Source organism: Ralstonia soli (assembly GCF_023955655.1).
Lineage (GTDB): Bacteria > Pseudomonadota > Gammaproteobacteria > Burkholderiales > Burkholderiaceae > Ralstonia > Ralstonia soli.
On record NZ_JAMXHT010000003.1, the window covers coordinates 627,220 to 681,202 of the forward strand.

The 53,983-nt window shown below is 59.7% G+C and carries 46 protein-coding genes and 2 pseudogenes; 24 read left to right on the forward strand and 24 right to left on the reverse strand.

The features are described 5' to 3' along the window. The first annotated feature begins 403 nt into the window (after positions 1-403). Both NG900_RS09995 and NG900_RS10000 read left to right on the forward strand, forming a co-directional pair. Positions 404-1,783 (forward strand): sigma-54 dependent transcriptional regulator, encoded by a 1,380-nt coding sequence (locus NG900_RS09995; RefSeq protein WP_252679753.1) that lies wholly within the window; start codon positions 404-406, stop codon positions 1,781-1,783. Positions 1,784-1,892: 109 nt separating this feature from the next. Next, the gene (locus NG900_RS10000; protein WP_252679755.1) at positions 1,893-3,296 is read left to right on the forward strand and encodes a glycosyltransferase family 87 protein; all 1,404 of its coding nucleotides are present in this window, start codon (positions 1,893-1,895) and stop codon (positions 3,294-3,296) included. Between the two features lie 114 nt (positions 3,297-3,410). On the opposite strand, the gene NG900_RS10005 is transcribed toward NG900_RS10000, so the two are convergent. Genes NG900_RS10005 through NG900_RS10020 form a run of 4 tightly spaced genes read right to left on the reverse strand, consistent with a single transcriptional unit; the run spans position 3,411 to position 8,228 of the window. After that, a complete protein-coding gene (locus tag NG900_RS10005) occupies positions 3,411-4,667 on the reverse strand; it encodes a glycosyltransferase family 87 protein (RefSeq protein ID WP_252679757.1) in 1,257 nt (418 codons plus the stop codon). Between the two features lie 19 nt (positions 4,668-4,686). Next, entirely contained in the window at positions 4,687-5,700 is a 1,014-nt protein-coding gene (locus NG900_RS10010; protein WP_252679759.1) for a glycosyltransferase family 2 protein, read from the reverse strand. A gap of 40 nt (positions 5,701-5,740) precedes the next feature. Then, entirely contained in the window at positions 5,741-6,967 is a 1,227-nt protein-coding gene (locus NG900_RS10015; protein WP_252679761.1) for a glycosyltransferase family 87 protein, read from the reverse strand. Positions 6,968-6,974: 7 nt separating this feature from the next. Further along, positions 6,975-8,228: a glycosyltransferase family 87 protein gene (locus NG900_RS10020; protein ID WP_252679763.1), complete on the reverse strand. Its 1,254-nt coding sequence runs from the start codon at positions 8,226-8,228 to the stop codon at positions 6,975-6,977. A gap of 1,041 nt (positions 8,229-9,269) precedes the next feature. Between NG900_RS10020 and NG900_RS10025 the strand changes: the two genes are divergently transcribed. The 12 genes from NG900_RS10025 (at position 9,270) to NG900_RS10080 (ending at position 20,453) form a co-directional block, all read left to right on the forward strand. Then, positions 9,270-9,443 carry a Flp family type IVb pilin gene (locus tag NG900_RS10025; RefSeq protein WP_252679765.1) on the forward strand — a complete coding sequence of 58 codons (174 nt, stop codon included), beginning with the start codon at positions 9,270-9,272 and terminating at the stop codon, positions 9,441-9,443. Positions 9,444-9,564: 121 nt separating this feature from the next. After that, entirely contained in the window at positions 9,565-9,738 is a 174-nt protein-coding gene (locus NG900_RS10030; protein WP_252679767.1) for a Flp family type IVb pilin, read from the forward strand. A 230-nt stretch (positions 9,739-9,968) separates the two neighbouring features. Continuing rightward, positions 9,969-10,142 (forward strand): Flp family type IVb pilin, encoded by a 174-nt coding sequence (locus tag NG900_RS10035; protein WP_252679769.1) that lies wholly within the window; start codon positions 9,969-9,971, stop codon positions 10,140-10,142. Positions 10,143-10,351: 209 nt separating this feature from the next. Further along, positions 10,352-10,897: an A24 family peptidase gene (locus tag NG900_RS10040; protein WP_252679772.1), complete on the forward strand. Its 546-nt coding sequence runs from the start codon at positions 10,352-10,354 to the stop codon at positions 10,895-10,897. Positions 10,898-10,951: 54 nt separating this feature from the next. Then, positions 10,952-12,337 (forward strand): P-loop NTPase family protein, encoded by a 1,386-nt coding sequence (locus NG900_RS10045; RefSeq protein ID WP_252679848.1) that lies wholly within the window; start codon positions 10,952-10,954, stop codon positions 12,335-12,337. Between the two features lie 76 nt (positions 12,338-12,413). Next, positions 12,414-13,262: a Flp pilus assembly protein CpaB gene (cpaB, locus tag NG900_RS10050; RefSeq protein WP_252679774.1), complete on the forward strand. Its 849-nt coding sequence runs from the start codon at positions 12,414-12,416 to the stop codon at positions 13,260-13,262. 113 nt (positions 13,263-13,375) lie between these two features. Further along, a complete protein-coding gene (locus NG900_RS10055; RefSeq protein WP_252679775.1) occupies positions 13,376-15,349 on the forward strand; it encodes a type II and III secretion system protein family protein in 1,974 nt (657 codons plus the stop codon). Positions 15,350-15,374: 25 nt separating this feature from the next. Continuing rightward, a complete protein-coding gene (locus NG900_RS10060; RefSeq protein ID WP_252679777.1) occupies positions 15,375-15,710 on the forward strand; it encodes a hypothetical protein in 336 nt (111 codons plus the stop codon). A gap of 106 nt (positions 15,711-15,816) precedes the next feature. Beyond that, on the forward strand, positions 15,817-17,025 hold the full coding sequence (locus NG900_RS10065) for a CpaE/TadZ family protein (protein WP_252679779.1): 1,209 nt from the start codon (positions 15,817-15,819) through the stop codon (positions 17,023-17,025). An 87-nt stretch (positions 17,026-17,112) separates the two neighbouring features. Next, entirely contained in the window at positions 17,113-18,429 is a 1,317-nt protein-coding gene (locus NG900_RS10070; protein ID WP_420804141.1) for a TadA family conjugal transfer-associated ATPase, read from the forward strand. 42 nt (positions 18,430-18,471) lie between these two features. Then, the gene (locus NG900_RS10075; RefSeq protein ID WP_252679781.1) at positions 18,472-19,449 is read left to right on the forward strand and encodes a type II secretion system F family protein; all 978 of its coding nucleotides are present in this window, start codon (positions 18,472-18,474) and stop codon (positions 19,447-19,449) included. Between the two features lie 50 nt (positions 19,450-19,499). Then, on the forward strand, positions 19,500-20,453 hold the full coding sequence (locus NG900_RS10080; protein ID WP_252679782.1) for a type II secretion system F family protein: 954 nt from the start codon (positions 19,500-19,502) through the stop codon (positions 20,451-20,453). 577 nt (positions 20,454-21,030) lie between these two features. On the opposite strand, the gene NG900_RS10085 is transcribed toward NG900_RS10080, so the two are convergent. The 11 genes from NG900_RS10085 to NG900_RS10135 all read right to left on the reverse strand — a co-directional run bounded on the left by NG900_RS10085 (position 21,031) and on the right by NG900_RS10135 (position 31,421). Beyond that, positions 21,031-22,185: an acyltransferase family protein gene (locus NG900_RS10085; RefSeq protein WP_252679783.1), complete on the reverse strand. Its 1,155-nt coding sequence runs from the start codon at positions 22,183-22,185 to the stop codon at positions 21,031-21,033. A 45-nt stretch (positions 22,186-22,230) separates the two neighbouring features. Then, a complete protein-coding gene (locus tag NG900_RS10090) occupies positions 22,231-22,686 on the reverse strand; it encodes a TadE/TadG family type IV pilus assembly protein (RefSeq protein WP_252679784.1) in 456 nt (151 codons plus the stop codon). After that, positions 22,679-23,170, reverse strand: coding sequence for a TadE/TadG family type IV pilus assembly protein (locus tag NG900_RS10095; RefSeq protein WP_252679785.1), 492 nt, complete (start codon positions 23,168-23,170; stop codon positions 22,679-22,681). Before NG900_RS10095 ends, NG900_RS10090 begins: the two co-directional genes overlap by 8 nt. A gap of 9 nt (positions 23,171-23,179) precedes the next feature. Continuing rightward, positions 23,180-24,409, reverse strand: a complete 1,230-nt coding sequence (locus NG900_RS10100) for a pilus assembly protein TadG-related protein (RefSeq protein WP_252679787.1) — start codon at positions 24,407-24,409, stop codon at positions 23,180-23,182. A 252-nt stretch (positions 24,410-24,661) separates the two neighbouring features. Next, entirely contained in the window at positions 24,662-25,108 is a 447-nt protein-coding gene (locus NG900_RS10105) for a GtrA family protein (RefSeq protein ID WP_252679789.1), read from the reverse strand. A 112-nt stretch (positions 25,109-25,220) separates the two neighbouring features. Further along, on the reverse strand, positions 25,221-26,300 hold the full coding sequence (locus tag NG900_RS10110; RefSeq protein ID WP_252679791.1) for a M48 family metallopeptidase: 1,080 nt from the start codon (positions 26,298-26,300) through the stop codon (positions 25,221-25,223). 17 nt (positions 26,301-26,317) lie between these two features. Then, positions 26,318-27,394, reverse strand: a complete 1,077-nt coding sequence (locus tag NG900_RS10115; protein WP_252679793.1) for a YjgN family protein — start codon at positions 27,392-27,394, stop codon at positions 26,318-26,320. 207 nt (positions 27,395-27,601) lie between these two features. Beyond that, positions 27,602-29,245, reverse strand: coding sequence for a chaperonin GroEL (gene groL, locus NG900_RS10120; RefSeq protein ID WP_252679795.1), 1,644 nt, complete (start codon positions 29,243-29,245; stop codon positions 27,602-27,604). A gap of 112 nt (positions 29,246-29,357) precedes the next feature. Continuing rightward, a complete protein-coding gene (gene groES, locus NG900_RS10125; RefSeq protein WP_009238929.1) occupies positions 29,358-29,648 on the reverse strand; it encodes a co-chaperone GroES in 291 nt (96 codons plus the stop codon). Between the two features lie 584 nt (positions 29,649-30,232). Then, positions 30,233-30,784 (reverse strand): PaaI family thioesterase, encoded by a 552-nt coding sequence (locus NG900_RS10130; protein ID WP_252679796.1) that lies wholly within the window; start codon positions 30,782-30,784, stop codon positions 30,233-30,235. A 31-nt stretch (positions 30,785-30,815) separates the two neighbouring features. After that, positions 30,816-31,421, reverse strand: a complete 606-nt coding sequence (locus NG900_RS10135) for a TetR/AcrR family transcriptional regulator (protein WP_252679797.1) — start codon at positions 31,419-31,421, stop codon at positions 30,816-30,818. 134 nt (positions 31,422-31,555) lie between these two features. On the opposite strand from NG900_RS10135, the gene NG900_RS10140 reads away from it, so the two are divergent. The 4 genes from NG900_RS10140 (at position 31,556) to NG900_RS10155 (ending at position 35,648) form a co-directional block, all read left to right on the forward strand. Beyond that, positions 31,556-32,638, forward strand: coding sequence for an alkene reductase (locus NG900_RS10140; RefSeq protein ID WP_252679798.1), 1,083 nt, complete (start codon positions 31,556-31,558; stop codon positions 32,636-32,638). Positions 32,639-32,692: 54 nt separating this feature from the next. Further along, positions 32,693-33,481, forward strand: a complete 789-nt coding sequence (locus tag NG900_RS10145) for an SDR family NAD(P)-dependent oxidoreductase (protein WP_111395327.1) — start codon at positions 32,693-32,695, stop codon at positions 33,479-33,481. Positions 33,482-33,745: 264 nt separating this feature from the next. Beyond that, positions 33,746-34,732 carry an acrylyl-CoA reductase (NADPH) gene (gene acuI / locus NG900_RS10150; RefSeq protein ID WP_252679849.1) on the forward strand — a complete coding sequence of 329 codons (987 nt, stop codon included), beginning with the start codon at positions 33,746-33,748 and terminating at the stop codon, positions 34,730-34,732. A 25-nt stretch (positions 34,733-34,757) separates the two neighbouring features. Continuing rightward, complete coding sequence (locus NG900_RS10155; RefSeq protein WP_111395335.1) at positions 34,758-35,648, forward strand: alpha/beta fold hydrolase; 891 nt, start codon at positions 34,758-34,760, stop codon at positions 35,646-35,648. Between the two features lie 731 nt (positions 35,649-36,379). Here the strand turns inward: NG900_RS10155 and NG900_RS10160 are convergent. From NG900_RS10160 to NG900_RS10185, 6 genes are all read right to left on the reverse strand, one after another. Further along, positions 36,380-36,742, reverse strand: coding sequence for an SCP2 sterol-binding domain-containing protein (locus NG900_RS10160; RefSeq protein WP_111395325.1), 363 nt, complete (start codon positions 36,740-36,742; stop codon positions 36,380-36,382). A 62-nt stretch (positions 36,743-36,804) separates the two neighbouring features. Then, entirely contained in the window at positions 36,805-37,650 is an 846-nt protein-coding gene (locus NG900_RS10165; RefSeq protein ID WP_111395324.1) for an alpha/beta fold hydrolase, read from the reverse strand. 139 nt (positions 37,651-37,789) lie between these two features. Continuing rightward, positions 37,790-38,755, reverse strand: a complete 966-nt coding sequence (locus tag NG900_RS10170) for an alpha/beta fold hydrolase (protein ID WP_252679799.1) — start codon at positions 38,753-38,755, stop codon at positions 37,790-37,792. A 158-nt stretch (positions 38,756-38,913) separates the two neighbouring features. Further along, positions 38,914-40,176, reverse strand: a complete 1,263-nt coding sequence (locus NG900_RS10175; RefSeq protein ID WP_252679800.1) for an NADH:flavin oxidoreductase/NADH oxidase family protein — start codon at positions 40,174-40,176, stop codon at positions 38,914-38,916. Continuing rightward, positions 40,154-41,806, reverse strand: a complete 1,653-nt coding sequence (locus NG900_RS10180; protein ID WP_252679802.1) for a GMC family oxidoreductase — start codon at positions 41,804-41,806, stop codon at positions 40,154-40,156. Before NG900_RS10180 ends, NG900_RS10175 begins: the two co-directional genes overlap by 23 nt. A gap of 445 nt (positions 41,807-42,251) precedes the next feature. After that, positions 42,252-42,857, reverse strand: a complete 606-nt coding sequence (locus NG900_RS10185) for a TetR/AcrR family transcriptional regulator (protein WP_252679804.1) — start codon at positions 42,855-42,857, stop codon at positions 42,252-42,254. Between the two features lie 271 nt (positions 42,858-43,128). Between NG900_RS10185 and NG900_RS10190 the strand changes: the two genes are divergently transcribed. The 5 genes and pseudogenes from NG900_RS10190 to NG900_RS10210 all read left to right on the forward strand — a co-directional run bounded on the left by NG900_RS10190 (position 43,129) and on the right by NG900_RS10210 (position 47,892). Continuing rightward, a complete protein-coding gene (locus NG900_RS10190) occupies positions 43,129-43,713 on the forward strand; it encodes a TetR/AcrR family transcriptional regulator (protein ID WP_111395597.1) in 585 nt (194 codons plus the stop codon). Between the two features lie 149 nt (positions 43,714-43,862). Next, on the forward strand, positions 43,863-45,512 hold the full coding sequence (locus NG900_RS10195) for an AMP-binding protein (protein WP_252679806.1): 1,650 nt from the start codon (positions 43,863-43,865) through the stop codon (positions 45,510-45,512). Positions 45,513-45,734: 222 nt separating this feature from the next. Then, positions 45,735-46,052: pseudogene (locus tag NG900_RS26610) on the forward strand (quinone oxidoreductase family protein); the annotation flags it as partial. Beyond that, on the forward strand, positions 46,053-46,724 hold the full coding sequence (locus tag NG900_RS10205) for a quinone oxidoreductase family protein (protein ID WP_223259859.1): 672 nt from the start codon (positions 46,053-46,055) through the stop codon (positions 46,722-46,724). A gap of 166 nt (positions 46,725-46,890) precedes the next feature. Then, positions 46,891-47,892: an NADP-dependent oxidoreductase gene (locus NG900_RS10210; RefSeq protein WP_252679850.1), complete on the forward strand. Its 1,002-nt coding sequence runs from the start codon at positions 46,891-46,893 to the stop codon at positions 47,890-47,892. 409 nt (positions 47,893-48,301) lie between these two features. Here NG900_RS10210 and istB read toward each other — a convergent pair whose 3' ends face one another. Then, a complete protein-coding gene (gene istB / locus NG900_RS10215) occupies positions 48,302-49,099 on the reverse strand; it encodes an IS21-like element helper ATPase IstB (protein ID WP_252679808.1) in 798 nt (265 codons plus the stop codon). Next, entirely contained in the window at positions 49,089-50,585 is a 1,497-nt protein-coding gene (gene istA / locus NG900_RS10220; protein ID WP_289813729.1) for an IS21 family transposase, read from the reverse strand. The genes istB and istA overlap by 11 nt, the downstream gene beginning before the upstream one ends. Before the next feature lie 121 nt (positions 50,586-50,706). On the opposite strand from istA, the pseudogene NG900_RS10225 reads away from it, so the two are divergent. Beyond that, a pseudogene (locus NG900_RS10225) lies at positions 50,707-51,201 on the forward strand (RtcB family protein); the annotation flags it as partial. Positions 51,202-51,371: 170 nt separating this feature from the next. On the opposite strand, the gene NG900_RS10230 reads toward NG900_RS10225, so the two are convergent. Then, entirely contained in the window at positions 51,372-53,711 is a 2,340-nt protein-coding gene (locus NG900_RS10230) for an FdhF/YdeP family oxidoreductase (protein ID WP_252679812.1), read from the reverse strand. Between the last annotated feature and the right edge of the window lie 272 nt (positions 53,712-53,983).

Genomic DNA, 53,983 nt, shown 5'->3' on the forward strand with positions numbered 1-53,983 from the left:
CATGACGGAGTGCTGCTCAACGGCACTCCGAGGGGAAGTTCAGAAGACAACGGCGCGCCGGTCACGATAGATGGCCAAGCACCAAGAGTGCGCCTGATACGGTCCCAATTCCGGCATCAGGCAATACGCGGGGAGTCCACTCCCTGGCGTCCAAGTAGAAGTCAAACTGTCCGGGGGTAGCGTCGGTGCAAGCCGGCGCCAAAACCAGTCTCGATACAACGAGACAGCCAGGCTGGCAGGCCTGTACGATTCACCCGCTGCCGCATGGCACCAAGAAGTTCCTCCCCCTGACTGCGCTTGCGGACGGGCGACGTTTCGCCTGTGTCCGACGGTTGGTTCGGCAGTCCATTGGTGGCCGCAACGGCAAGCGCGGCCCCATAGAACAAAGCGTTTGGGGGAAAACATGAACGCGTACATCAACCGCCCGTTGCTCTATGTCTCGCAACGTCACGATGCAACGCTTTGCCGCGCTCTGGCCCAACAGGGCTGGCGGCTGATCTTCGCCAGCAACCGCCGCGATCTCGAGGCGCTGAACCTGGAAGACGAACCCGTCCTGGGTGGTCTGCTCGACCTGGACAGCGGCTTCTCCGACGCCGAACTGGAAGACCTGGAACCCTGGCTTGCCCTGCACAACATCGGCTGGATCGGCGTGGTCTGCCACGGCGACATGCTCTCCGACGTAATGCGCAAGCTGCTCAGCCTCTACTTTGTCGATTACTACAACACCCCGTGCGACAACGCCGAACTGGCGCGCGCGCTCGGTCACGCTGTCGGCATGGCGAACCTGCGCCCGGCTGCATCGCTGGCACGCGGCGCGATTCGCCCTGACGGCATGATCGGCAACTGCCCGGCCATGCAGACGCTGTTTCGCGGCATTGAGAAGGTCTCCAAATGGGATACGCCCGTCTTGATCTCCGGCGAATCCGGCACGGGCAAGGAACTCGCGGCACGCGCGGTCCACAACGCCTCGCGCCGCGCCGACCACCCGTTCATTGCCGTGAACTGCGCCGCCATCCCGCCCACCCTGCTGATGTCGGAACTGTTCGGCTACGAGCGCGGTGCATTCACCGGCGCCGTCAAACGCAAGCTCGGTCGCATCGAGATGGCGCATGGCGGCACACTCTTCCTGGACGAAATCGGCGACATGCCGCTCGAAAGCCAGACCAGCCTGCTGCGCTTTCTGGAAACCGGCTGCATCGAGCGGCTGGGCGGCACCGAATCGGTTGCCGTGGATGTGCGCGTTATCTCGGCCACGCACGTTGACCTGGAAGCCGCCATCGCCGCCGACCGGTTTCGCGGCGATCTCTATCACCGCCTGTGCGTGCTGCGCGTGAGGCAACCTGCCCTGCGTGAGCGCGACACCGACATCCTGCTGCTGGCCGAACACATCCTCAACAACATCCGCAGCCATTCGCCAGAGCACATCAAAGGCTTCTCGCCGACGGCTCTGCGCGCGCTGGGTGCACACACCTGGCCGGGCAACGTGCGCGAGTTGATCAACCGCATCCGGCACGCTGCCGCGATGTGCGAAGACGGCATCATCAAGCCCGCTGACCTCGACCTGCAGCCGCCTGCAGAGCCCACGCGCCCGCCGACCCTCGCCGAAGCGCGGGAAGCAGCCGAGCGCAGCGCCGTTAAGGAAGCCTTGCAGCGCAACCATGAGCGGCTGATCGACGTGGCGGATGAGCTTGGCATCTCGCGCGTCACGCTGTTCCGGATGATGCGTGAGCACAAGTTGCAGATTCGGAAGGGAGAGCTTGGGATGGTTTGCGTGCAAGGATAGCGCGAGCGATAAGAATCTCCCCGGGATGACGTGCGAAGCGAGCAGTACTGCCACGCATTGGGCCGCTCTCAGGTATCCAGCACGTCTGTCCACTTGCCTTCAGAGGCCGATGAACATGACGACGCCGCATTCCGCCCCCTCCGCCAAGGGATGGCTAACGCCGCAATGGATGAATGTATATGCAGGCGCCCTTCTTATTTGCGAAGTTTTTCTCCTCGTCGTCTGGTGCTATGAGCACTATGTCTTGGAGAATCCCGCCATTCCAGCGCACGGCTGGGATTTTGCGGCCTACTGGAGCGCATCGCGCATCGCACTTGAGCACGGCCCAGCCTCGGCTTATGACTGGAATCTGCTCAGGCTGACCGAGGCCAAACTTCTCCCGCCGGGGATCTTCGGTCCTTTCGCCTATCCGCCAACGTTCCTCCTGTTGATCTGGCCAATTGGCAAGCTCTCGTTAGGCATAGCGCTTTCTGCGTTCTCCGTGTGCGGCACAGCGCTATATCTGTCGGCACTCCGGCAAATACTCTCGCCGTTCAAGATGCTCTGGGTCATCCCAGCACTGGCGTTCCCAGGGCTATGGGTCGCAATTTTTGCGGGGCAGAACTCGCTCATCACGCTTGCCGCAGCGGGGGCTGCACTTGTTCTGCTTAGACGCAACGCACTTGTCGCAGGCGCCTGCATTGCAATGCTTTGCATCAAACCGCAACTTGGCGTTCTCTTCCCGCTATTTCTCCTATGCACTCGACAATGGGCCGCAATAGCCAGCGCAGCCCTGTTTTCCCTTCTCTACTTCGGCCTCACATGGTTCGCCTTTGGCGCGAATACCTTCGTCGCATGCCTTCAAAGCATTGGCATGTTTCGAGAGTCCATTGTGGAAAACGGCATTGCGATCATGCGAGGGGCTCCGACGATCTTTGCAATGCTGCGTGTGTCCGGCTATACGCTTCCTACGGCCTATCTAGCGCACGCAACCGTATCGTTAGTTGTCATCGCAACCTGTGCGTGGCTTTGGCGTACGCGAACTCGCTTTGAACTGCAGGCCGCGGCATTCGTTGTTGCCACGCTGCTACTGCAGCCTTATCTCATTTATTACGATCTCGTTTGGCTGGCACTGCCCATCGCCTTCCTGACGCGAGACTACGCGTGTCACGGTTGCAGTGGCTTCGAAAAAGCAGTGCTTGTCCTCAGTTGGTTGATTCCAGTCCAAGGAATGCTGGCGGTACCCTTCTACGCCATGCATCAATGGGCGCCAGTGGTACTCATCATGATATTGGCAGTGGTTGCACGGCGAGCACTTGGATCCTTGCGCAGCATGCAGCGGCCCGCTCTGGCTGAGCAGACAAAGCCAATTGCCATTGGTTCATCCCCATCGCAATGTCCTCCCTTGCGCTCGGACCAGCGTTATCGTGCACCGGGCACTTGTGCGATGACGACACTAGGCTCGTCTCGCCACTATGACCGCGGCACTGCATCCGGGAAACGCATTGAGAATTTCCCCACTCAACCGAATTGACTACGGCGGGAGCCACGCCGCGCGCCGAGCGCCGCGCAGGGCAAACTAACGTGCGCTACAGGATCATGGCGCTGCCGTCGAGACTCGGGTGTTGCAGAAGGAGTCAAAGCATCTCTATAACCAGGCGCGGGAGAAGGCCGCCTGCCCCTCACTGGTCATGAAATGGCGGCGCACCACCATTGCAAGCAATGCCAGGAGCACGACTGGAACGATCTGCAGATAGTGCCCGATATACCCTGCAAGAACACCCTGCACCGGCGCGCACCATGCGGCGACAAGAACAACCCATTCAGCGCGACTGAATGCGAGTACCTTCCCATCACGCATCAGAAACACCATCGGCAAAATCAACCAAGCCAAGTCATAGAACATGATGTATGGCTGCACCATCAGAGTTGCCACGACAAACGCGGTAGCGCGCAGTTCGAATCTCGCCCGCTTGGCCCACAACCAGGCCATGATCACCACAGCGGGTGCCGCAACAAAGCCATGCACGAGATAGGCCAGCTTGACTGGCATGCCAACGCTGCGACTAAAGGCAAATACGGTGGGCATGCCAATCCACATTGAATCACCGCCATGCTCCACAGCCATTCGGTTGAACTGCGGCAAATAGGAAGCGAAAGCTTCCCAGGCATCGAACCCGAGGAGTTGCACGGTGGCGCCAACAAAGACAAGCGTCAAAGAAGCAGAAACGGCAAGCTCTTTCCAATACCTGCCGCACAGCAGCGCCAAGGGGAAGAGAACACCGAACTGCGGCTTGACTGCAAGCATCGCAATACACACCCCGGCGAGCATGGAGTCCGCTTCAAGCAGCAGCAGGGCTGCACCAGCAGCCCCAACCGTGAAGAGTGAGTTCTGCCCGAGGCCGAGTGCCACGAAGACGCCTGGAAATGCGATCAGAAAAGGCCGCAATGCGCTGTCGATCCGACGAGCGATACGTGCCACCACAAGCCCGTAGACGCAAGTACCCAATGTGGAGTACAGAGCCAACGCCTTGCCGAAGGGCATGAATCCAAACGGCAAAACCGCGAGGAGAAATGTCGGTGGATAAGGCCATGGCGCGTAATTAACCTCGTGCCATAGCGCCACCTCGATTGGCTGCAGCAACTGCATGGAAAAAACAGACGCCGCTCCATGCTCTAGCGCTACACGTGAGGCGGACCAGAATACGGCGAAGTCAAAACCGACCATCGGAGCGGTCCAATCCTCCAATACGTAGAATCGAACAACCCAGACAGACAGAGCCAGAATCTGAATAACCACGGCGACCGAGGCGTAAAGCGCCAGCCGGTTCACCGTGCCAGATCCCTGACGCAATGGCGGCATGACGCCCTCACTTCTCCGCTCGGATTCGCAGACGCCCTTCATGATCGTGACGCCACCCACACTATCCGCGGTGGCCCCTGATCAACTGGATGACCTGCCGCTCACCCGACATGCGGGTGCGCACGCGTCGTTCCTGGTACCGGCGCTTCACAAGGTAGATAGGTCGCCCCTTGGCCTCGTCGTAGATCCGGCCAATGTATTCGCCAACCACGCCCAACCCGATCAGCTGTAGCCCGCCAAAGAACAGCAGCAGAGACAGCAGGGAGGCGTAGCCTGGCACGTCTACACCGAGGATCATGGTACGCGCGATGATGTAGCTGCCATAGCAGAAGGCGAGACTGGCAATCGCCAAGCCAATATAGGTCCAGCTCCTGAGGGGCCACGTGCTGAAACTGGTGATGCCCTCCAGAGCGAAATTCCACAGGCGCCAGCCGGAGAACTTCGATTCTCCTGCGCTACGGGGCTCACGCTCGTATGGCACGATCACGGTGTTGTAGCCTACCCATGCAAAGAGCCCTTTCATGAAGCGATGCCGCTCTGGCAACTGCTTGAGCGCATTAACGACGGCGCGATCCATCAAACGGAAATCTCCGACGTTCTCCGGCAGTTTCAGATCAGATAGCGTGTTGTGCACGCGGTAGTACGCGGCAGCAGTCACCCGCTTTAGAAACGAGTCGCAGGCGCGGCTTGTCCGTTGTGCCAGCACGACCTCCGCCCCCTTTTTCCAATGCGCTACGAGCGTGGGAATCAGCTCTGGGGGATCCTGCAAATCTGCATCGATCGGGATGATGGCGTCCCCCAGTGCCTCGTCGATTCCGGCCGTCAGCGCAGCCTCCTTCCCAAAGTTGCGTGTCAAGTCGACCACCCGCACGCGTTCATCCGCGTGTGCGACGTTGACGAGCTTCTGCAGCGTGTCGTCCTTGCTGCCATCATTCACGCACACGATTTCGAACTGCACGGAATCGATCGATTCCAGAATGGGCACGACCCGTGCAAAGAAGGCGTACAGTGCATCGCCTTCGTTGTAGAACGGCACCACTACCGAAAGCAGTTGAGTTCTCTTGTAATCAGGCATGATTCTCTCCCCGTCCTTGGAACTGGAGCACACGGCCCCGCTATGTGTTGCTTGCGCGCTCGAGATAAATGCGGCGCGCGATATGCACCAGTGCCAGCAGCAATACGATTGGCATCAACTGGAAGTGGATCCACTTGATCAGAAGCATTCCGCCTAGCGGCAGCAGCCAGAGCAGGATGAGCAGTTCGCGTTCGCCGGGCAGCCACCCGTACCGCCGACCGTGCGTTGCCAGCCAGGCCATTCCGAGGCCCATGAACACCAGGTCGTAGTCGTACAGATAGGCACTCGCCAGCATGGTCGCCATCAACACTGCTGAGGTGCGCAGCGCATAGCTGCACGGCTTGAGCCAGGCATAGGCAACAACCGCAGTCGCGCCCAAAGCCACGGTTAAATGCATGGCGTAGGCCAGCGCCACACCACCGTGCAGCATCCTCACCAAAGCAAACACGGTCGGCATGCGCCCCAGGAAAACCGCACCCGCTTCCACAGCAGACCGGGCAAATTCCGCATTTCGCAGGAATGCCGTCAGTGATGCCGAGCCGAAAACCACGACAGCAAGTGTAAAGAGGCCAAGCGAAGTCACCGCCATTGCGCCCAGCGCCTTCCACGATCTCCCACACACAAACGCCACTGGAAACATCAGTGCCAATTGCGGCTTCACCGTCAATAGCCCGAGCAGGACTCCTGCAACAATGGGGCGAGACGGCAGCAGCACCAATGCCAGTCCGGCACAAGCCGCCAGCAGCAAGGAGTTCTGCCCCGTCACAACCACAAGTGCAAGGCCGGGAAATGCCACACACGGCAACCAGGCATCGCGCCATGGCACGATGCGTTTGACCACCCACAGGTATGAAGCCACGCTGATGCCAAGGAATATCGGCACAGCGAGCCAGTAAGGCAGCAGGCCAAACGGCAGCACAAACGGCAGGAAGGTTGGCGGATAAAGCCACGGCAGAATGAATTGGGTGGCGGCAATTCCGGGGACCGTCGCGAGTTCCAGCGCGTGCAGCGCGGCGACATCGTAGGCGGCGAGCGGATGGCCCTGCAAAATCATCTGTGCGGCGCTCCAGAAAACCACAAAGTCGCCGCCGGGTGGGATGACCCCCGGCACCTTCAACACGCAAGCACGCACACTCCAGATCGCGAAATACAACGCAGAGCACGCCAATGCCGTTGCTGAATACACGCGCAGACGCTCCCGATTCAGCCAGTGCGGAGTGGCAGGAGCGTGCGCACTCCCCTTCTGGGCGGCTTCGATGGCGTCCATGATGCTTTCACCCCCGACTTGCCACGCGCCGCAGGATCAGCAGCAGCATCGCAATTAAAACCAGCGGCCCGAGTTGCGGCAGCTTGAGGAATGGATTCGCGTACTCGAACAAAGGCAGAAGCCAAGCGAGCACAAGAAGGACTTTCTCGCCCTTCGACAAGCCATGCTGGACGCCATCCCCGACAACCCCCGCGATTGCAATGCCAAGCCACGTCAGCTCATAAGGCCGGAGATATGGGGTCACCAACATGGTGGCAATCACCAGTGAAGCGGCACGCAGTCCGGGCTGCGCAGTTCTCCGCCAGACATGGATCAGCGCTCCGATCCCGACCAGCGCCACGATTGCCTGCACAAGATAGGCGCCGGCAACACTCACACTAAGCAGGCGTGCGGCGGAAAACAGCGTTGACATGCCATACCAGGTAATCTGCCCAGCCCCACTGTTCTCTACATAGTTCTCCTGGACCCATCGCATACCGTCCAGAAACGCGGGCAAGGTTTCCCAACCACAAACCGCCACGCTGACACCAGTGAATACCGATGTCGTCAATGCTGCGCTAACGAATGCACTCCACGAACGCGACACGATGAGCACAAGCGGGAATAGCAGCGCGAACTGAGGTTTGATGGCTAGCAAGCCAATGAACAAACCTGCAAGCACGGGCCGCCTGTCCAGCCAGTACACCGCGAATGCAGCCGTCCCTGCCGTCAGCAGCGAGTTCTGCCCCATCAGGACCGTGATGATGGTCGCCGGCGAAGCCAGGACCGGCAACCAGAGACCGTGGCGCAAGATGGTCCCGGCTCCTGTCAGGGCGGCGACCGACCTCAGATAAACGTAGCTCGTTATCAGAAGGAACAGCACATAGCTGAACGCTAGCGGCACCAAGGAAAACGGCAGCACCATCAGCAAAAAAGTTGGCGGATAAAGCCAAGGCAGGATGAGCGTGCTTCCTCCTTGCAAGGTGCCGTGTTCGGCGACGACCGCAGAAAGCTGGTGCAAATCGTAAACCCGCATCGATCCCTGCCCTAAGGCGAGATACGACGCGCCCCAAAACACTCCGAAATCCGTTCCAGGTCGGGATACCGAGGTATCCGTAAAACCCTTCGTTACCCACCCCCAAGTAACGAGGAATACTGCAAAGAGAACCAGCATCGCGGCGCTGTACACACGCACCCGGTCAAGAGTGATCCAGTCAGGGGGGGTATTCGAACGAGCAAGCAGGTTACGCTCAACGGGCAGACGCATCGACTTCTGGTTCATGCCATCTCCTTGCCTCGTGCCTCTCCTCATCGCCGAGTGGGCCGTACTAAGAGGCGTTTCTATATGGACGTCACGATGCGCCCGACATCTCCGCCTTGCACAAGCTTTGACTCAGTCTTGGCCGTCAGCGTAGATAAGGCAAGGGAAGGCCCCGTCCTCGCATCGAGGTCGTCAGCACCCAAGTTGTCGCAAAACTCTTAACGTTTCAGCCCTGAATCGCGTCCCTTCCTCATCGTGAACCCTTGCCAAAAAGGGGTTGTAGGCGGTAGCGGAGAAGCGAACGGCCAAAGGACCGCCCCCAACGTTTCCATTCAGAAACGTCGCCTCTGCATAAACAAGCCGTGTCTGCATGTCTGTCAAACGGCGTATCGCGGGCCAACGCCAATCTCGCGAAAGATTTCCACCATCCAGTGCACTAGTACCCCTCTCTACATTCGAATGAGGTCTCCCCACGGCGAACTCATCCATATGTAGGCTCATCCGAATTAATGCACTCAGGTGCGCGTTTCCGCCGGGCAACGTTACCCCTTTAGCGCTGCTCGCGCTGGCAGGGTTGATCCCCTATGCAATCAGGTCGTTTCCCGCAAAGCCTTGTCACGCTTGAGCAAGAAGGAAGCTGGCCCGGCTTTTGCCTATGCCAGCTCAAGCGACGCCGTCACCACCGTTTGATAGGGGCTGCATCAGGCCTGAATTCGAAGTGGCAAGGCTGAGCGAAATATCCAACTCCAACGCAGGCGTTGCCGAAGGAATCGGAGCCAATGTCCACCATAGCCAAGCTCACATTGCCCGCGAGAGATAACACGCACCGCACCGTCATTCGGTGGACACCATGCGTGCCTGTGCGTGTGCAGCGGCTCGGTGCGATTGCGCACTCAGTTCGGCGAACGCACGAGCAGAGAACCCTCCTGCAATTCAGAAGCACACGGGCGCACTGCAACAGTGAAGGATGCTGGCCATTCCACGCCTGTGCGATATGCGCTCCGCCGGTCTCAATCACTTCAACTGCCACTTCCAAAACGCACTGCACAGAAGGAGATTGCCATGGACCAACTCATCACCACGATCAAGCTGTTCACGCAAGATGAAGATGGCGTGACCGCCATCGAGTACGGCCTGCTCGCGGCCTTGATCGCTGTCGCCATCATTGCAGCCGCTACGGCCGTCGGTACCCACTTGAGCGGGATGTTCAACTACATCGCGTCTCTGCTGCCTTGATCTACAAGCCTCACTGATGCTCGCACCTCGTCACCAACCGGTGCCTTCGCGCGAAACCATGTGTGGGTTGCCAAGCATCTGAAAGCCCACGCCAATACGTATTACGCCTAAGGAGATTGTCATGGACCAACTCATCACCACTATCAAGCACTTTGCTCAAGATGAAGATGGTGTGACCGCCATCGAGTATGGCCTGCTTGCTGCCTTGATCGCTCTCGCCATCATTGCAGCCGCCACGGCCGTGGGCACCCACTTGAGCGCCACGTTCAGCTACATCGCATCGCTGCTGCCTTGATGTACAGCGTCACCTGATACCCGCACCCCGTCGCCAACCGGTGTCGTCGGTGCTGGACAGCGTGTGGGTGGCCACGCATGTGGCAGCCCACACCACTCAGGAAATACCTTACAGGCTGCGATGACGAAGCGCTGTTCTTTCGCCAAACCTCTCCGTGCAAAGGGTTGGCCTTCCAGCACAAACATCCGGATCTGTAAGCCCCCCCATCGACTTAGATGAAGGAGGTCAAGATGCTCAAACTAACCCAGACCATCAAGCAACTCAGTTGCGACGAACAAGGCGTGACGGCCATCGAATACGGTTTGCTTGCTGCCTTGATTGCACTCGCCATCATCGCTGCAGCCACGGCCGTGGGCACAAGCTTGAGTGGATTGTTTAGCTACATTGCGTCGCTGCTGCCTTGAACTGCCGAGCACCGGCTGCGATGCGACGGGAGACACGCACCGCTTAGCGTTCCGATTGCATTGATGGCACTCGATTCCATCTTGCAACGGCAAGCGTTCCCACCCCGCCACCGCCGTCCGGTGACCGCAATGTCGGGCCCACCAGATGAATATTGCTTAGCAGAATTTTGATATGTCGACCTGATTCCGCCACTGCACCCGAGGACCTCATGATTCCCACTTCCATGCTCTCGCCAATGATCGGCCCCGCCGCGATGGCCGTGGCGCTCGCCGCCGCAGCCATCGATGCGCAACAGCGCCGCATCCCCAACTGGCTGACGTTCGGCGCCTGGCTGGTGGCGCTGCCGTTGCAGATGGCGATGCACGGCGTGGGCGAAGGCCTGCTGGTGTGGGGATGCGGCTGGCTGACCGGCCTGGCGATCTTCCTGCCCTTCTACCTGCTGCGAGGCATGGCTGCCGGCGATGTGAAGCTTATGGCCGCCGTGGGCGCCTGGCTCGGTGCATCCATGGCCCTTGAGATTGCGCTGGCCACGTTCGTGATCGGCGGCCTCTGGGCGCTGGCCATCACGCTGCGGCAAAAGCGCATGGCGCAGTTGGGCCGCAACCTGCAAAGCATTCTGCGGACGTCGGGCGAGGTCAGCCGCGAAGGCGGGGCATCCAAGCCGGGCGCCGACGCCTCGTGGTCGGTGGGCTCGCTGCCGTATGGCGTGGCCATTGCCGCCGGCACGATTGCTGTCTTGTTTGCGTCCGCCTGAAGCGTCAGTTCGTATCCACTCAGCCAAACGGTGATGAAGATGATTGGCGACCACATGATCGAGCGCAGTGAAACCGGGCAGGCGCCGCGCATGCTCGAACCCGTGCCCTCCTCCCGCGCGGAAGGCGCTCGGCGTGAGCCCACCGCGCCCTGGCACATCATTCCACGCACCGTTGCCGAGACCGGCCTGGATATCGCGCTGCTGCTGAGCCTGCTCATGAAAGTGGCCTACCTGCACCGCAGCGCCACGCTCGTCATGCTGATGGACACGCTCAAGCTGCCGGCCATGGTCATCAACGAAGTGGCCGCTTATGCCGTGCGCGAGCGCATGCTGGAAGTCGCCCACCGTGGTGCCAATGACCTGGACGTGCGCTTCCACCTGACCGACGCCGGCTACACACGCGCTGCCGAGTTCACCGCCCGCTGCAGCTACGTTGGAGCCGCACCGGTCACGCTGGAATCCTACGTGACGGCCATTGAACGGCATTCCATTCAACTGACGGCGGTATCCAAGGCCGACGTGACGGGCGTCTTCAGCAAATTCGTCATGCCGCCTGACCTGCTCGACGACGTCGGCGTGGCACTGAACACCAGCCGCGCGCTGATGCTCTATGGCCCGGCCGGCGGCGGCAAGACCTATCTCGCCCAGCATCTGGGCATGCTGCTGCCCGGTACGGTGCCCGTGCCCCACGCTATCACGGTTGCCGGCGAGATCATCCAGATCTACGACCCGCTCGTTCACGTGGCAGAAGACGATGATGACGGCCCCATCGCACGCCGCCCGCTGGACCGGCGCTGGTTGATGTGCCATCGGCCGGCCGTGCTCTCCGGCGGCGAGCTCACGCTTGAGATGCTGGAGCTGCGCTACGACAGTGCTACCGGTTTCTATCAGGCGCCGCCGCACATGAAGGCCAACAACGGCATCTACATCGTCGATGACCTGGGCCGCCAGCAAGTCGGCGTGAGCGAACTGCTCAACCGCTGGATCGTGCCGCTGGACCGCCGTGTCGACATGTTCTCGCTGCGCAACGGCGTGCGGTTCTCGGTGCCGTTCGATGTGTGGCCGGTCTTCTCGACCAACCTCGAGCCGGGGCACCTGGGCGACGACGCGTTCCTGCGCCGCCTTGGCAGCAAGTTGTACGTGGGCCCCTTGCCGGTGGACCTCTACCGCGAGGTCTATCTGCGCGCGGCAGACGATCTCGGCTTGCAGAACGCGACCGCTGCATTCGACTACCTGCGCGACGCCCTGCACGGTGCCAGCGGCAAGCCGCTGCTGGCGTGCATTCCGCGCGACCTCCTGCGCCTGGTGGCCTCCGCCGTTCAGTACAACGGCAGCGCGCCCGAGGTGAGCGACGAGGCGCTACGCCGGGCGTGGCAAATCTACTTCTGTACGCATGCGGATTTCGGGAAAACCGATTCCCTGCATGCGGACAAGGGTTGACGGCCAGACATGCAGGCTCGCAACTGAGCTACGCATAGCTGATCCGTTTCATTGATCTCTGAAGGGGGAATTCATCATGAAAAACGCGCGTGCAGTCGTGATGCTGATCGTCGCGCTGGTGGCGGGGATCGCGGCAGTCGTGTCCGCATCACGCTGGCTGGCCCAGCAGTCATCCAGTTCGGTCAAGCAAGTCGTGGTCGCCGCCAACGACATGGATCTCGGGCAACCGCTGGGCAACGAGCAGTTGCGCGTCGTCAGCTGGCCTGCCGGCAGCCTGCCGCCGGGCACGTTTGATGACCCCAAGGCGCTGCAGGGGCGTGTGGTTCGCGCAAGCCTGCAAAAAGGCGAGCCGATCCTGGAAAGCAAACTCGCCCCGACCGGCACCAAAGGTGGCCTGTCCGCCGTCATCGCAGAAGGCAAGCGCGCCATCACCGTGCGTGTGAACGACGTGGTTGGCGTGGCGGGCTTCGCGTTGCCGGGCAACCTGGTCGACGTGATCGTCAACACCAACGAAGACTCGAAGAGCACGAACAACAGCAGCATCTCGAAGATCGTGCTGGAAAAGATCCTGGTGCTGGCAGTCGCACAGCAAGTCAGCCGTGACGATACGCAGCCCAAGGTCGTCAATGCCGTCACGCTGGAAGTCTCGCCGGAGCAGGCAGAGAAACTGGACGTGGCGCGTAGCGTGGGGACACTTTCGCTGGTACTGCGCAATCAGGTCGACATTGCCGCCACGGCAACGGGCGGTGCCACGAAGGGCACCTTGCTCGGGACGCCGGCTGCCGAGCCCGCAGCCAAGGTGGTCATGGTCAGCGCGCCGGCCAGCACGGCAAAAGTCCATCGGCACGTAGCCGCCGGACCGGCCCGCCAGCGCGACTGCATCGGCGTACTGGCCGGCGTGCAGGGCAGCATGGAGTGCTTCTAAGGCGCTCACGCACGCAACGGTCACTCGATACGTAACGCAACCTAGAGGTCATCCGTCACAGCGCATTTCCACCGCATTTTCTTCTTGTGCAGCAGCCTCTCCGGGGGGGAGATATGAAGACGAACCAAAAAACCAATGCCGCACTGCGTAGCGCACATACCCTAGACCGCGCTCGCATGCTCGTCCTGGCGGGTGCAGCCGGGGCCCTTCTCTGCGTGCATCCGCATGCGAGCGCACAGACGGCCGTCGAGGCCGGTGCCGTGGCCAAGTCCACCACGGCGCCGATCACGGTGCAGAACCGCGCAGGCTCCACCGCACCGATGCAGATGACGATCAGCATGAACCCTGCAACGGCCACCGCGCCGGTGGCTGACGTACGCGGGCCGAACTGCGTGGGCGCCGTGCGTGGCGAAAGCAATGTGGTGGTGCCGGTCGGCAAGTCTTCCATCATTTCCCTGCCGGAGCCGGTGCGCAACCGCACGCTTGGCAACCCGGGCGTGGTGCAGGCGACCATGGTGTCGCCGCAGTCCATGTACCTGCTTGGGCGCAGCGTGGGCACTACCAACATGATCGTGCAGGGCCGCAGTGGTGCCTGCAGCATCGTCAACGTGGTGGTCAATGCGGATGCGGGTGGCGTGCAAACATCGCTTGCCCAGTTGATGCCGGGCGAATCGAAGATCCGCGTGATGACCGCTGCCGACAGCCTGGTGCTGGCGGGCAACGTGTCGAGCGCACAGGCGGCCCAGCAAGCCATGGAAATTGCACGCGCCTATGCGGTCGCCGCCCAAAGCGGGTCGGATAAGGGCGGGACTGGTGGGGGTGCAGCCGTAGGTGGAGGCGGCGGCGGAGGTATGGGCAACGTCATCAACATGATGATCGTGGATACGCCGCAGCAGGTGATGCTGGAAGTGAAGGTCGCGGAAGTGTCGAAGACGCTGCTGAACCAGCTGGGCACGGCATTCAATCTCCAAGGTGGATTCGGATCATGGAGCGGCGGCTTGCTGGCCAATCTGCTGACAGGCTCATCCACCACGTTCTTTGCAAACAAGGCGAACAACCGGCCATTCCAAGTCCAACTGGATGCGCAGAAGAACGACAGCTTGGTCAAAATCCTTGCCGAACCGAACCTCGTCACGCTCAGTGGGCAGGAAGCCAGTTTCCTGGCTGGCGGCAAGATCTACATCCCGGTAGCCCAGAGCAGCAGTTCAGGCGGTGCGCCCACCCTCACCCTGCAGGAAGAGGAGTTTGGCGTTGGCCTGAAGTTCACACCAACCGTAATGGCCAACGGCCGCATCAACCTCAAAGTTGCACCAGAAGTATCGGAGCTGTCGCCAACGGGGGCCACTGTCTCCGGCGGAAGCACCAACGGCCAGTCGATCCTGCCGCTCATCACCACGCGGCGCGCTTCGACCACCGTGCAGATGCGTGACGGCGAGAGCTTCGCCATCGGTGGGCTGCTGCAAGACAATGCCCGTGGCTCGCTTAAGGCACTGCCGGGTGCAGGCGAAGTTCCCGTACTGGGCGCGCTCTTTCGCAGCACGCAGTTCCAGCACGACATGACGGAGCTGGTGATCGTGATCACGCCACGCTTGGTGCAGCCGATGCAGGCGGCCTCGTATCCGCTGCCGACTGACAGCTTCTCGTCGCCCAACGACCTCGACCTTTACATGACGGGCAATATGGAAGGCCGAGGCGCCAAGAAGCGCGACGCCAAGCCCGCACCTGGGGCAGCACCGCAGGCACCGGCACCGAGCACGCCATCCGCACCCAGCTCACAGGCACCGGCACCCGCACCTGCCGCACCCGCACCTGTTGCTCCGGCTGCCCCCGCACCGCGCACGCAGGTCAGTTCGGTCCCGGTCACGCCGCCGACGAGCGCTGAGGCAGAAAAGCCTGCCGCCACGGCACCCGTCGCAGAAGCGGCAACGAAGCCCGTCAGCGAACCGGCGCCAGCCCCCGCAGATGACACCGCCGCGCGCGTCGCCCGCATCGAAGCCACCGCAGCAAGGCTTGCCCAGGCCAGAGCCAAGGCGTCGGGCCGACAAACAACCGTGGCCGACACGACCACCCCCCCGCAGACGCGCTAACCCGGGAACCACGTGGAGAACAGCCATGAACGCAAATTTCAAACGCCTGCAACGCGCAGCACTCGTGGTCCTGGCCAGCCAGGCACTAACCGCCTGCATGACCACATCGCCGGTCTGGGACAAGCACTTCGGCGAAGCCGTCACGAGCGTCAAGCAAGCGCAGGTGATCAATCCTGATGCACCGGCCGGCCTGCCCGCGGTGGATGGCTACGACGGCAAGGCCGCTGTGGCCGCCATGACGAACTACGAGCGCTCGATGACGCGCTACTCCGGCGGTGGCAGCAGCTCCGGCGGTTTTGGCGGTGGATTCAGTGGTGGCGGCTATGGCGGTGTCGGCATGTCCGGAGGGGGCACACGCTAGCAGCGCATGGCGAGCGCCTGGACAGCGTCCGCCGGACTCTGCGCTGGCGCATTTACACGGCGATGCAACGACATACAGAACATACGATCGAACGGGGAGCCTTGCCATGCTCAAGATCTTGATTGCGTCCGAAGACGGCGAACGCCTAGCCGAACTCGCACGCCTGGTTTCCTCCAGTGGGTGCTACCAGATCATGCGGCTGCAGGCGGCGCCGGGCAGCCTGTCGACGCATGCCTGCCAGTTGCGCAGTGCCGATGCGCTCATCATCGATCAACCGGGCACCGGTTCTGCGCAGATGCTGAGCATCGAGGTGCTGCGGCAGCAATACGCCGATCTGCCCTGCATCCTGATTACGCAAACCCAGGAACGCGACGACCTGATCCGTGCGCTGCGAGCTGGGGTCAGTGACGTACTGACCTGGCCGTTGGAACGCGCGCAGCTGACAACGGCACTCACCCGGCTGGAAACCAACTACACCCCACGAACGAAGGACGAAGCACGCGTGGTCGCGTTCATCTCCAGCAAGGGTGGCGCCGGCTCCAGCGTCATTTCCAGCAACATCGGCTATACGCTGGCTGCGCACGCGCACAAGCGCGTGCTGCTGATCGACCTGAATACGCAGTTCAGCGACACGCACTTTCTGGTGAGCAACAAGACACCACCCGCCACCTTGTCCGAAGTGTGCGCGCAGGTCGATCGGCTGGACGACGCCTTCCTGGAGGCGTGCCTGACGCGTGTAGCCGACAACTTCGACATCTTGGCTGGCGCCAGCGATCCCATCAAGGCGGGCGAAATCAAGAAAGACAAGATCGAATACGTACTCTCGCTGGTATCACCGATCTACGATTTCGTGCTGGTAGATGTCGGACAAGCGATCAACCCGCTGTCAATTGCGGTACTCGATCACAGCGACCAGATCTGCGTGGTGGTGCAGCCGACGATCGCCTTTGCGCGCACAGGCCGGCGTCTGCTGGATATCTTGCATGGCCTGCACTACCCCGCCGAAAAGCTCCGCATTCTGCTTAACCGGCATGGCAAGCGCGACGAGTTGCCACGGGCCACGCTGGAGCATGTCTTCGGCCAGAAGCTCTTCCATATCCTGCCCGACGATGCTGGTGCGGTTGATGATTCCATCTGCCATGGTGTACCCATTGCCAAGGAACACCGGAACAGCACCATGGCCAAGGCGCTCGTTGCCCTGGCCGACATCCTCGCCACGGCGCGCGAGAACGACCGTGGAGCGCCGCAAGAGAAAGGGTTCTCCCTGAGTAAGTTATTCACGCGCGCCAAAACGTCCTCTCCAAACATTGCCTGAGTTTCTCCTGTCCATTTTTGCAGTCAGACGGAGCCCATCATGTCGATCCGCGAACAGCTATCCAGCCCGGACCACGCGCCGTTGTCCATGAACGGACACACGCCTAGCCATCATAGTGTGGGGGGACATCCGGCCTATCGAGACTTCAAGAAAACCGTCCATGAAGTGGTATTGGACCGCGTCGATCTAGAGCGGCTAGCTCGCTTCCCAACCGAGCAGGTCCGGCACGAGCTCGGTGCCTTGGTCAACAACATCATCGATGAGGAAAAGCTGCTGCTCAACGATACCGAGCGCCGGCAGATGACCACCGACGTGTATGACGAGATGTTCGGCTTCGGCCCGCTGGAGCCATTGCTGCAAGACCCGACTGTGTCGGACATCCTGGTCAACACCGCCAAGCAAGTCTATGTGGAGCGGCGCGGCAAGCTGGAACTCACCGACGTCACCTTTTACGACGACAGCCATCTGATGAAGGTGATCGAGAAGATCGTATCACGCGTGGGCCGGCGGATTGACGAGACCAGCCCGATGGTTGATGCGCGCCTGCCCGACGGGTCACGCGTGAACGCCATCATCCCGCCCTCGGCCATTGATGGGCCACTGCTTTCGATCCGCCGGTTTGCGACCAACCCGCTGCAAATCTCGGACCTCATCGATCTCAAGACGCTCACGCCACCGATGGCAAAGCTGATGCAAGCGCTGTCGCAAGCCAAGGTGAACGTACTCGTTTCAGGTGGCACGGGCAGCGGCAAGACCACGCTGCTGAACATCCTTTCAGGCTTCATCCCAGCAGACGAACGGATGGTCACCATCGAAGATGCCGCTGAACTGCAACTGCGCCAGCCACACGTACTCCGCCTGGAAACGCGACCACCCAACATCGAGGGCAAGGGCGAGATCACGCAGCGGGCACTCGTGCGCAACGCGCTGCGCATGCGGCCGGATCGCATCCTCCTGGGCGAAGTGCGCGGCGGTGAAGCGCTGGACATGCTCAACGCCATGAACACCGGCCACGAGGGGTCGCTCACTACTGTCCACGCGAACACTCCGCGCGATGCGCTCACGCGCATGGAGAACATGGTGAACATGGCGGGTCTAAACCTGCCGCCCAAGACCATTCGGCAGCAAATCGCCTCGGCCATCACTGTAATCATCCAGGTGGCGCGACTGACCGATGGCCGCCGCAAGGTCATCAGCATCCAGGAAATCACCGGCATGGAAGGCGACGTGATCAACATGCAGGAAATCTTCACCTTCCAGCGCACGGGCATTGCACAGGACGGCGCCGTCAAAGGGCACTTCCGCGCCACCGGTGTGTATCCGAAGTTCGCTGAACGCCTGCGTGTGTTTGGGGTGGGCTTGCCAGACGAAACCTTTGATCCCGTCAGGCACTTCGAGGTTTGAGGCCGGGTCAACCGGCCTAACCAAAGAAAGGGGGGCACCCAAATGAACGAGATCTTCTACGCCTTCGCAATCCTGCTGTTCGTAGCGGTGGTGCTTTGCATCGAGGGCGTCTACCAATGGTGGAACAGCACCCACGGACCTGAGGCCAAGCGGATCGACGAACGCATCCGAGCCTTGTCGGCCGGTGGCCATGTCGGGCAGGAACAGTTGTCGATTCTCAAGAAGCGCCTGCTCAGCGAGTCGCCCTGGTTCCAGCGCTGGCTGATGAGCCTGCCACGCGTGTCCGCCATCGACCGCTGGCTGGAGCAATCCGGCAGCCCATGGTCGGTCGCTCAACTGCTGGGCTACAGCACTCTGACCGCACTGTGCGTGCTGGCGCTCGGCGTGTGGCTGCAGATTCCCATGATCATCATGGTCCTGGCCGCGCTGGCCGCTTGCACACTGCCCGCCCTGTATATCGTCAGGCGCCGGCATAAGCGGCTCAAGCAATTGGAAGCGCAACTTCCCGACGCGGTTGACATGATCGCGCGCGCGTTGCGCGCCGGCCATTCCTTCTCCAGTGCCCTTGGCATGGTTGGGCAAGAGATCAAGGCGCCAATGGGCCCCGAGTTCCGCATCACCTTCGACGAGATCAACTACGGTGTCCCACTCGACGAGGCCTTGACCAACCTAGCGATGCGCGTACCAGTCAACGACCTTCGCTACTTCGTCATTGCGGTACTGATCCAACGTGAAAGCGGCGGCAACCTGGCTGAGATTCTTGACACCATCGGCAAGCTGGTCCGTGAACGCCTGAAGCTGTACGACAAGGTCCGAGTGCTCTCAGCCGAGGGGCGTCTGTCGGCATGGATTCTCGGCCTGCTGCCGTTCTGCACCGCTGGGCTGATTCTCCTAATCAATCCGGGCTTCATGAAGATACTCTGGGAAGACCCGATCGGGGTGAAGATGATCTGTGTGGCGCTATTCAACATGGTGCTTGGCATCTTCTGGATGCGCAAGATCATCCGTATCCGGGTCTGACACGTATTGGTATTGATGTCAGCACTCAATTCCTTTGAAGGGGGCCGATCATGCAGACCATCTATTCCGGACAAACCTTGGTGTTAGTCCTCATTTTCATCGCTGTCTTCGGTAGCGCACTCGGCCTGCTGCAACTATTTTCGCCAGCGCGCGAACGCGGCCGCATACAGCAGATTGGGGGGCACACCGTCAGCACAAGCCCACAGGACAATGCGTGGGTTGAAAAGCTGGCCACCTGGGCCAAGCCGGTCTCACAATTGTCGCTGCCCAAAGAAGGGTGGGAAAACTCGCAGATTCGCGTGCGCTTCATGAATGCAGGCTGGCGCCAGGCTTCGGCCCCGTCACTTTACTTTGCCCTCAAGACCGTCCTGGCAATCGTCCTTCCGCTGATTGCTTTGGCTTTCTTGAGCAGCAGTCACATGTTCGACAGCCGGGAGGCAATGATCGCAGTGCTCGGGACGCTAAGTGCCATCGGTTATTACCTGCCCAATTTCGCCTTGGCGCGCAAGATTGCGCTTCGGCAACGCGACGTGTTCGAAGAGTTCCCCGACGTAATCGACCTGCTCACGGTGTGTGTGGAAGCTGGCCTGGGACTGGACGCGGCCCTGATGCGTGTATCGCAGGAGCTTGCCTTACGGTGTCCCGTGTTGGCCGACGAGCTGGAGCTCTTGCTGTTGGAGCTACGTTCTGGGTTCTCAAAGGAAAAAGCGTTGTTGAACTTTGCGTTGCGTACAGGTGTGGAAGACGTCGATAAGTTTGCATCGATGCTCATCCAAGCGGATCGTTTCGGCACCAGCCTCGCAGATTCGCTACGCGTGTTATCCGACATGCTGCGCACCAAGCGCCGGATGCTGGCGGAGGAACAGGCGGCAAAGATCGCCCTCAAGTTACTTTTCCCGCTGATTTTCTTCATCTTCCCCTCGCTGATGCTGGTACTGCTCGGGCCGGCAGTCATTCAGATCTATCGGGTTCTACTGCCCACCCTGAGTGCCCAAGGAGCCTGACATGAGTAAGCGAAGGTAGCTTGGTGGTAAAGGCCCCCGGACCGTCATTTGGCGCTCTGCGCCAGCGGTGGTCCTGTTCCCGGACGCGCGCCGGGCTTTTTCTTTTGTTCGTGAGCAGAATTCGACCTGCCCGACACGGCGATACTGGCCGCCGCCATTCTTGAGCCCAACCAAATTCGTGCCCCCAAGCATCGAAAAACGATGGGCGGGCTTCCAGAAGCTCAGGAGGATGGCCTCCAACCAGTCATCCTCACAGGCCAGCGCAAGAACGAACGTGCAGCCATCCAACAGGTGCATATTGACTTGGAGGGCTGTATCCAGCCGATTCCCAATGCAAAGAGCGGCAAGGCCGATGCGGGAAGTTGCGGTCGCCAACCTTCTGGCCCAATAACGAGATATGGGCACGCTCGCTTGCTAGGGCTCCCGGTGTTCGGCAGGTTGTTTCGAGTCGCAGGGCCAGCTGAAAAGGAACGCCCAAGAGAAGGCTGGGCGATTCAACCCAGAGCGAGTGCAAAAATCAGTTCTGAGCTTCTGTTTGGCCGGACACCAGATACAACAGCGTCAACAAATCAAGGAACTAGGATCCAGATCTGACATCATCAAGCGGCAATGGCTGATGGTGCGCCGTTTCCGTGTTGGGCGACACTCGCTGGCGAAGCAGAATATTTTTCAGTTGTGACCGTGCCGGCTCCTCGATTGCACTGTAGGCAAGCGCACTTAAGGCCACTACAGTAACCATTGAGACGACAGTCAGGGCAGTCGCTGCGCCCGGAATGGAATGCACCACCGGATTCGCAGCGAGTACGCGGATGAGATCGGTGAATGGCCCATGTATCAGATAAATGGAATATGACCAAACGCCAAGCGCGTAGATCGCGCGAGTGCCGAGTATTTTTGAGAGCAAGCCACGCTGAAATGACAAGCTGATAATCAAAGCTGGGAAGAGCATGGCCAACGCGGTGTCGGAGAGGGGAATACACAACAGGGCGACGACCGTGATGCCAATAGTGGTCGACATAGGTGTGCAGCCAAGAATTTCCCGCACTCGGGCTATCGAACGTATCCGATATGCAAGCAGGCCGAGGGAAAAGCCAGCAATGCAGCGCACCATTGGGCCAATCGAATCAAATGCACAAAGATCCAGGGGCCCATTGCGCTCGCGCTGCGAGCCAAGAACTAGCGATGGGTCCACGAGGGACAAGGTAACAATGCTAGCCAGGCTGGCAATCGATCCGGCGATGACATACGACTTGCGGCTGTAGAGCAGAATAGAAACCAGCAGTGGAAATAGCAGGTATGCCGCCCATTCCGTGCTAATCGACCACGCAGAGCTCACGATGGATGGCGCAATACCCCACGACTGAATCATGAGCGTGTTTGCAACGATCACGAAGAAGAAAGCGAATACATTGCTCATCGGCACTGCGCCTCCCAGCAATAATCCAGCAGCCAGGCATGTCGTGATGAACAAGTAGAGCGGGTAGACACGAAAGATCCGCCGTATCAGGAACTTGCGGTAGGCTTTGCCAGAGAATCCGTCTCGGAACATTGAGCCGTAATTCAAAGCCATAACGAATCCGCTCAGTACGAAGAACAGATCTACGGCCAGATAGCCGTGACGGAAAAACGCCGAAATCGGCCCGTTGCCCGTCACCGGATGGAAGTGATAAACCACAACGTAGAGCGCCGCGACGCCACGCAACCCCGTCAGTGATTTGAGTTCGTTATCCACTGAGCCCCCGTCCGCCCGCAATGGCGGCGAATCTCGAAAGGTGGGTCAGGTACAGGGGCCGCCGGACGTCGAGCTGTTCGCGTCTTGCCCCATGATCTCGCGGGGCAGATAGGTGGAAAAACCCGGTACGGCTATCGAAGAAAAACCCATCCAGGCGGCAGGAGAAACGGGGGAGACTGTGAGCCCCGCAACGCTGACGGAAACACCCGCGCAATTGGTGGCATCGCAGGTAGTACTCACAGTTCCGCTGGCGTCGTACCACTGCACGGTCACGTTCGTCGCTTGGAGGCTGGGCAGGATACGCTGCATCCTGGCGAGTACGGTTCCTGATCCAATGCTGCACACTACCGCCTGACGAGCGCCCCAGCGCGTTGCCTCACCAACCGCATTCCAGGTGTAGAGGATGCGCCCAAAGTCGAGAATGGCGAGCACCACCGTCAGGAACATTGCTGCAACGATAGCGAATTCAAGCGCCGTTGTACCCTTCTGATGCTTATTCATAAGCCTGCCTCATGGTCACAGAGATGCTCCCAAACGTGATCGCCGTGATGCTTCCAGTGCCACCCGAATAGAAGCGAGTGAATGCCAACAGATCCAACGCGGGCACGAATGGATAGCCCGAGATCGCCACGGTCACCGTGTTGATCGCTGGATTGGTGCCTTGAGCAATATTGGAGGTGCAACTCGTGTTGGACGCGTCGCAAATCGATACCATGTTCGCGGCAAGCCCTGGGGCCAGCGGCGTGGGAGTACCGCTCACGGTGGGCTTTCCATAGACAGCCAGGTTCGTCGCTGTGGCGTAAGCGGCCGTGCTACCAGCCGCTTGCGTGCTCAGATAACGAGCAGCATCGCGTGCTGCTTTAGTCAGGGTGTTGTACGTGTAGATGGCGCGGCCAAATTCCGTGATCGCAAAGGTGATCGCCAGCAAAATGCTGATAACAATGGCCAGTTCGACCAGCGCCACGCCTCTTTGTCGTGTTTTCATCGCTCGCTCCTACTGCACCAGTGCGGGAATCAACGGCCCCACCGTGCCACCCGCCAGGCCACTCGGTGTGCATGGACTGGTCAAACTTCCGGCATTACCCCGGTACTCGAACTGGGGCGTAGCGTGCACCCCATCGATGGGCTGCAACATCAGCATGCACGCGTAGTCGATGATCTTCGAAGCAGAGGAAATAACCGGCACCAGAACGATGCGCCGGTTCAAACCATAGGTGGCAAGGTCACCGCCAGCTCCACTTGTCGCAAGATTTTTGTAGCCGCCCTGAATGTTGAGGGCGGTAATCTTGTCCCCGCCGTTCACGCTGGTGCCGGTATCGTCGTAATTGGCGTAGGCCAGCCGCTTGTTCTTGAAGTTGTCGGCGGTCTTGTCAGATCCGCTTGCGGGCGTGCCACCGTAGGCGTTTTGCGGCACCGCGTTGGTCCAATTGGTGGACGTATAGGCGTAACCTGTGAAATCCGGTTGCAATGTCGACGCATTGGATTTGTTCTTGTAGATGCCAAAGCGGGCGTTCCAATTGTCGTCAACGGACACCTTTGCGCCGGGTGTACCTAGTTGGTCTCCGACCTTGGAATTGCAGTAGCCCTGATCCATCTCGAGCTTCGTTTCATTTGCATTGGTGCTGCCATCGAGGTTGTACCACCCCATCTCCCCAGGCGGGACTGACGAGCAACCCGTGCCACTGCAGCTGTTGTAGACCATGCCAACCCATTCACCGACCTGAAACCCATAGTCGGGAGCAGTTTGTCCGGATTTCGGGGTCAAGGCCACCGGAATAGGGCATGTGCTCTGTGCATGAACCCGTGTCGCCACAGCAACCGCACCCACGGCATTGCTGGTGGCCCCACCAACAAACCGCATCAACAGCGCGGTAATTCCACTCGTGAGGTGGTCGCATTTCACGTAGCGGGCATTTGCGACTGGCGAGAAGCTCGAACTGAACGTACCTGTCAGAGAATCGCTGAACGTAACATCCGAAGCGGTCAGCGCTGGGGAAACCTTCTGGTACTTGATCCGGTTCGCATTACCGGCCGTCAGCCCCGCGCTTGTCGCGCGCGTCAACGCATCGGAGTTGCCATCCAACTCCTGCGCTGCCGACAGCGCACAACTATCCACCGCAGACTGGAGCTCTGTCTTGGCGACGAACAACCCACCGAGGTCGATGACCAAGCCAGCCATTCCCAACAGGATAGCGATGACTAGGCCGACCATCGGGAGCACCACTCCCCTCTGCTTCTGGTTGCAATATCTACGCATGTGCCTCGCCTCCGCCGATGTAAATGGCTGCTGGGCGTTGTATTGACTGCCTGACGCGAGCTGCTTCCCCGCGTGCAGGTTTCCCCGTCCCTTCTCGTCAGTTGTAGCCGCCGCAAGCGCAGTCGGAAACTGTCCGTACGTATGATTCAGCACTGAAACGCGAAGTCTCTGTACGTTTGCATTGCGCTCAGCTTGTGCACGCAGCGCATGCAGCCTCTGCTACCGAAACGTCCAGAACCGATGCAACACAAACGTCAACGGTGGCACGACCGACAGAATCGCCGCCAGCCCGATCCAGTAGCTCAGGCCCAGCGTCTGGGCCAGCCACGAGATCCCAAGCGTGAGCGCCAGGCCAAGCAACGAGACGGCATAGAAGCGCAGGAAGTTGGCACGCCCGGGCTTGGCCGAGAAGCTCCACAGCGCGTTGAGCAGGTACGAGCAGACGTTGGCACAGACAAACGCCACGCCATTGGCCGTGACCTGAGAAGCAGAAAAACCGTTGATGAGCGTGGTGGCAATCGCGACGTGCACGCCGGTAGCCGCGACGCCTGAGACGCCGAAGCGGGCCACGCGGATCAGCATCATGCGATCCGGAAAACGCTGCGCAAGCGTTGGCGGCTGCGCACCCGCCAGGGCCTCCATGACGCCCGATTCTGCGTGTCGCATGATGTCCCTCCCCTACCCTCTACCACCATTCTTGGCGGCACGGGAGGCTTGAGAAATCCATCAAACGGATGACGAGGCTGAGGGCAATCGGACGAGTGCGGTGTGTGCTGTGTCAGTCGGCATCGCCATCGCTGCCACCGTGCGTCCGATCAAACCGGCGCAGGGTTTCGATACGTTCACGCGTGAGCGGGTGCGACGAAAAAAACGCCGCGGCTTCGTCATCGCTGGCGGCATCAGGCTGCTTCGCGGTGTTCGCCTTGCGCGTACCGCCGTGCGTGTCTTCCAACGCCTGGAGCACATCGGCGAATGCGCCCACTGACAAGCCGTTCGCCTGCAACAGGCGCGCGGCATAGCGGTCGGCATCGCGCTCGTAGTCGCGCGAGTAGCGCAGCGTGAGCAGCGCCGCCGGCACGCCAGACAGGATGGTCGACACATCGCCAAACAGCAGCGCGGCCGTTGTGCCGATGGCCGACGACTGAATCACCTGGCGCAACCCGTGGCGATATTCCACGTGGCCGGCCTCGTGCGCCAGCACACCTGTCAGGCCATCGCCCTCACCCACCAGTTTGACCAGCGCATCCGTCACGATGATGTCGCCGCCGGGCAGCGCAAAGGCGTTGGCACCGATGGCGCCATCCCGAAAGACGATGTGATACGTGTGCGTTGCCTGTGGCGCACGCAGCGCGGCAAACCTTGCGCGAATGCGGTCCTGCTGCGCGACAGGCAGCTTGCTCGGCTTGAGCCAGCGCTCGTCCAGCGCCGTCAGCGTGCTGCGGCCGAGCTGCGCTTCCACGCGCTGCGGCACCATGCCAGCCACCACCTTCGCGCCCCACGGCAAGCCGTAGCGGTAGCCCAGCGCCAGCACCACCACCATGGCGAGCAGCGAGCCCAGCGCCAGCTTCCAGCTGTTCTGCGCCAGGACAACCCAGCCTTCGCGATACCCCGTGCGATGCAGCAGCGCATTGAGCGCGGCCTGCTCGCCCGGGTCGGTGATCTCGCAGAAGGCACCGTCGTCGAAGGTGATCAGGCGCGGCGCATGCTTGACGCGCTCCGACACGCGTAACGTAACGAGCGGCGCGCGACGCAGCGCCGTGCCTTCGGGGTCGAACAGCACGGCCTCGCCCGCCTCGACGGCAAGGCGCACGGGTTGCGCGCGCGAGGTGCGGCCGTCGAAGTAGATGGCGAGGATCATGGCTTGCCTTGCGGTGCTTACAGCGCGATGTCGATGTCGTACCAGTCCACGGCGGCGTCGCCCAGCGCGCCCACCTTGGCGGTTTCGCCAGCGACGAAGGTATCGAGCGAGCCGGACGCGAACATCGTCACCGAATCGAGCTTGTAGCGCAGCGTGCGCACACGCGCAAACGGCGTGAACAGGCCCACGGTAATGACGATCAGCACCGCGTTCGACACGAAGATCCAGAACAGCTTGAGCGCGCCCACCTGGCTCTGAAAGCGGTGCGTACCCAGCGTGGTGTGGTTCCACACGACGTTCTGCAGACGCGAGAGAAAATACGGCGTCAGGAACAGCATGGCCGCGTACATCGCCACCACAGTGAGCGCGATGGCGATGGCCTTGCCGGCCGTGCCCTGCGTCTTGCCGATCGACATACCCAGCCCACCGATCACAATGCCTGCAACGGCAATGGCCAGCAGTGCCAGGCCGAACGTGCGCAGATACACGCCGTAGAAATTGCCCGGCGTGCCGGAGAAATCAAACGACGTGGTGCCGAAGCGCGTGTTCTTGTGCTGGAAGCGCTTGAAGCGCTGATGCGCCAGTGGCGCCAGCAGGTAGGCCGAGAAGACGCTCAGGATCGGCCACACCAGAAACACCATGTAGCCCTCGGCATCCTTGCCCGTGAACGCAAAGCGCAAGCCGCGGTAGCTCGAATTGGCCATGCGAAAGCGCAGCGAGCGCACCAGCAGCCACGGAAACGCTGCCGCCAGCAGCGCCAGGAACACCAGCGACAACACCGGCGACGAATGACCAAGCACGTTGAACGCAACCGCGAGCACGAAGATGATCGCGCGGCCCTTGAGAATGGCGATCGGGCTGCCGTGATAGTCGAAGCTCGAACCCGCCAGCTGCGTGTTGCGATAGAAATACTGCAGCGTGCGCACCTTCGCCCAGGCCGAGTAGATGCCCAGCGTGACGACGGTCAGCAGCAGGTTGACGATCCAGATGCGGAAGTATTCCGAGCCGCTGCCGATGAAGCGCAGACGCAGGGGCTGTGGAGCAGCCGGAGCGGGGGCGCTGCCCAGGACGGACTCGCTTGCGATGTCGTTCATCTGTTTTCCCTTCCCTGTGTTGTTATCGTGCCGCGCTTAAGCATGCCTAGACTCGCGGGTGGGCCGATTGTAGCGAAGGCCGTTGCGTTGCAGCGTTAACGCCGTCTTAACAAACCGGGCAACAAAAAACCCCGCGGGCTCGCACCCGCGGGGTTTTTGGAACAACCGTCCCGAAGGACGGCCGGGCCAGGTTGCCGGACAGGCAAATTACATCATGCCGTCCATGCCGCCCATGCCACCCATGCCGCCCGGCATTGCCGGAGCTGCATCGTCCTTCGGCAGTTCTGCCACGGCGCAATCCGTGGTCAGCATCAGCGAAGCGACCGAAGCTGCGTTCTGCAGCGCGGTGCGGGTCACCTTGGTCGGGTCCAGCACGCCCATTTCCACCAGATCACCGTACTCGCCGGTGGCGGCGTTGTAGCCGTAGTTGCCTTGGCCTTCGATGACCTTGGACACCACAACCGAAGCCTCGTCGCCAGCGTTGGTGACGATCTGGCGCAGCGGCTCTTCCATGGCGCGCAGCACGATCTTGATACCGGCGTCTTGGTCAGCGTTGGCACCCTTCAGGCCGGAGATCAGCGCACGGGCGCGCAGCAGTGCAACACCGCCACCAGCCACGATGCCTTCTTCCACGGCAGCGCGCGTTGCGTGCAGAGCATCTTCCACGCGGGCCTTCTTTTCCTTCATTTCGACTTCGGTGGCAGCGCCAACCTTGATCACGGCAACACCGCCAGCCAGCTTGGCCACGCGCTCTTGCAGCTTCTCACGGTCGTAGTCCGAGGTCGCTTCTTCGATCTGGGCACGCACTTGCTTCACGCGTGCTTCGATGTTGCGGGCGTCGCCTGCGCCATCGATGATCGTCGTGTTTTCCTTGCCGATTTCAACGCGCTTGGCTTGGCCCAGGTCGTTCAGGGTTGCCTTTTCCAGCGTTAGGCCGACTTCTTCAGCGATGACTTGGCCGCCCGTCAGGATGGCGATGTCTTCCAGCATGGCCTTGCGGCGGTCGCCGAAGCCCGGAGCCTTCACGGCAGCGGTCTTCAGGATGCCACGGATGTTGTTGACCACCAGCGTTGCCAGGGCTTCGCCTTCGACGTCTTCAGCGATGATCAGCAGCGGACGGCCAGCCTTGGCCACTTGTTCCAGCACCGGCAGCAGGTCGCGGATGTTGCTGATCTTCTTGTCGAACAGCAGCACGAACGGGTTGTCCAGCTGGACAACTTGCTTTTCCGGGTTGTTGATGAAGTACGGCGACAGGTAGCCGCGGTCGAACTGCATGCCTTCCACGACGTCCAGCTCGTCGGCCAGCGACTTGCCGTCTTCCACCGTGATCACGCCTTCCTTGCCGACCTTGTCCATGGCTTCAGCGATGCGCTGGCCGATGGATTCGTCGCTGTTGGCCGAGATGGCGCCAACTTGAGCGATTTCCTTGCTGGTCGTCGTCGGCTTGCTGATCTTCTTCAGCTCTTCAACAGCGGCCGTCACAGCCTTGTCGATGCCGCGCTTCAGGTCCATCGGGTTCATGCCGGCGGCAACGTACTTCATGCCTTCGCGCACGATCGACTGGGCCAGCACCGTTGCAGTGGTGGTGCCGTCACCGGCGTTGTCGCTGGTCTTGGAAGCGACTTCCTTGACCATTTGCGCGCCCATGTTCTGCAGCTTGTCCTTCAGCTCGATTTCCTTGGCGACCGACACACCGTCCTTGGTCACGGTCGGGCCACCGAAGCTGCGCTCCAGCACCACGTTGCGGCCCTTCGGGCCCAGGGTCACCTTCACTGCGTTGGCGAGAATGTTCACGCCTTCGACCATCTTGGCACGTGCGGCGTCGCCGAACACTACGTCTTTAGCTGCCATCTTGAGAATCTCCGAAATCTTTGGATGTTGCCCGCGCACGCTCCCGTTTAGGGATGGGCTGCGCCGGCAAAGAGGATTGGGTTACGGGTAAGCGTTGCGAACGAGCGCGTGCTTACTTTTGCACCACAGCCATGATGTCTTCTTCGCGCATGACCAGGACTTCCTGACCATCCACCTTGACGCCCTGGCCGGCGTACTTGCCAAACAGCACGCGGTCGCCGACCTTGACGTCCAGCGCGATCGCATTGCCCTTGTCGTCTTTCTTGCCCGGGCCGACGGCCAGCACTTCGCCTTGATCCGGCTTTTCAGCGGCGGCGTCGGGGATGACGATGCCCGAAGCGGTCTTGGTTTCGTTGTCCAGGCGCTTCACGATCACGCGGTCGTGCAAAGGACGCAGGTTCATACACAACTCCTCAATGCAAAGTGAGTGTTTATTCACAAAACGCGCCGCAAGAGCGCGGCGCATCGGGAAAGCATCGGGGGTCGGAGGCGTTGTTAGCACTCCTGCCCGGCGAGTGCTAATTATAGGGACGGGGTATTACGATTTCAAGAATGGGAAGTTGGTGTCGAGATTCACTCAATCTGGAACTTCGGTCACTCAATTTGGAACTTCCGCACGCAGACAAAGCCTTGCCAGCAAACTTTTTCCTTTTATTTCAACCACTTAAGAATAGGAAGGCAGCCGCTATCGTGGCTGGCGGACGGGGCCAGGTACCCCGACTCGACCCCACAAATCCGTGCGCACAAAAAAATGTAGGGGACTACTGAGGGAGGCCCACCTCTGAGTAGATAGAAGGACCGGCCGGCGCGTTACAACTTCCGTCGGGCCGCTCGTACTCCCATTGCGACAGGTTCGCACCGAACTTTGACGGTCTTGTCGGCCAGTGATCCGACCTCCCTGCTATTGCGTGCGCATTTGGTGACACCGTCTTTACTCGCCAGCACCAGGGTCCTTTCAGTACAACGTTGCGGCGATGCGGGACGTGCTCATGGACCGATCCTTGTCGCGGGAGCAGGATAGTTGAGGATCAGACAGGTAGTGGTTGCATGGGCAAACAACTTGCCGTCGGGTCCGACGATGCGTCCCTCAGCAGTGGCGACCTGGCGCCCTACATGGATCACCTTCCCCTCAGCACGCACAAGCGGCACATCGCTGCTGAGTGCCCGAACCATGTTCACCTTAAGTTCGAGCGTGGTGTACCCCTTGCCCGCCGGCAACATGGTGTGAATCGCGCATCCAACGGCCGAGTCGAGGAGGGTCGCGAACCAGCCACCGTGCACGGTGCCGAGCGGGTTGTAGTGTCGACGTTGTGGCCGCCCTTGGAACACCGCCACGCCGTGCTCCATGTGGATGGGAATGAAGTCGAGTGTTTCGCCCATCGGCGCCGGTGGAAGCTCGCCAGCAAAAATCGCCTCGAAGATTTCCATGCCAGATCGTCCGGCGACCTGCTCCTGAGGGGCCGCATCGGCTTCTCTCAACCGGGCGCGTATTGCTACCTCGTCTGCCTTCCAAAGTTCGATGGTCTGGTCGACGGTCATTGGCAGTACCTCATCCTGAATCGGCTTGGGATCATCGGGGAGTGCGTGCACACCTTCCGCTTGCATCAGATGGACTCAGTAGCGCGAGGATCGTGTCGCGGCACACTGAGAGGATCTCATCTGCCAGCGGCGAATCGTCCGGGCAGGCACGTGACATGACGAGGGCGCCGACCGCGTGCGCAAGTATGTTGAGAGACTGCGCTCTTGCCTTGCCCGCTTCAGCACTGTCCACCTGAGAGCACCCAACATTGAGTGCAGCGAGCTGCCGCTCGATACCGGCCGCAAAGGTAGTCCGGACGGATTCTGGTTGACGTGCGGCATCCCCGCCTAGCGCGGCCAGCGTGCAACCGGTCGAGCGGCTGTCGCGATGCTCTCGGGAGAGATACAGCCGCAAGAATTCCGACATATCCACGCCGGTGGTCAGTTCGGCTGTCTTTGCGATGCTGCAGGCCGCCGACTCTGCCATCAGGTCAGCCTTCGACCCGAATTGCTTGTAAAAGCCGCCGTGAGTCAAGCCAGCGGCGGCCATCAAATCAGCAACGCCAATCCCGTCGTAGCCGCGCTCCCGGAACAGGGCGGACGCCGTCTCAACAACGCGCGCGCGGTTGGCCTGCGCCTGTGCTCTGGTGACCTTCATGTTTCGTCTGAGTGGATCCGTGTCTTCCTCGTGTTTCAACTATACATTGATGTCAACCATCATCAAAGTGTTGACACGTTAGATTATGATGATCATCATAAATGCCACTCCTACCTGTGAGAGACCGAACCAACATGACCGAAAAGACGCTTTTCGAACCGTACGTTCTGGGTAAATTGACGCTCGCCAATCGCATTGTCATGGCGCCCTTGACCCGCAACCGCGCGGGTGCGGGTCTCGTGCCCAGCTCATTGGCTCCGACCTACTACGGCCAGCGCGCCTCTGCTGGCTTGATCATTACCGAAGCTACCCAGGTGTCGGCCCAAGCTCAGGGCTATCAGGACACACCTGGCCTGTACACGCCGGAGCAAATTGATGGCTGGCGCGAGGTTACGGAAGCCGTGCACGCCAAAGGTGGGCTCATCTTCGTCCAGCTTTGGCACGTGGGCCGCGTATCACATGTCGACGTCCAGCCGGGGGGTGCGGCACCCGTCGCGCCGTCAGCGATCCGCGCGGAGACCAAAACCTTCGTCAATAACGGATTTGTAGACGTGTCTGAACCACGCGCCCTGGAACTCGACGAACTACCGGGTATCGTGAACGATTTTCGCCAAGCAGCAGCGAACGCTATCGCTGCCGGTTTCGACGGCGTCGAGATCCACGCCGCTAATGGCTATCTGCTGGAGCAGTTCATCAAAGACGGGGCCAATCAGCGCGCAGATGCCTATGGCGGCTCGATTGAGAACCGCGCTCGATTGGTGCTCGAAGTTGTCGCCGCAGTTACGAAAGAAATCGGCGCCGAACGCACCGGCGTGCGCATTTCCCCCGTTTCCCCCGCGAACGGAATCTCTAGCAGTGATCCGCAGACACAGTATGAATACATCGTCTCGCAACTCAGCGCGCTAGGAATCGTCTATCTGCACGTTGTCGAAGGCGCGACTGGTGGTCCGCGTGATATCGCCCCGTTCGACTATGACGCGCTACGCCGGCAGTTCAAGCAGACCTATCTGGCCAACAACGGGTATGACCTGGAATCTGCCACCGTACAGCTGAACGATGGCAAGGCTGACTTGTTCGCCTTCGGCCGTCCGTTTATCAGCAACCCCGATCTTGTTGAACGCCTGAAGACCGGCGCACCGCTTACACAGATCAACCCGGCCACGCTTTACGGTGGTGGCGCTGCGGGCTACATCGACTACCCGACCATCTCAGGCTGAAGCACACCAGTGCCTGCGCCTTGCCACAACGACCCTTAAAAAAGGAAAGTACCCATGACCAGCCTTCCGACTGTCCTTATCACCGGCGCCTCCAGCGGCATCGGTGCCACCTACGCCAACCGCTTCGCCCGCCGTGGCCACGACCTCGTGCTGGTTGCGCGTGACAAGTCGCGCCTGGATGCCCTGGCAGCGCGTCTGCGCGAAGAATGCAATGTGGCCGTCGAAGTCGTAAAGGCCGACCTCACACACCCCGCCGACCTGTCCGCGCTCGAAACTCGCCTGCGCGATGACTCGCGCATCGGCGTCCTGATCAATAACGCCGGCATGGCTCAGTCGGGCAGCTTCGTCCAGCAGACCGCTGAAGACATCGAACGCCTGATCACACTCAACACCACGGCACCGACGCGGCTCGCTGGTGCGGTTGCCACGCGCTTCGCACAGTCCGGTGCGGGCGCGATCGTCAACATTGGGTCGGTGGTGGGTTTCGCCCCTGAGTTCGGCATGTCCATCTACGGCGCCACCAAAGCCTTCGTGCTATTCCTGTCGCAAGGCTTGAACTTGGAATTGTCGCCCAAGGGCGTCTATGTGCAAGCGGTGCTTCCGGCATCGACCCGCACCGAGATCTGGGAGCGCGCCGGCATTGACGTCAATAGCCTCCCCGAGGTGATGGAGGTCGACGAACTGGTCGATGCGGCACTGGTTGGCTTCGACCGCCGCGAATTGGTCACGATCCCGCCGCTGCATGTTGCAGAGCGCTGGGACGCGTTAGATGGCGCACGCCAAGGATTGATGTCGGACATTCGACAAGCACACGCGGCCGAGCGCTATTTGCCGCACGCCTGAGACTCACCCCTTCTTTCTCGAAACGCACGCCGTAGGTTATTTGCCGAGTACGACAAGTTACGGCGTTGCGCTACCGGCGGCATTTGTTTCACCCGTTGGAGTGGCGCTGCCGGTGCGCATGATGAAAGAAGAGCCGCTAACGACGCCGGTGATGGCGGTGCCATGGCATCTCACCATGTCGGCTGATCGAGCAGCCCGTCGCTCAGTTTTTCCCATCCGCATGGGGTCGACAGATGAACCCAATGCATCAAAGGAGCCATGACCATGACATTCAAAGCGCTTCTCGCTGCCAAGACGGGCGATGCAATTTCTACCACCTTGGTCGACTTCGACGAAGTCGACATGATGCCGGGCGACGTCACTATCGCGATTGAATATTCGGCGGTGAATTATAAGGACGCGATGGCGATCACTGGACGCGCCCCAGTAATTCGCGAGTTTCCATTAGTTCCGGGCATCGACTTTTCGGGCATCGTCGAAGCATCGTCGGACACAAGATTCGCGGTGGGCGACCGCGTTGTCGCCAATGGCTGGGGTCTGAGTCAAACACATCACGGAGGTTTCGCGCAGAAGGCACGCGTCAGCGGCGACTGGCTGATCAAGCTGCCTGACGTGTTTTCGACGCGAGATGCCATGGCCATCGGCACGGCTGGATACACCGCAATGCTGTCTGTGCTCGCACTCGAGCACATGGGGCTGACGCCTGACAAAGGTGATGTGCTGGTGACTGGGGCAAGTGGTGGAGCTGGGTCCATCGCTATCGCTTTGCTGTCCAAGCTCGGCTATAAGGTGGTGGCCTCCACGGGGCGCCTGGAGGAGACCAAGTACCTATGGGAGCTAGGTGCTGCGGAAGTCATTGATCGCCGCACGCTGTCGGAGCCTGGCGCACCGATCGCCAAGGAACGCTGGGCCGGCGCGATCGACTCCGTGGGAAGCCACACACTGGCCAACGTGCTGGCGCAAACGCGCTACCGTGGCGCCGTGGCGGCCTTCGGGCTCGCGCAGGGTGCAGACTTACCCGCTTCCGTCCTCCCTTTCATCCTGCGCAACGTAACCCTAGCAGGCATCGACTCGGTCAACACACCGCAGGACGTCAGGCTGCAGGCATGGGAACGCCTTGCCACCGATCTGGATCTGGGCAAACTTGCACACGCGACACAGGTGATCGGGTTGACCGAAGTGCCTGGCATCGCCAACTCGGTACTCCGAGGCCAGGTGCGAGGTCGCACCGTTGTCAATGTCAACGCATAAAAAACGAAACGCAAAGGAGGCAATGATGACCAAGTCCGATCCAGAAACCCAATCGGCAATGGCCTATGCCGAAGCACCGAACAAGATTGTCAGGACTGAGAGAGGAGCATTCGCCTACCGAGAACTAGGCCCACACGGCGGAGTCCCTCTAATTCTGCTCAACCATTGGGGTGCAGTGCTGGACAACTTCGACCCTCGTATCGTAGATGGCTTGGCTCGCAAGCACCGCGTTATTGCCATTGACTACCGAGGGATTGGTCTATCTGGTGGCATCGCACCGGTAACCGTGGAAGAAATGGCCCGCGATACCATCGCACTGATCCGCACCATGGGTTTCGATCAGGTCGATCTGCTCGGCTTTTCGCTCGGCGGCTTCGTAGCGCAGGACGTGGCTCTAAAGGCACCAACTCTGGTGCGTAAACTCATCCTCACGGGAACCGGTCCCGCAGGTGGTCAGAGCATCGATCGTGTGGGTGCAATCTCTTGGCCACTGATACTTAAGGGCCTGCTGACGCTGCGCGATCCAAAGACTTATCTATTCTTTACCTCCACGGCCAATGGCCGGCAGGCAGCAAAGGCGTTCTTGCAGCGACTGAAGGAACGCAAGAACAGTCGCGACAAGGGGCCGACACCTCGCGCTTTCCTCCGTCAACTCAAAGCGATCAAGGCCTGGGGCCAGCAGAAGCCGCAGAATCTTACCAGCCTGCCGATGCCTGTCCTGATCGCCAATGGCGATAACGACATCATGGTCCCTACTGCGCTAAGCCACGACATGGCTCGCCGCATTCCCAACGCGCAACTCATCATTTATCAAGACGCAGGGCACGGAGGCATCTTTCAGCACTACGCAGACTTCGTACCCAAGGCATTGGAATTCCTCTCGCACAACGAGAGCAGCGCAGCAGCGCTGAAATGACCGGCAGCGAACAATCGGCGCGGTGTTCCAATGATTTCGAGCTGCGTCGTGATATCCAGCGAGTCATCTCTTCATAACCGTTCCTCCGGGGAACCGACTTCTCATCGCCGGCTGCCTGATCGCAGGAAGTAGGTCCGAGCCCAGTCAACGCCGCGCAAGACCTAATGCTTAGGGTCAGCGAGAGGCGCTCTGGCGATCTTCCAAAACGACAGGCGGAAACTGAAGTCCAGGCGGACACCGGCTCAGGCAAAGTTGCCGGAGGATGCACCAGTTCGCGGTGACCACCGGTCTGGCGAAGCCCGCGCCGACACCAGTCGGCACCGGGCAGAGCCGCGGCAATTCACGCATCGAACTGAATGACAAAACTCTGCAGCGAGACTGTTTGCGGAGATGCAAAGACGATCGGCGCCAACAGAAGAAGACCCCGGGCGATCGTCTGAGTCCCACTATCGCCCTTCGCTTTGATCGGCTGGCACCCTGCCTTCCATCACCCACTCGTGGATGGTCATCAACAGCCCAAGATCGAGTTCCTTTGAAGTTACAGCGCCGAAACGCCGGATCCACATTTCAAAGGCTTCCGCTTGTTTCGTCGAATACTGCAACCCGATAGCTTCAGATTTATTAAGCAAAATCCCCTCCAAGGCTTGTTGGCATTAAAAATTGGCGACCTATAAGACTCACAACCCAATAACGTGGAACCAATCTTTTTAGATGGCCAAATTTTTACATTATTATTGTTTCAAATAATCAGCCAATCTTTGGAACCACATTACTTCAATAAAATCACCGGTGACGACGAGATCTTGCTGATGCAGCGCGGAGAGAAATGCCTCTTTCCCATCCTTAGCGGAAAGAACAGAGAATCCAATTCTCCCATCTCTGAATGTCAACGTAAATTTCGGATTTTTCGCCAGCCCAGAAGCCGACTTTATTCCTCCATTCTTTACCATGAAGTACCGGCCGCTCCCCTGCATCGTTCGGATCTGAAATATCAAATCCTTCCCCTTTACGTGGCTCACGCAATCGGGATTGCTTTTTGCCGCCCGTTGTAATAGCTTTGCCAGAACCAACAGAACGATTTTGAACCTGAACATGATCTTATCTCAAGCGTCTCATCAAAAAATTTAAGCGAGCGAAATCGACTACTCAGTCAAATCTACTCGTTCAGGAATTGTGTGGCGTGCATCAAGAAGCGCGACGGATACTGGAACTGAGCTGCGTGACCTGCGTCTGGATAGATGAACAATTGGGCGTTTGGAATGTTCTGCGCCATGTGCCAGGAGTTGATTGTCGGAACCATGATGTCATTCACACCATTAAGAATGAATGTTGGCTGCTTGATCTCCCGCAAATGCACAAAAGGATCTTCGGGATCGAGCTTCGGCAAGTAATACATGTTTGCCTCAAGCTGAGCCTGCGTGACCTCTGGTGAACTAGGCGGATCTTGATCAACGCGCTCATGCCTACGCTTCCAGAAGTCGAGCCCAGCTTGTTTCGCCGCTTCTGACCGACCGAAGAATAGAAACAAGAAGTCCTCCACGGTGGGTACCGGACGCGGCGCCGCATCCATCACACCTGGGTCCATGTCAGGATTGCCTCCACGTGGCCCCGTCCCAAGAAGCATCAGCTTTCGCACCAGGCTAGGATGGCGTCGCGTCAGATCTTGAGCCTGAAAGCCGCCCAGCGAGAATCCTAGGACGTCAACTTTGCGAAGACCGAGCGCACGTATAACGGCGGCCGCATCATCTGCCATATCCTCAATTCTGGTGCGTGGCTTTCCAGAAGACGAAGCTATGCCGCGCCCGTTGTACAGGATCACCTCGCGCCCTGCGGCCAAGCCGTCCGTCATGAGTGGATCCCAATGATCCATTCCACCGCGGAAGTGTTGGAGGAAGAACAATGGCGGCTCACCAGTCGTACTGTTACCCCAACGGCGGTAGGCAAATCTGTTGCCATCGACTTCCACGTAATTCGTCGGGGCAGTGAGGTGGGTATAAGTCATGTCGGTCTTCCGGTATGAAGGGGAAAGAGTCGCACTGGATGAGGAAGTCAGGCGACAAATCCCATTCTTCAATTAACTTGATCCCCCTTTTCGCGGGCTCAGTAACGATTTGCACGCGAAAGGGAAGTTGAACTTCAGGCTATCGAGCAAGGAATTCCAGCGCCTTAGGAACAAATTCCGTGTAGTACTGAAAGATCCCACCGTGGCCAGCATCGGGATAGATGATGAGGCTGCTGTTAGGCAGACGCCGCGCCAGGTCTTCTGAATTCTTAGTTGGAACCATGCGATCGTTATCGCCGTTAACGATGAGCACCGGATTTTTGACAACCGATAGATCCTCTGGCTCCTTCAATCCCCAGACACGCAGCGCTTCTAACTGCGTCAAGAACGCAGATGTGGCGATCTCCTTGTCGCGATTTTCCGAACGTTCCTTCAAACGCTCCAGGAATGCCTTGCCGGCCTCAATACCGTTCGGCGTGCGGGTGAAGAACAAATACTGCTTTGGATCCTGGCGGGTGAGAGCACCACGAAGAACGTCGTAAAACGTTACGCCGGATACCGTGCTGATACCTTCACCGCCAGCGGGACCCGTGCCGGCGAGAATCATCTTGCGGACGAGTTGCGGATCTTTGAGCACGATTTCCTGCGCGATCATTCCGCCCATCGAAAAGCCCAACAGGTCGACCTGCTTGAACCCCATAGCTTTGATGAAAGCGATTGCGTCATCAGCCATGTCCTCGATCGAACTCGGCGTTGAACCGCTGGACGCACCGATGCCTCGATTGTCGAACGTAACAATATGGTGTTCGGCCGCGAAACCATCCACGACACGTGGGTCCCAGTTGTCGAGTACGGCCGCCAGGTGCGTAAGGAACACCACCGGCGTGCCGCCATGATTTTTTCCCAACTCTCGGTATGCGAAGTCGACTCCGCCAACCTTGATGGTTTGCGTTGGCACGTTCTTCCAGGTGACCGCCTGCTGTGACTCCGCTGGAGAGGCCATCTTCGGACCGTCCGGCGGAGCGTCGGCTGCCGCTCCCGTCGTTGAAATAAGCGTTGCTGCCAAGGCGAATCCGAGCAGACTTGTCTTCAGTAGGTGATGCATGGCTTTGATTCCAGGTTAGGTAATTGCCAAAGGAGTGTTTTGTGGCCTCCGCCACTCGGAACTCCCGACAAAAAAATTCGGCACTTGCGATAAAGTTCTTGCTTGTGCCCGCGCTGCGTGGCCGGCATAGCGATCATCAAAAGGAAAAGGGGCGGCAATCAAGCTCTCATGCGCTTGGTGCGGTAGTTTGCCCAGCTGCTATTCACCAAACTTTTGAGAAATGCCATTAGGGCACTTTCGTTCGGGCGAGGGTTACCCCCCTCCGCGATACGCTTCAGTTGGCGCGTATACCAAAGGACCTCCATAATTCCCATGCGATCCACCGGCTTGATACCAGTCTTGATGGGCCGCACGCGCTGCGAGCTGTCGCGTCCGTTTAGCAAAGCAGCCGGCGCATCAGGATCAATCGCCAATAGTCGAGCGACGCCAACGATGTCGAGTGCGCCTGTACTGAGCGCGGCGTTCATGCCCTCGGCCGTGCGAAAGCCCCCGGTCACCATCAGCGGCACTTTGACCTCAGCTCTGACCTTTTCTGCAAACTCCAAGAAGTACGCTTCGCGTGCCGCCGTCGAAGCTTTTTGCGGCTTTTGGAAGGCGCCGCTCATGGCTGGCGCCTCATAAGTGCCACCGGAGATCTCGATCAAGTCAATGCCAGCCTCTACGAGCGCGCGGATAGTAGCCATCGACTCCTCTTCGGTGAAGCCGCCGCGTTGAAAGTCTGCTGAATTGAGTTTGATCCCAACCGGGAAATCTGCCCCGACTTGGCGACGGATCTCCGAGTAGACGGCCATTACAAAGTGGCGACGTTTCTCGGGGGTACCACCCCATTCGTCAGTGCGATGATTGTGATGAGGGGACAAGAACTGACTAATGAGGTACCCATGGGCGCCGTGAATCTGCACGCCGCTGAAGCCCGCCTTCTTGCAGATGGCAGCACTGCGCCCGAAACGCCTGATGATGTCGTCGATTTCCGTGGTTGTGGCTTCTCGCGGCGTTTCAAAAAACGCTGCCATGTCTTCACGGAATGGGATAGCCGATGGCGATAGATTGCTTGCGTTCAGCCCCTTGGGGGACTGCTTTCCGGGATGGTTCAGTTGCACCCAGACAGCCGCACCCTGATCGGTAGCCGCGCGGGCCCATTGCTGCAGGATGAGCAGGTCGGTTTCATCTTCGATGACTACGTTGCCGGGCTCGCCGAGCGCTCGGCGATCGATCATCACGTTACCTGTCAGAAGTAGACCAAGGCCCGATGCAGCCCAACGTCGATACAACTCGACGAGCTTGGGCGTGGCATGGTTGTCGTACGTTCCCAGCGTTTCGCTCATAGAAGATTTGGCGAGACGGTTACGAACGATGCTGCCATTAGGCAAGCGTAAGGGCTGGTTCAACAGACTGGCGTTAGATGTGGACTGGCTGGACATGAGGAGTACTCGAGAAGGTGCGGGCTGCAGGTGTTTTCGGTGCAACGTGGGACATTGCGTGTTCGGTCAGCGCGGTGATGGTCAAACTCGGGTTCACGCCGAGATTGGCGCTCAGCATCGAGCCATCACAGATCAACATGTTTTGATAACCAAAGACGCGGTTTTGAGCATTCATCACACCGCGCTCCGGAGAATTCGCCATTGCGCAGCCACCCATGCAATGGGCTGTCGTGGGAATGTTGAACAGAATCTCGGTTAGGAACGCCGTAGGGATGCCGCCGAGTGCCTTTGCCCCCTTTTCAACAAACGCATTTGCCTCGGGGATAAAGGTGGGAATCGGGTTACCGCTGGTAGATAACTGCTTGGCGAATGGCCAATACCAGCGGCGCTTGAACTGCATGTCGATGAACGCATCAACTGTCTGCATCACTACAAACAGGACGGTTTGTCGAGCGAACCCTATGGGGTTATGCACGCGGAACGCTTGAACAGGATGTTTCGCAAGAGTCCACAGCCACGCGAAAATTCGCGTCCATCCTGCACGTCCGCCGCACAACAAGGTCATCATGAGGCCAGTGGCGTCCGAGCCTTCCGGATAACGCACTGCTCCTATGTGCGTTCGCTCGTCGATGTAGACGCCTGCACCACCTGCTACGCCATGCGACATGCTCTTGTCCTTTGCTGGAAAGCGCACGCCGACGAGCGATTCGGCATTGGTACGCACGCGCTTGCCGAGGTCGTCGCTAATGCGCGGCAAGGAGCCTCGTTGTTTCAGACGAAACAACAGTTCCATCGTGCCCAACGAGGAGGCCGCGAACACCACACCCCGGCAGCGGAAGCTGCGCTGCTGCCTGTTAAACCAAGCGGTGGAGCGCTCGGTAAAAATCTCGTAGCCTTCGCTGCCGTCTTCCTTTCCGTTGAGCGGGCGCACGTCCACCACCTTGGTTTCGGCAAAGACTTGAGCACCGCGCTTTTCCGCGAAATAGAGATAATTCTTGTCGAGCGTGTTCTTGGCGTTGTGCTTGCAACCCACCATGCAACCGCCGCACCCAACGCAAGTCCCCCGCTCGGGACCATCGCCATCAAAATACGGATCAGGGTAGGTTTTGCCGCCGGGCTCTCCATTTGGCGCGAAGAACGTTGCGACGCGGCCGCTGTGAAAGGTGTTGGCTACACCGTGAAGCTCGGCCATTTTCTTGAGTCGCAGGTCGGCCTCGCCCAAAAGCTTGTTTTCGGTCACGCCCAACATCCGCTCCGCCATGGCGTAGTACCGTGGCATGATGTTTTTCCAGTCTTGCAAGTCGGCCCAGGAACCTTCATCCCAAACTTTGTCAGGGGGAATTAGCAGCGCGTTGGCATAGGTAATAGATCCCCCGCCAACCGCTTTGCCGCTTAAGACCATGACGTGGCGAAACAACCGCATGTTGTAGAAGCCGTGCATTTTCATGCCCGGCAACCACATCCACCGTCGTGCGTCCCAGTTGCTCTTGGGAAAGTCTTTGGCCTCCCAACGCTTTCCCATCTCCATAACACCCACTGAATAGCCCTTTTCGGTTAGGCGGCAGGCAGACACGCTGCCACCGAAGCCGGAGCCAATCACGATGTAGTCGAAGTCATAGGAAATGCTCATAGCCTGCACCTTGAGCTCAGGCTTGCGGCGCGACCAGAGCGTGCTCCGGGGCTCCTGAAATTCATGATTTGTCTCCAATTTATGGTTTATTAGTTCCGACTAGACGAGCCGAACTCGCAGCTAAGGTCAGACGGCGCTGCGACGGCCAGGCTCCTTCCTGACCGACACCGGCAGCAATCCAGATCCAGATTCGATTGCCACCAAGTTTGCGAAAACGGCTGGTCCCGTGTTCAACGCGGGACGATACGAGACCGAGGGGCAGTACATGGACTGATCACGACTAGACTTCGCCAGAGACGCGTGGTCTGGACATCGACAAGAAGGTCATCTGCTCACCACTGCGTTCCCAATCTTCAAGTCCGCCTCCAAAGTCGCTGGCGCAGCCAAAATTATGATGCCCATCATATTTTGGCGCGCCCCGAAAAAATTGCGAAGCGCTGGCGCCCTACCGAGAAGCCGAGCGTGCCTGTGTCGGCGTGTCGTAGAGCTGAATCAATGAGTCTCGAGCCGCCGCCAAAAGTGCACGCCCTTTGGGGTTATCCCCCAACGTGCGCGCTAGTTGCAATGCACCGATGAGCGATCCAGCCACCATACTTGCTGCCTCACGATGCGATGCTGCAAGCGTGGAGCGCACCGCCGAAATAAGCTGCTGCACATGCACAACTGAGGCCTGCCGCACGGATCCCGATTGCCGTGGCATCTCCGTCGCGAGCGCGGCAACGGGACAACCGCCATCCAGTGAGCTCAAAAACCGATCCGCCAAATAGACCTCGACTAGGCAGCGAAACCCGCTAATCTCCGGGCCAGCCCATTGCCGAGTTACAAGTGCGGCCTCAACGGCGATGTCGCGACTGGCACGCTCGAGCGCTTCCACAAAGAGTGCGTCTCGCGACTTGAAGTGCGCGTAGAAACCGCCGTGCGTCAGCCCGGCCTGATTCATCACCTCAGCAACTCCGAACCCCTCGTAGCCTCGGCTGCGAATAACTCGCGCAGCTGCATCGAGGATGCGCTGATGTGTCTCTTCCTTGCGTCGGCTTCGGCAGCGGTTCATTAATCACTGGCTCACAAATATGAGGATCATCATATGACGAGCATCATGGAGGGTCAAGGGAAATTTAGAAGATGTCGCCAGTCGACCACGATAACAGCCGGAGACTTCACACCGTAGCTGACACTCCTAGCGCCGCTCATATTGGTGGGCGCTTCCCCGGTGCGCCGCATGTGACGTTCCCGGGACGGCGGAGCTTGCCGATCAGCCCTCTCCGCATGGAACGAAACCTCAACTTGCACTTCTGGGCGCATTGGAATATGCTAACCATCATATGAAAAGAATCACCCAAAGCCCAAAGGAAATCACACACGAACGGATCGTGGAAGCCGCCGCGCGTGCAATTCGGCGCAGCGGTTACAACGGCACTAGTGTGGCCGATATCATGAAAGCCGCAGGACTAACGCACGGCGGCTTCTACGCGCATTTCGAGTCTCGTGAGGCGATGCTTGCCGAAGCGGCTGACCGAGCAGGGTCGGAAAGCGTGGCGATGATGGAGCACGTTGCTGCCACTACTCCACCCGAAGAAACACTTCGTGCGATGGCCCAAGCGTATCTTTCCCAAGAGCACTTGGAGGGCATGGAAACCGGTTGTGGTACTGCGGCGCTTGTCTCGGAAATGCCCCGACAAACAGCCGAAGTTCGGCGAGCCGCCACGCGGCGGATCAAGGAGATGATTGACCTCGTAACGCGCCAATTACCCAACTGGGGGCAACCTGGCGCGCATGAGCAAGCCCTCGTTATCGTCGCCATGATGGTCGGCACATTAACGCTCGCACGTGCCGTCGACGACCCCAAGCTTTCCGAGGCCCTGCGTGATGCCGCGCTAAGTCAACTGGGCCCCACACGCAGCAACTGACGATTAATGCCGCTAATTCTGCGGCACTCCTTTGCTCAAAAATATGACAAGCATCATACGGACATCATGGCGGGCATCTCGTGCCAATGAAAAGCAACTGCCGGCCGCAACGCTTGGCAACTCCCACCGGTAGTCACAGCGAGGACAGCATGGAAAGAATTTGGCACAAGATCTATGGGAGCGACATTCCGTCCGAGATCGACCATCGCCGCTACCGTTCAGTCGCACAGCTCATTCAGGAGGCGGTGGAGCAATACGCGCACCTTCCGGCCTTTGTCGGGCTCGGTGGTGAACTCGCCTACCAGGACGTCGATCGTCTGTCTCGGCAGTTCGCGGCCTACTTGCAGGGCGAGCTTGGAATCAAGAAGGGGGATCGCGTCGCGTTGATGTCCCCGAATATCTTGGCCTTCCCGGTGGCCATGTTCGGCATCATCCGCGCGGGCGCAGTGCAGGTGAACGTCAATCCCCTCTACACGGCACATGAGCTTGCACATCAACTGGTGGATGCGGACGTCGACACTGTCATCGTTTTTTCCGGAGCGACAAACACACTGGTGGAAGCGATGGAGTCCGTATCGATCCGACATGTCGTCGTTGCCGAGGCCGGCGACCTTGGAGACAGCCCCTCTCCACGCAGCCCATTGCCGCGGGAGCTGACCAAATTTACGTGGTTCTCTGACGCAATCGATGCAGGCGCTGGACTCGTCTTCGAGCCGGTCGACCTGAATCACGATGATCTGATCTATCTTCAGTACACCGGCGGCACGACGGGTGTCCCCAAGGGAGCTGCTCTCTCGCACGGCAACCTCATCGCCAACATCCTGCAGTTCAAGTCCTTCGCGCCGCGCATTTTCGGGGAAGGCCGCGATCTGGTGATCACTGCGTTACCGCTGTACCACATCTTTGCGCTGATGGTGAACTGCCTGAGCTTCTTTTCGGCAGGCGCAAAGAATGTACTCGTAGCCAATCCACGCGATATCGATTCACTTGTCGCGACTTTTGAGAGGCATCGCTTCTCCATCGTCACGGGCGTCAATACTTTGTTCGCCAACCTGATGGCACATCCCCGAATCCACCAAATTGACTTCTCTTCCCTTCGCCTGGCTCTTGGAGGGGGAAGTGCAATTCTGAAAGGGACTTCGGACAAGTGGCACTCGCTCACTGGACAGCACATCAAGGAGGGGTTCGGCATGTCGGAAACCTCCCCAATCGTCACCCTGAACCCTCTGCATCTTGAGGACTTCTCGGAGACCGTTGGCATTCCATTGCCGTCGACCGATGTGTCATTGCGCGACGATGACGGACATGAAGTCGGGATCGGGGAGCCTGGAGAACTCTGTGTGCGCGGCCCTCAAGTCATGCGCGGTTACTGGCGCCGTGAAGAAGACAATGCCACGTCCTTCTGGGCTGACGGTTTTCTACGCACCGGTGACATTGCCATATGCGATGCAAACGGATTCATCAAGATCGTCGACCGCCGAAAGGACATGGTGCTCGTCTCCGGTTTCAATGTGTTTCCCAACGAAATCGAGGCCGCGGTCGCTTCCTGTCCCGGCGTTCTGGAGTCAGCCAGCGTTGGTGTTCCCGACGGCAAGACAGGCGAAGCGGTGCACTTGTTTGTCGTCAAGGAGCCGCATGCGGAGCTGACTGAAGAGCAGATCCGCGAACACTGTCGTGCTCGCTTGGCAGCGTACAAGCAACCGAAGTTTGTTGAGTTTGTTTCTGAGCTGCCGAAGTCAGCGGTTGGCAAAACACTGCGAAGAGCTTTGCGATCCTCGACGACAGGGATAGAAACGTAGAAACATCATCGACTACCGAACCGCAACCACTCGGTAATTGCAGTCAATGACGCAGGCAAGTCCATCGGCGGAGCATCGCTTCGTAAGAAGCGTAGCGAAATTGGTGCAGCGATTCGATCGCCTTGCCCTCGTTTGCAAAGGACGGCGGATGCCGACCTGAGCGACAACCTTTTACAGCAGAGCGCATAGCGCTACTAACACCTCTGATTCGGAGAGCAGCAAATGAAAGCTGTACGTTTTCACAACACAGGCGGCCCTGAAGTTCTCACCTACGAGGACGTCCCTGACCCAACACCAAACGATGGCGAAGTTCTAATCCGGATCGAAGCGGTTGGAATGAACTTTGCGGACGTCATGCGACGGCGTGGGGACGACTATCCGGATCCGTCCCCTACGCCCTTCACATTGGGAGCGGAAGTCGCAGGTACTGTAGTCGCCGTTGGAAATGGAGTCACTTCGGTAGTCGTCGGGACCCCAGTCCTTGCGACCCCAGGCGCAGGGGGATACGCGCAATACATTTGTGTTCCGGCGGCGCTTGTCATGCCACTGCCTCCTGGCATCGATTCCGTCCAAGCGGCAGCACTGGTGGGGCACGGCCTGACCGCCGCGCTATCGCTGCGGAAGGCTGCACAACTGAAGGCGGGCGAAAGCGTCTTGATTGAAGCGGCTGCCGGCGGCGTTGGATCGTTCGCCGTACAACTTGCAAAGCTATACGGCGCCAGCAAAGTCATCGCCGCAGCCAGCACGCCGGAAAAGCGAGCTATTGCTGAACGTCTCGGAGCCGATGCGTCGGTCGACTACACCACGCCCGGCTGGGCTGACAAGGTGCGACAACTGACGGGCGGTCGCGGCGTAGACGTCGTGCTGGAAATGGCTGGAGGTGACGTGGTCGGCCAAGCGCTTGACACCCTTGCACCATTCGGCCGGATGGTTTTTCTCGGACAGTCCAGTGGACAAAGCACCCAGATCGATCCTTGGCAGCTCACCGTGCCGAACCGCACCGTGACCGGGTTCTATATCGGTGCCTACTTGGCGTTCCCCGACCTAGTCCAGTCAACGCTGAATGAAATTATGGGATTCATCGTTACAGGAAAACTCAAGCTTCAGGTAGGAACAGTATTACCGCTCTCACAGGCGCCATTCGCTCATCAGCTTATGGAGGGGCGACGGACCACCGGGAAGGTCGTTCTTCAGCCTTGGGTCGACCTCTGATACGGCAACCTCGCGCGTTGGCGATACGAACAAGCCATAACCAGAGCGACGAAGCCGCTCTTGCGTAAGCAGTGGATCGAAATTCGTCGTGGGTGGCGGCGCCGCCTTTCCTGGACTGGATTTAGCACCCACTCAAGATATCGACAAAAATATTCAGGGAATAATTATGAAAGCACTAATCTTAAAACGATACGGAAAAGTCGATCAGCTAGATTTTTCCGACATTCCTCAGCCCACGATAAAACCGGACGAGATCCTCGTTAAGGTTCACGCTGCAGGCGTGAACCCCATTGATTACATGATTCCGAAAGGAATGTTCAAGCCAATCCTGAAGTTTAGGCTGCCGACAACGATGGGTAGCGATGTTGCTGGTGTGGTGGTTGAGGTCGGGAATCGCGTGACGCGCTTCAAACCAGGTGATGCAGTTTTCGCGAGTACTTTCGACCTCAATATCGGAACCTTCGCCGAATTTGCTGTCCTTCCAGAGCGTGCGGCCGCAATGAAGCCGACGAGCCTTGACTTCGTTGAAGCGGCCTCGGTTCCGATGGTCGGGCTCACATCTTGGCAAGCGCTCAAAGAGCGTGCACGTCTCAAGCGCGGACAAAAGGTATTTATCCCGGCCGGTTCCGGAGGCATTGGCACATTCGCCATTCAACTGGCCAAACACCTGGGAGCGAAGGTTGGAACGACCACCAGTACGGGCAATGTGCGGCTGGTTCGCGACCTCGGAGCTGATGAAGTCATCGATTATAAAAAACAAGAATTTGAAACAGTTCTGAAAGGATATGACATCGTCCTTGGCACAGTCAGGGGAGATGGAATTGAAAAATCCCTTCGGATATTGAAACCCAACAGCAACGTCGTCTCGCTAATCGGCCCGCCGGATGCCGCGTTCGCTCGGGCCAGAGGAATGAACTTCCTCATGAAAATTGTATTCGGCTTGCTTAGCGGAAGCATAATTAGAAAAGCAAAGAAAAGCGATATAAATTACTCATTCTTATTTGTTCGCCCCGATGGCCTCCAGCTTTCAGAAATCGCGGAACTTATCGATGCTGGAGCTATTCACCCGGTGATCGACAAGGTGTTTCCATTCAGTCAAGCAAAGGAAGCACTTGCCTATCTTGAAAACGGCCGAGCAAAGGGGAAAGTTGTACTGCAGATGGCATAGAGGAGATTGGCTCCTGGACACCTTCCAGCCTCCGACATGAAGCCCTTTAACGGGCATTAGCTAAGGCAGGGGGACATCAACTCCGCGTGTGCCCCCCCCCGATTCACCCGTCAGCGACAGACCTTCTGTATGGGCCGGAAGCTACGGCGGTTTTACGTTTGCTCATCTCGAAGTTCCGACGAGATGGTAGCCATCGCTTGAACAATCGTTGTGTCTCTGAGCGCTCTTCTCTCTGTGAGCGCTTGGTTTTGGGCGTCGATGCAAATCGACGCCCATTTTTTTATGCAGCATCAATGGGTGCCAATCTCTGAGCCGATGCACCGATTGACAGTTATGCGTGTTGGCGCGCAGCTAAATTTGACCCACGATTTTCATCTAAATTTGACCCACCCCGAGACGGCGTAAAGCGTTACTGCGGTGTGGATAACTCTTCGGTTTCTGCCTCCTTGGGGCCTTTTCGGCGGGTTGATCTTGCCTTCGCTGAACTGGTCTTGAAGCGCCACGACTCGTTGCCGGTTTCAACGATATGGCAGTGATGTGTGAGACGGTCCAGCAGCGCCGTGGTCATCTTGGCATCGCCGAACACGCTGGCCCACTCGCCGAAGCTCAGGTTGGTCGTGATCACCACGCTGGTGCGTTCGTACAGCTTTGAGAGCAGGTGGAACAGTAGCGCGCCGGCGGTCTGGCTGAACGGAAGGTAGCCCAGTTCATCCAGGATCACCAGATCGACATGCATCAGCCGATGCGCGAGTTGCCCGTGCTTGCCGGCAGCTTTCTCCAGTTCCAGTACGTTGGCCAACTCGATCGTCGAGAAGTAGCGCACGCGCTTGCCGTGACGCTGGATGGCCTCGATGCCGATGGCGCTCGCCAGATGCGTCTTGCCTGTACCTGGCCCGCCGATGAGCACGACGTTGTGCGCGCTGTCGAGGAACTTCATCTGGTACAGCTCACGGATCAGCCCTTCGTCGACACGGGCCTGCGCGAAGTCGAAGCCCTTCAGGTCGCGGTGCGCCGGGAACCGGGCGACAGCCATCTGGTAAGCAATCGAGCGAACCTCGCGTTCGGCACCTTCGGCCTTCAGCAACTGCTCCATGAAGCGCTCCGGATCGAACTCGGTATGCCGGGATTGCGCGTACAACTCAGCCCAGCCGCTGGCCATGCCGTGCAGCTTGAGCGCCTTGAGGCGGGCAACGATCTCATTGGACATGCTGGTTCTCCGGTGCGCGCAGACGTTCATAGCGGTTCACATCCGCGACAGGTTCTTCGCTCAGGCTGAGCGTGGTGGCGGCCACGATCCGCTGCTGCGCCGGCGCTTTGAGCCGGCTCAGCACGTTGAGCACGTGATCGCTGCTGGGCCGGCCTGAGTCGAGCGCGGCTTGCACCGCCACCAGCACGGCATCCAGGCCGTGTTCGCGAACGGCGGACAGCACCTGCGTCATCACGCGGTCGCCACCGGCGTGCTTGAGTAGGTGCCCCTGAAGCGCCTGAAGCGGCTGCGGCATCATGGCAAACGGCGCACCGTTGCGAAGCGCGCCTGGCTTGCGCTCGACCAGCGTGATGTAGTGCTGCCAGTCGTAGAACGTCAGGTACCGCTCGAAGCTGCGTTCGTGACGAGCGATCTCGCGACCGTCGGCAACGACGCTCAGCAGCGCCGGATAGCACCGCACGCTCACGAGCTGGTTCACGAACTCGGTCGGTACGCTGTAGCGATTGCGCTGGAAGTGAATCAGTCCCATCGAGGACACCCGCAGGAACTGCTCGACGTAGCCGTCGAACGGACGCGGGTTCGCCATCAGCCGGGGACGTTCGTCTTGCAACACGTCCTCGATGGTCAGCTCCGGCCACTGCGGGTGCTGTGCCCGCCACGCCTGCCGACACTGGTCGGCCACCCAGTCGTTCAACGCCGCAAGCGTCGTCCAGCGCCGCTGGGCCGCTTCGTGCCAGATCTGCCTGCGCCGGTCCTGCACGTTCTTCTCGACGATGCCTTTCTCCCAGCCCGAGGCCCGGTTGCAGAACTCCGGCTCGAACAGGTAGTGGCCGCACATCGCCTCGAAGCGCGCATTGACCATGCGCTCCTTGCCACGGCCCACCTTGTCCACCGCCGTCTTCATGTTGTCGTAGATGCCTCGGCTTGGCACACCGCCAAACGCGGCAAATGCCTTCGCGTGCGCGTCGAACAGCATCTCGTGGCTTTGCGTGGGATAGGCGACCAGCCAGAATGCGCGGCTGGCATTCAGCTTCACATGGGCGACTTCAAGACGTCGGCGCAGCCCGCCGACGAAGACATACTCGCAGCTCCAGTCGAACTGGAACGCTTCACCTGGCTCGAAGGCCAGCGGCACGAACGCTTTGCGTCGCGGAGCCTGGGCCTGTTGCTCTCGCCAGCGCCGGGCGAACTCGCTCACCCGTGTGTAGCTCCCGCTGTAGCCCTGTGCCCGGATCGCTTCGAACATGAAGCGCGCCGTGCGGCGCTCACGCTTCGGACGATGGCTGTCGGTACGCAGCCATTCCTCAAGCTGCCCGGCCCATTCGTCCACCACGCTCGGGCTGATCCGTTTCGGATACTTCGGCTCCGTCGCTTCCGGCTCTCGCAGCCACGACCGCACCGTGTTCCGGGACAACCCCGTTCGCCGTGCGATCTCCCGCAACGGCACCTTCTCGCGGAAATACATCCGCCTGATCTTGGCCAACATGCCCACCGTGATCACCTCTGTATCCCCTGCTCAAAGATTGAGCAGGACATTCAATCACGTGGGTCAAATTTCGATGCAAATCACCCCGCCAAGTGGGTCAATTCTGCTCGCGCGTTAACACGCCATGGGCACTGCCGCACGCTATGCCTGGCTCAATCGGGTTGTGCTTGCCGAAATGGTGCGTAAAGAGTTGGCCGAGCTGACGGGAGAGGCGCGCTCCAGCCTGGTAGTGGATGTTCCACACAACGTTGTGCTGACGGAAGATGGCCTGAACATCCATCGCAAAGGTGCCACGCCAGCACGCGATGGCGACTTGGCGCTCATCCCTGGGTCGATGGGGGACTCGTCCTTCGTTGTGACGGGGCTTGGCCACCCGGACTGGCTATGGTCGTGCAGTCATGGCGCAGGCAGAAGCGTGCGCCGCCAAGCGGTACGGCGACTGCGTACAGAACAAGCCGAGAGCCATTGGACTTGCGTCACGCTTCGGGAAGAGCGTCGGATTGAGGAGGCCCCCCAAGCCTACAAACCAATCGGCCCTGTCATTCAGGCACAAGAGGAAGCGGGCCTAATTCGAGGTGCAGTACGTCTCAAGCCGTGGATAACATTCAAGGCTTGAGAGCCATTGCCGCAATCTAGAATGAAGCGCAACACACCTCGCAAGTTGACGTTAATCCGATGAAGGGATATGGGACGGTCGGCGTAGCGACCCCGGGTTGCCGGCGTCGGTGTCGCGCAAAGCGGCCAGCAGCGCCAGTTGCAGCGCAGACCACGCTGGCTCGGTAGGCATCAGGCTTTTGCCGTGTTGGCCGCGGGGGCGTCAGCGGTGCGTTCGACTTGGCTCGGAACCAGCATCACCGGAATCGACTTCGACGTCGGCGTGCGCGCCTGATCGGCCACGGAAGACAGCGGCACCAGCGGATTCGTCTCAGGGTAATACGCCGCCAGACAACCACGCGGGATGTCATACGCCACCAGACGGAAACCATCGGCGCGGCGCGTGGTGCCGTCTTCGGACAGCGTCACCATGTCGACCCACTCGCCGTCTTTCATGCGGATGGTGTGCAGGTCTTCCTTGTTGATGAAGACCACGCGGCGCTGGCCGAACACGCCGCGGTAGCGGTCGTCCATGCCGTAGATGGTGGTGTTGTACTGGTCGTGCGAGCGGATTGTGGCCAGCGTGAAGACCGTCGTATCCGCATGGCGCTCGCGGGCGCGGTGGACGGGCGTGTCGGTCGGCACGGCGTGCGTGTGGAATTCCGCCTTGCCCGACGGCGTGTTCCAGACACGTTCGGATGCAGTGTTGCGCAGGCGGAAGCCGCCCGGCACGCGAATCTTCTCGTTGAAGCCGGCAAAGGCGTCGAACACGGCTTCGATGCGTTCGCGGATGCGGTCGTAATCTTCGACCAGCCAACGCCACGGGATGGTGCTCTCGGGCAGCGTCGCTTCGGCCAGCCGCGCCACGATGGCCGGTTCCGACAGCAGATGCGGCGAGGCCGGCGGATTGATGCCCGCCGACATGTGCACCATGCTCATCGAGTCTTCCACCGTCACGCCTTGCGTGCCGCCGGCCTGTTGGTCGACCTCAGTGCGGCCCAGGCACGGCAGGATCAGCGCGGCCTTGCCGTGCACGATGTGGCTGCGGTTGAGCTTGGTGGTCACGTGCACGGTCAGGTCGCACTGGCGCAGGCCCGCCCACGTGGCAGCCGTGTCCGGCGTGGCTGCTGCAAAGTTACCGCCCATGGCGAAGAACACGCGCGCGGCGCCTTGCTGCATGGCCTCAATGGCGCCGACGGTGTCGTAGCCGTGTTCACGCGGCACTTGAATGCCGAAGACCTGTTCCAGCCGATCCAGAAACGCGGGCGCGGGCTTCTCGTAGATGCCCATCGTCCGGTCGCCCTGCACGTTGCTGTGGCCGCGCACCGGGCACGCACCGGCACCGGGGCGCCCGATGTTGCCGCGCAGGAACAGCAGGTTGACGATCATCTGGATCGTCGCGACCGAATGTTTGTGTTGCGTGATGCCCATGCCCCAGCAGGCAATGACGCTGCCGGCCTGGATGTAGGTATCGCCGGCCTGGCGGATTTCGTTCTCCGGTAGGCCAGATTCGGCTTCGATGGTGGCCCACGATTCGGCGCGCGCGTCGGTGGCGAAGGCGTCGTAGCCACCGGTGTGCTGGGCGATGAAGGCGTGGTCGATGATGGCGGGCTCGCCGCGGCTGCGGGCCACGTCGTCGCGTTCGATCACGTGTTTGATGATGCCCTTGACGGTGGCCAGGTCGCCGCCGATGCGCACCTGGTGGTATTCGGTGCTGATGCGCGTGGAGCCCAGCGTCAGCATCTCGATCTTGCTTTGCGGATCGGCAAAGCGCTCCAGCCCGCGCTCGCGCAGCGGGTTGAACGAAACAATCTTGGCGCCGCGTTTGGACGCCTCGCGCAGCTCGCCGAGCATGCGCGGGTGGTTCGTTCCGGGGTTCTGACCGAAGATGAAGATGGCATCGGCCTTGGTGAAATCATCGAGCGTGACGGTGCCTTTGCCGACGCCGATGCTGCCCCGCATGCCCGTGCCGGAGGGCTCGTGGCACATGTTGGAGCAGTCGGGGAAATTGTTCGTGCCGTACGCGCGCACGAACAACTGGTAAAGGAAGGCCGCCTCATTGCTGGTGCGGCCGGAGGTGTAGAAGATCGCCTGGTTCGGATCGGGCAACGCACGCAGGTGCTGCGCGATCAGCGCGAAGGCGGCGTCCCATTCGATCGGGACGTACTTGTCGCTGGCCGCGTCGTAGACCATCGGGTGCGTCAGGCGCCCCTGGTCTTCGAGCGCGTAGTCGGACCATTCGGCGAGTTCATGCACGGTGTGCCGGGCGAAGAACTCCGGCGTGGTGCGGCGGGACGTGGCTTCTGCTGCAACGGCTTTGACGCCGTTCTCGCAGAACTCGAACGTGGAGGCGTGATCTCGATCGGGCCATGCGCAGCCGGGGCAGTCGAAGCCGTCGGGCTGGTTGGCCGACAGCATCGTCTTGGCGCCCTTGGCCGCGATGCCTTGCGACAGCAATTGATGTGCAACGCTTTTAAGCGCGCCCCAGCCACCGGCCGGATGACGGTAGAACTCGATCTTCTGGTGCTTCATGTGAAAGCTCCGAATCGGAAGTTGGAGGGACGCTACGCGCGGCCGTCACTCCTGATTCTGGAAGTCATCGCGGTAGCAGGCTGTCAAAGCGACCGAGCGGAGGCGTCGTGCCGCCGAATTACGCTTTGAAGCTGTACAGGCTTAGCCAATGGCCATCGTTGCAAGCCGCCCAGGAATTCGAGGAGACTGGCATATACCGTTAGCCGCGTCTCGGGTGATGTCATCTGCTAAACAGATTTTTCTGAATTTGGACCAGATGGTCCTCCATCAAG

Bases quoted from the DNA above. Each gene is read 5' to 3' on its own strand.
- NG900_RS09995 (WP_252679753.1), top strand. From the start codon at position 404: ATGAACGCGTACATCAACCGCCCGTTGCTCTATGTCTCGCAACGTCAC.
- NG900_RS10000 (WP_252679755.1), top strand. From the start codon at position 1,893: ATGAACATGACGACGCCGCATTCCGCCCCCTCCGCCAAGGGATGGCTA.
- NG900_RS10005 (WP_252679757.1), bottom strand. From the start codon at position 4,667: ATGAAGGGCGTCTGCGAATCCGAGCGGAGAAGTGAGGGCGTCATGCCG.
- NG900_RS10010 (WP_252679759.1), bottom strand. From the start codon at position 5,700: ATGCCTGATTACAAGAGAACTCAACTGCTTTCGGTAGTGGTGCCGTTC.
- NG900_RS10015 (WP_252679761.1), bottom strand. From the start codon at position 6,967: ATGGACGCCATCGAAGCCGCCCAGAAGGGGAGTGCGCACGCTCCTGCC.
- NG900_RS10020 (WP_252679763.1), bottom strand. From the start codon at position 8,228: ATGAACCAGAAGTCGATGCGTCTGCCCGTTGAGCGTAACCTGCTTGCT.
- NG900_RS10025 (WP_252679765.1), top strand. From the start codon at position 9,270: ATGGACCAACTCATCACCACGATCAAGCTGTTCACGCAAGATGAAGAT.
- NG900_RS10030 (WP_252679767.1), top strand. From the start codon at position 9,565: ATGGACCAACTCATCACCACTATCAAGCACTTTGCTCAAGATGAAGAT.
- NG900_RS10035 (WP_252679769.1), top strand. From the start codon at position 9,969: ATGCTCAAACTAACCCAGACCATCAAGCAACTCAGTTGCGACGAACAA.
- NG900_RS10040 (WP_252679772.1), top strand. From the start codon at position 10,352: ATGATTCCCACTTCCATGCTCTCGCCAATGATCGGCCCCGCCGCGATG.
- NG900_RS10045 (WP_252679848.1), top strand. From the start codon at position 10,952: ATGATCGAGCGCAGTGAAACCGGGCAGGCGCCGCGCATGCTCGAACCC.
- cpaB (WP_252679774.1), top strand. From the start codon at position 12,414: ATGAAAAACGCGCGTGCAGTCGTGATGCTGATCGTCGCGCTGGTGGCG.
- NG900_RS10055 (WP_252679775.1), top strand. From the start codon at position 13,376: ATGAAGACGAACCAAAAAACCAATGCCGCACTGCGTAGCGCACATACC.
- NG900_RS10060 (WP_252679777.1), top strand. From the start codon at position 15,375: ATGAACGCAAATTTCAAACGCCTGCAACGCGCAGCACTCGTGGTCCTG.
- NG900_RS10065 (WP_252679779.1), top strand. From the start codon at position 15,817: ATGCTCAAGATCTTGATTGCGTCCGAAGACGGCGAACGCCTAGCCGAA.
- NG900_RS10070 (WP_420804141.1), top strand. From the start codon at position 17,113: ATGAACGGACACACGCCTAGCCATCATAGTGTGGGGGGACATCCGGCC.
- NG900_RS10075 (WP_252679781.1), top strand. From the start codon at position 18,472: ATGAACGAGATCTTCTACGCCTTCGCAATCCTGCTGTTCGTAGCGGTG.
- NG900_RS10080 (WP_252679782.1), top strand. From the start codon at position 19,500: ATGCAGACCATCTATTCCGGACAAACCTTGGTGTTAGTCCTCATTTTC.
- NG900_RS10090 (WP_252679784.1), bottom strand. From the start codon at position 22,686: ATGAATAAGCATCAGAAGGGTACAACGGCGCTTGAATTCGCTATCGTT.
- NG900_RS10095 (WP_252679785.1), bottom strand. From the start codon at position 23,170: ATGAAAACACGACAAAGAGGCGTGGCGCTGGTCGAACTGGCCATTGTT.
- NG900_RS10105 (WP_252679789.1), bottom strand. From the start codon at position 25,108: ATGCGACACGCAGAATCGGGCGTCATGGAGGCCCTGGCGGGTGCGCAG.
- NG900_RS10110 (WP_252679791.1), bottom strand. From the start codon at position 26,300: ATGATCCTCGCCATCTACTTCGACGGCCGCACCTCGCGCGCGCAACCC.
- NG900_RS10115 (WP_252679793.1), bottom strand. From the start codon at position 27,394: ATGAACGACATCGCAAGCGAGTCCGTCCTGGGCAGCGCCCCCGCTCCG.
- groL (WP_252679795.1), bottom strand. From the start codon at position 29,245: ATGGCAGCTAAAGACGTAGTGTTCGGCGACGCCGCACGTGCCAAGATG.
- groES (WP_009238929.1), bottom strand. From the start codon at position 29,648: ATGAACCTGCGTCCTTTGCACGACCGCGTGATCGTGAAGCGCCTGGAC.
- NG900_RS10130 (WP_252679796.1), bottom strand. From the start codon at position 30,784: ATGACCGTCGACCAGACCATCGAACTTTGGAAGGCAGACGAGGTAGCA.
- NG900_RS10135 (WP_252679797.1), bottom strand. From the start codon at position 31,421: ATGAAGGTCACCAGAGCACAGGCGCAGGCCAACCGCGCGCGCGTTGTT.
- NG900_RS10140 (WP_252679798.1), top strand. From the start codon at position 31,556: ATGACCGAAAAGACGCTTTTCGAACCGTACGTTCTGGGTAAATTGACG.
- NG900_RS10145 (WP_111395327.1), top strand. From the start codon at position 32,693: ATGACCAGCCTTCCGACTGTCCTTATCACCGGCGCCTCCAGCGGCATC.
- acuI (WP_252679849.1), top strand. From the start codon at position 33,746: ATGACATTCAAAGCGCTTCTCGCTGCCAAGACGGGCGATGCAATTTCT.
- NG900_RS10155 (WP_111395335.1), top strand. From the start codon at position 34,758: ATGACCAAGTCCGATCCAGAAACCCAATCGGCAATGGCCTATGCCGAA.
- NG900_RS10160 (WP_111395325.1), bottom strand. From the start codon at position 36,742: ATGTTCAGGTTCAAAATCGTTCTGTTGGTTCTGGCAAAGCTATTACAA.
- NG900_RS10165 (WP_111395324.1), bottom strand. From the start codon at position 37,650: ATGACTTATACCCACCTCACTGCCCCGACGAATTACGTGGAAGTCGAT.
- NG900_RS10170 (WP_252679799.1), bottom strand. From the start codon at position 38,755: ATGCATCACCTACTGAAGACAAGTCTGCTCGGATTCGCCTTGGCAGCA.
- NG900_RS10175 (WP_252679800.1), bottom strand. From the start codon at position 40,176: ATGTCCAGCCAGTCCACATCTAACGCCAGTCTGTTGAACCAGCCCTTA.
- NG900_RS10180 (WP_252679802.1), bottom strand. From the start codon at position 41,806: ATGAGCATTTCCTATGACTTCGACTACATCGTGATTGGCTCCGGCTTC.
- NG900_RS10185 (WP_252679804.1), bottom strand. From the start codon at position 42,857: ATGAACCGCTGCCGAAGCCGACGCAAGGAAGAGACACATCAGCGCATC.
- NG900_RS10190 (WP_111395597.1), top strand. From the start codon at position 43,129: ATGAAAAGAATCACCCAAAGCCCAAAGGAAATCACACACGAACGGATC.
- NG900_RS10195 (WP_252679806.1), top strand. From the start codon at position 43,863: ATGGAAAGAATTTGGCACAAGATCTATGGGAGCGACATTCCGTCCGAG.
- NG900_RS10205 (WP_223259859.1), top strand. From the start codon at position 46,053: ATGCCACTGCCTCCTGGCATCGATTCCGTCCAAGCGGCAGCACTGGTG.
- NG900_RS10210 (WP_252679850.1), top strand. From the start codon at position 46,891: ATGAAAGCACTAATCTTAAAACGATACGGAAAAGTCGATCAGCTAGAT.
- istB (WP_252679808.1), bottom strand. From the start codon at position 49,099: ATGTCCAATGAGATCGTTGCCCGCCTCAAGGCGCTCAAGCTGCACGGC.
- istA (WP_289813729.1), bottom strand. From the start codon at position 50,585: ATGTTGGCCAAGATCAGGCGGATGTATTTCCGCGAGAAGGTGCCGTTG.
- NG900_RS10230 (WP_252679812.1), bottom strand. From the start codon at position 53,711: ATGAAGCACCAGAAGATCGAGTTCTACCGTCATCCGGCCGGTGGCTGG.